We start from the raw sequence: 55,153 nt of genomic DNA, 5'->3' as shown, positions 1-55,153 counted from the left end.
TAAACTCTTCTCCCATAGCACAGCCGGCATAGGGTGCTAAGTAGAGAAGGGGAGCCGGATCGGAAGCGGTTGCCGAAACAACGATCGTGTAGTCCATCGCTCCGTGGTCTTTTAAGGTTTGTACCACTTTAGCCACGGTAGAAGCTTTCTGACCGATCGCTACGTAAATACAAATCACGTCGGTATTTTTCTGGTTAATTATGGTGTCAATGGCTATTGCGGTTTTTCCGGTTTGCCGGTCGCCGATGATTAACTCCCGCTGACCGCGGCCAATGGGAATCATCGAGTCAATAGCTTTAATACCGGTCTGCAGCGGCTCATGCACCGATTTCCGGGTGATAACACCCGGAGCAATCCGCTCCACCGGACGGTACTTATCGGTCACAATCGGGCCTTTGCCATCTAAAGGCTGACCCAGGGGGTTTACTACCCGGCCGATCAAAGCATCTCCTACCGGAACGGATACAACCCGGCCGGTTCTCTTAACAGTATCCCCTTCTTTAATATGGGTATAGGGTCCGAGAATAACGCAACCCACATTGTCTTCTTCCAGGTTTAACGCCATTCCCAGAACCCCGCCGGGAAACTCCAGAAGCTCGGAGGCCATGCAGTCCTCCAAACCGTAAACCCGGGCGATACCGTCACCGACCTGGATAACCGTCCCCACGGAGCTGACTTCGACCTGCACCTGGTAGTTTTCTATTTGCTGTTTTATGATTGAACCAATTTCTTCAGGGCGTAAACTCATGGGGATTTATCACCTCGCAGTTTTAACCTTAACCGTAAATACTCCGCTTTAAACGGTAAAGCTGGTTTTTAATACTGCCATCATAAACTTTATTCCCAACCCGCACCACAATACCCCCAATTAAATCGGGATTGGTGCGGACCTTTAAGGTCACTTTCTTCCCGGATAACTTTGAAAGCTTATCTTTTATTAAATTGGAAAGATCACCTTTTAATTCCCGGGCGGATTCAACTTCTACCAGCATTTCTCCCCGCTCTTCCCGGAGTTTTTCCGCAAAAAGAGCGATAATTTCCGGAAGATATACTTCCCGCCGTTTATCCACCAAGAGCTTTAAAAAGCTTTTGGTGATGGGATGAAAATCGGGAAAGAGCTTTTCCAAAAGCTCTTTTTTGGCAGCAGGAATCAGTACCGGGTTATCCAGAACCTTTTTTACATCCGGTGTTTCCTGAATAGCTTTTTCCAGAACTTCGAAGTCGTGAGCTATCGTGTCAATAGCTCCTTTCTCCCGGGCCAGTTCAAACAGGGCGGACGCGTATCTTTTAGCTACAGCCAGGGATTTCATTACATTTTCACCTCATTTAAGAACTCGTCCACCAGCTTTTGATGGTCTTCAAGGGTAACTGCCCGGTTTAAAATTTTGCCTGCGGCCAGTACTGCCAGATTGCCGATTTCCTGGCGAAGCTCTCTAAGAGCTTTTTCTTTTTCCTGGGCAATAGTAGCCTTGGCATCGGCGAGCAAAGCCTGAGCTTCCCGCTGGGCCGTAGCGATAATCTCTTCTTTTTCCGCCTGCGCCGTTTTCTGGGCTTTGGCAATAATTTCCCGGGCCTCTTCCCGGGCACGGGCAATCATGCCGTCGTATTCGGCTTTAATCCTCTCCGCCTCTTCCTGAGCTCTGGCGGCTTTTTCTAAAGATTCTTCAATGGATTTTTTCCGGTCTTCTATGGTTTTCAGGACCGGTTTATAAAGAAGGGTCTTCAGTATAAATAAAAGTACAAAAAAGTTAATAATTGTCCAAATAAAATCAGACCAATCAAAATGCACTCATAAGTCCTCCCTTCAAACGGGATAAAACCGCACCGCGAAAAACAGTGCGGTCTTAGCTCATCTTATTGAGCAGCATAAAGGCGATAACCAGACCGTAAATGGTGAGGGTTTCCATGAAAGCGAGGGCGATGATTAAGAAAGTCTGTACAGTACCCCTGACTTCCGGCTGCCGGGCCATAGCTTCAAACGCCTTACCGGCGGCAATACCCTGACCGATACCGCTACCTATCGCCCCAAAACCTACAGCAATACCCGCACCAATAGCAATTAAACCAGCAACTAAACTCATTGTAAAATCCACCTCCGTTAAGATTTAGAAATAAATTAGAAACTTAAAAAATTAATGATGATCATCGTGTACGGCTTCGCCAATATACGAACTGGTTAAAAGGGTAAACACCACCGCCTGAATGGCACCGGTTAAAACCCCTAAAAGGTTAAATACCACCGGTATTAACATGGGCACCAGCCCCATAAACGTTCCTACCACCAGCTCGTGGCCGTAGATGTTCCCGTACAACCGCATGGATAGGCTCAAAGGCCGCACCAGCTGCTCCAAAATATTTAAGGGCAGCATAAAGATAAAGGGTGTAATAAAGTGCTTGAAGTAACCCAGCCCTTTTTCGGCAATGCCGAAAAATTGGGTCGCCAAAAACACAATGATTGCTAAAGCAGCAGTAACGCTAATGGTTGAGGTCGGCGGAACGTACGGTCCTTCATGGCCTGCAAAAGGAAGTAAGCCTATATAGTTGGAAATCAAAATAAACAAGAAAAAGGTCGCAATAAAGGGAAAATACTTCGGTGCTTTTTTTTCACCGACAATACCACCGATAAAATTATAAAGTCCTTCCACAGCCATCTCTAAAATATTCTGCAACCCCCGGGGAACACGCTCCATTTTTCTTGTTCCGAGGTAAGAAATCAGAGCTAAAAAAGCCATTACTCCCCAGGCCGTTTTCACATAAAGACTCGGATGCAAAAGGCCTTCTAAAATCCCGGTACTTTCCGCCATGCTTCCGAACACAATTACTCACCTCCTCCGCCCGGTAATCCCAAGCCCAAAAGGCTCAGTTTAATAAAAGAAAAGCCTAAAAGAAAACCAATAATCTCCTCTACACCTTTTCTCACTATAAATAAAATTAATATGGCTAAAAGGATTAGTCTTATATAATAACTTATCAGGACTAAACCTTTACCCCGCCCGATTTTACCGCCTAACCAAACGGTAAGTGAAATCGCAAGCAAGTTTATAAACCCCACAAGGCCACCCAGGGCAAAACCCAAGGCTAAAGAGGGCTGGTTAATACGGTATAGAAAAGACATAATTGCTATAAAAAGTATGCCACTTAGGACAATAACTATCTTTTTTTTCATTTTATTTTTCCCGGCTAAAGTCAAAGATTGCTTTAAAGGCAGTCATAACACCCAGTACCAAAAAAATAAAGGTAAGCCAGGGATAGGTGGAAAATTTTTTATCCAGGATGCCGCCCAGCCAAACTCCACCAACGATAGAAAAAACCATGGTGGTGGCTAACTGTACCGCACGGGCTAAAAAATAATAAGGATTTTTTTTATCACCGCCGTTGTCCGGCATCCCGCCACCCCCGCAAAATAAACCACTTTACATTATTCAACACATTTAAGCAAATTCCTTCTTTGTGATAACATTCTCTAACGTAATTATTAATGATTTTTATAGCGAAAATTCCTCCGGAGGTAATTGGTCAATTTTATAGTAATACTTTAACGCCCGGTAAATCCGCAATGAAGCTTTGCCATCACCGTAGGGATTTACGGCATTGGCCATCTTTTGGTAGGAATTTTCATCAAATAAAAGTTCCTTAAGATTTTTATATACAGCCCCGGTACTGCTGCCGATAAGCCTGACCGTTCCCGCCTCAACCGCCTCCGGCCTTTCGGTCGTATCCCGGAGCACCAGTACCGGCTTCCCCAGGGAAGGTGCTTCTTCCTGGATGCCTCCGGAATCGGTTAATACTAAATACGACCGCGCCATAAGGTTGGCAAAAGGTTCGTAATCCATCGGCTCTACCAAATGAACCCGGGGATGCTCCCCAATTACTTCTTTAACCGCTTCCCGTACCACCGGATTTTTATGAACGGGAAAAATTACCCTTACATCAGCGGCTTCCTCCAGTACTTTTAAAAGCCCCCTGTAAATGTTTTTTAGCGGTTCTCCCCAGTTTTCCCGCCGGTGGGTAGTCATTAAAATAATCCTTCCCGGCCGGTTCAAGATAGCCTCTATCTCCGGGGCAAAACGGTAGTTTTCCCGAACGGTGTAATACAAAGCGTCAATTACGGTATTACCGGTGACAAAAATGTTCTCCGGTAAAACCCCTTCTCTCAATAGATTTTCCCGGGAGGTTTTCGTGGGAGCAAAGTGAATATCCGTTAAAACTCCCGTAAGTCTTCGATTCATTTCTTCGGGCCAGGGAGAATATTTGTTTCTCGTTCTAAGTCCCGCTTCCACGTGACCCACCGGAATTTTCTTATAAAAAGCCGCCAGAGCGCCCACAAAAGTAGTGGTGGTATCGCCATGGACCAGCACTAAATCCGGTTGACACTCGTCCAATACTTTTGACACGCCCAAAAGCGCCCGGGACGTTAAGTCCGGAAGGGTTTGACGCGGAGTCATCAGGTTTAAATCATAGTCCGGGGTAATGTTAAAGAGTTTTAATACCTGGTCTAACATTTCCCGGTGCTGGGCAGTTACCGCTACCAGGGTTTCAAACTCGGGGGAGTCTTTTAAGATTCTGTATACCGGGGCCATTTTTATCGCTTCCGGCCGCGTCCCAAAGATTAAAAGTATTTTCGGCATCGCTGCTCCTTTCTATTGGAAGTTGGAAATTAGAGATTAGAAGTTGGAAAAAATAAACTTGGTTGCCACCGACCACAGACTACCGTTTTAAGTAACCTTTTTCAATTAATTTATCAATATGCTCTCTTAGAGCTTTTTCAATGTCTACGCCGTACATTTCTTCCAGAACAAACATCATTGAAACTGCCGTCTGAGCCACATCAAGGAGTTCTTTGGTGATAAGTTTTGCCACCTCTTCCTCGGATAAGCCCTGCTCCCCGGAAAGCCCCCGAAACTTTCCAATAGCTTGAGCCAGTTCTCCCGCTTCCTCCATAAGTTTTAAAGCAGTGGATTCCAGGGTCGGCGTGAGACCGTTTAGCCGTGGCAGTGCGATTATTTTTTGTTCCACCCTTAACCCTCCCCGTATTTAACCACCTTTATCCCTGCCTCGGTAAACAAAGTAACCGCTAAAGAATCGGGGTAATCGCCTTTGTAAACCACCCGTTCTACTCCGGCATTTATCAGCATTTTGGCACAGAGAGAGCAGGGTTGATGGGTGATATAAATGGTGCTTCCGGAAGTTGAAACCCCGTAAACTGCCGCTTGAATAATAGCATTTTGCTCGGCGTGCAACCCCCGGCACAGCTCGTGGCGCTGACCGGAGGGCACATGTTCCTGCTCCCTTAAGCAGCCAACCTCTTCACAATGGGGTACACCCTTAGGAGCCCCGTTATATCCGGTAGCCAAAACCCGGTTATCCTTCACCAGCACCGCGCCCACCTGCCGGCGCAGGCAGGTAGACCGGGTTTTCACTACCTCGGTTATCTGCATGAAATAATCATCCCAGGATGGACGCAATTTTTAACACCCCATTTTGGAAGTTAGAGGTTAGAGATTGGGTGATGTTGGAAAAAACCTCTGCCGGGAGTATATGGTTAGTGTACCATTTTAAGCATTAAACGGTAAGATGTCGTAAAGCGGGAAGCGGTTTAAAAGATCCCGTACTTTCCGGGCTGCTTCCCGGTGTTTGTCTTCGTTTTCAGGATTCTTTAAAACCAGAGCTATTATTTCGGCAATTTCGGCCATTTCTCCTTCTTTCATCCCCCGGGTTGTTACCGCTGGTGTACCAATTCTGATTCCCGAAGTTACGTTGGGCGACTCGGGATCGTACGGAATGGCGTTTTTATTAACCGTTACGCCAATTTCATCTAAAAGCTGCTCCGCCATCTTGCCGGTTAGTCCTACCGGACGCACATCCACTAACATCAGGTGATTGTCGGTACCGCCGGAAACCAACCTCAAGCCCTGTTTTGTCAGCTCTTCCGCTAAAGCTTTGGCGTTGTTTACCACCTGCTGCTGGTATTCCTTAAACTCCGGGGATAAGGCTTCTTTAAAAGCTACCGCTTTTGCGGCAATTACGTGCATCAATGGTCCACCCTGAACCCCGGGGAAAACGGCTTTATCGATCTTAGCAGCATGCTCCGCTTTACAGAAAATCACTCCCCCCCGGGGACCGCGTAACGTTTTATGGGTGGTGGTGGTCACCACATCGGCATAAGGAATGGGTGACGGATGCAGTCCCGCTGCCACCAGGCCGGCAATATGGGCCATGTCCACCATAAGATAGGCGCCCACTTCATCGGCAATTTCCTTTAAATGCTTAAAATCGATAACCCGGGGATAGGCCGAAGCTCCGGCAACAATCATTTTGGGTTTATACTTGTAGGCAAGCTCAAAAACTTTTTCATAGTTTATTTTTTCGGTATCCGGCTCCACACCGTAACTCACAAAGTTGTAAAGCTTACCGGAGAAATTTACGGGACTTCCGTGGGTTAAGTGACCACCGTGGGCCAAGTTCATGCCCAGAACCGTGTCCCCCGGCTCCAAAAACGCCATGTACGCAGCCATATTGGCCTGAGCCCCGGAATGGGGCTGGACGTTAACGTGTTCTGCCCCAAAAAGCTCCTTTGCCCGCTCCCGGGCGAGATTTTCTACCACATCCACGTATTCGCAGCCGCCGTAATACCGCTTTCCGGGAAGCCCTTCGGCGTACTTGTTGGTAAGGTGGCTGCCCATAGCCTCCATTACCGCTCTACTTACGAAATTTTCCGAAGCAATGAGTTCAATCTTTTCCCGCTGCCGGGAAAGTTCCTTTTCCATTGCTGCAAAGATTTCCACATCCACTTCCCTTAAAGTTTTATTAAGGTGTGTCATAAAAAATTCCCTCCTTCTATTTGAAGTCAAAAAATTAAGCTTTACCTTTATTTCATGTACTTTCTTTCTATCCCTGCTATTTTTTCAACCCGACGCTGATGGCGGCCACCTTCAAAGGATGCTCCAAGAAAAGTGTCCACGATATCCAGAGCAAGACCCACTCCCACTACCCGGGCCCCCAGAGCTAAAACGTTGGCATCATTGTGTTCCCGGGCTGAATGGGCGGAGAAAGTGTCCGAACAAAGGGCTGCCCGGATCCCCGGAACTTTATTGGCAGCAATGGAAATTCCTATCCCGGTACCGCAGATTACAATGCCAAAATCTACTTCCTTTTGCACCACCGCCTCGGCCACGGCTTCACCAAAATCGGGATAGTCCACCGACTCCGTGGAGTAAGTCCCTTTGTCAATTACAGTAATCCCCTTTTTTTCGAGATGTTTTTTTATCTCTTCTTTTAAATTAAATCCCGCATGGTCAGCCCCGATGGCTATCTTCACCCTTTTCAGCCCCTTCCTTTTCCAATCTGGCTATTAATTTTTGGATTAACTCCTTTAATTCCTGAGCGGTTTGCCGGTAAACCTCAATATCTCCACCAAAAGGATCGGCCACATCTCCCTCTTCGCCCACATATTCCTTTAAAGTGTATACTTTATTTTCAAGGTCGGGATAAAGCTGTAAAAGAGCTTCCTTATGTCCTTTCCCCATGGTGAGTATTAAATCTGCCTGCTGGGTAATTTCGGCAAAAATCCGGGTAGCTTTATGGGGCGATAGATCAATCCCTTCTTCCCGCATAGCAATTACCGCATTTTCCGAAGCAGGGTCCCCATCAAAGGCAAACAGGCCGACGGACAGTGCTTCGTGAGGTAAACCCTTCTCCGCTACAATCTTGTTAAATAAATACTGGGCCATGGGACTTCGGCAGGTGTTTCCGGTACAAACAAATAAAACGTTCATTTTCCCTGGCTCACCCCCTGAAAAGAAGCTTCCCGGCAATTAAGAGTAAAATAAGCCCTCCGACAATCTGGGCCCGATCACCAAACACCTTGCTTACCCTCCGGCCCAGCCAAAGGCCGGAAAGGGTCATAACGCCGGCAACAACGCCGGTAATTAGCGCCACAAACCACAGGTTTACCTTTACCGTACCCAGGGTAAAGCCTACCGACAAAGCATCCATGCTCACCGAAAGGCCGATAAGTAAAAGCCCTACCAGGTTATATGTTACGCGCGGTAGTTCCTCATCCCGGGAAATTCCGTGTCTGATCATTTTGTAACCAAGATAGATAAGGATGGCTCCACCAATATAGGTAGCTACTTTTCCCAAAAACCTTCCGGTTAAATCTCCAGCAAACCAGCCAAGAACCGGCATCACAATATGATACACCAGTACCGTAAAAGACAGGGCGATAATTTCTTTTCGTTTTATTTTCCCCATTCCCAGCCCAACACACAGGGAGAACGAGTCGGTGCCAAGGGCAACCGCCAGTAAAAAAATTTCCCAAAGGCTCATTTATTACCTCCTGCGTTAAGATAGATACCTGCCAGCCGCAGCTTTCTTTAACCGGTTCATTAAAGCTAAATATAGTCCTTCTTCGGGATAGACCTCCGCCAGAATTAGTTCTACGTCCCTTTGGTCAAATTCCCTTAGCTTCTTGTATAAATTACGGAGAAGCTCTGAAGGATCAGTCTTACTCCCCAAAACTAAAAGGTTTGGCGTGTAGTTCGGAAAATACTGCTCTTTAGTTTCTTTAGATATTAAAAGCCCCACATTTTTACCGGCTGCCCCCAGCTCCTGCGCCCGCTTCCAAATTTCCTCGGGAGTTTTTACCAGATACACAGGCGCTCTGGGAGCATAATGGGGATATTTCATCCCCGGTGCCCTGGGAACGTCTACGTCTTTGGCATTAAAGTACCGGACCTCTCCGATAACTTCCTCCAGCATTTCCGGAGTTATTCCGCCGGGTCTTAAGATCACCGGTGGAGTTACCGTTAAGTCCAATACCGTGGACTCCACCCCTACGCGGCAGTTCCCTCCGGCTAAAATTACCGGAATAATTCCGGATAAATCGTCAAGGACATGTTCCGGAGAAGTAGGGCTTGGCCGACCGGAACGGTTGGCACTGGGAGCGGCAATGGGAGTCTGGGCCGCTTCGATCAGCATCACCGCCACCGGATGGTCCGGAAGTCTTACGGCAACGGTAGGAAGGCCAGCGGAAACCACCCCCGGAAGTTCTTCCCGGCGGGGCAAAACTAAAGTTAAAGGCCCGGGCCAGAATTTTTCCATAAGTTTTTGCACCCGAAGGTCAACCCCGGCGGCTACCCTGTAAATGTCTTCGTGCCTGGCTATATGAACAATTAATGGGTTATCCTGTGGGCGACCCTTGGCGGCAAAAATTTTTAACACCGCCGCAGGGTTAAAGGCATCGGCTCCCAAACCGTAAACCGTTTCGGTGGGAAAAGCTACTAACTCCCCATTTTTTATGTATTCCGCCGCTTCATTAATAATATTTTGCTCCGGGTTTTCCGGGTTTACCTTAAAAATTTTTGTTTCCATGGAAACTCCTTTTGTTACTTATATTTTTTCGGAGAGTTTTCATATACAATATCTTACTTCAATTAAGTTTTTCCGGCAAGTTTTCTTAAAATTCCGTTAAAATTTATGTAAAATATATTATAAACTTTCATCAGCGAAAAAGTACTTGCAAAAAAACCGCCCGGGCCTTTTTAGCCCCGGCGGTTTTAAACTATTTCTTCCGTAAAATTACCAGCCGGTCATGTCCGGCTAAATCTTTTTTTATTTCCACCCGGTATAATTTTTCCGCCTCGGCGGTAATGGCTTTTGCCTGGTACGGGGCAATCTCCAGTAGCATTACCCCATCTTCCGCCAAGAGCTTATGGGCTTCGGGTAAAAGGCGGCGGTAAAGGATCAGGCCATCCTCTCCCCCGTCCAGGGCAATTTGCGGCTCCTTTTGCACCTCCGGCATGAGGGTGGAAAGTTCGGCCGTTGGAATGTAGGGTAAATTGGCGGTAATTAACGAAAATTTACCGCTAAAATCGAGTTTGGAAAGGGGCTCTAACAAATCCCCGTGTCCCAAAATCACCCGCTCATCTACTCTGTGGTGGTGGGCATTAACCCTGGCAACTTTTAATGCTTCTTCCGAAATATCCAGGAGAAAAAAGAGTCCCAGGGGAATATGGCAGGCAAGTGCTACCCCCACCGCTCCGGAGCCGGTCCCGACATCGGCGACCAGCTTTAATCCCCGGTACTGGCGTAAAAAGTTAATACCCTCTTCCACCATGAGCTCCGTTTCCGGCCGGGGGATTAACACTTCCGGAGTTACGAAAAAGTCAAGGCCGTAAAACTCCTTTTTGCCGATAAGGTACGCCAAGGGAATGCGGGAAGCTCGTCTTTCGACATGGTCCACAAACCGTTCCCATTCGTACTCCGATAAAACCCGCTCGGGCCTGGTGTAAATCGCCACCCGGCTAATACCAAGCACATGGGCCAATAAAAGTTCCGCATCCAAAGCCGGCATTTCAATACCCGCAGAGGTTAACCGGTTTTTAGCCCAGAGGAGAGCCTCCCGGAGGGTTTCAGGCATTACCATCCACCTGCTTTAACCGTTCCGCCTGATCGTTGGTAATTAAGGCATCGATAATTTCGTCCAAATCCCCTTCCAAAACCGCATCCAGGCGGTGGAGGGTTAAGCCAATGCGGTGGTCTGTAACCCGGTTTTGCGGAAAGTTATAGGTCCTGATCCGCTCGCTGCGGTCTCCGGTACCCACCTGGGATTTCCGGGCGGAAGCCAGCTCCGCTTCCTGCTCCTGCCGGGCTTTGTCCAAAAGCCGGGCCCGGAGTATTTTCATCGCCCGCTCTTTGTTTTTATGCTGCGACTTTTCGTCCTGGCAGGTTACCACAATACCGGTAGGGATGTGGGTAATGCGCACCGCCGATTCGGTCTTGTTGACATGCTGACCACCTGCCCCCGAAGAGCAGAAGACATCGATCCGCAGGTCGTTGGGGTTTATCTCCACTTCCACTTCTTCCGCTTCAGGAAGCACCGCCACCGTCGCGGTGGAGGTGTGAATGCGGCCGCCGGATTCGGTGGTGGGAACCCTTTGGACCCGGTGAACACCGCTTTCAAACTTCATCCGGGAATAAACTCCCTTACCTTCAATGGTAAAAATAACTTCTTTAAACCCACCGAGGTCGGTAGGGTGGCTGTCCATAATTTCTACCTTCCAGCCCATCCGGTCGGCATATTTAGAATACATCCTGAAGAGGTCACCGGCAAAAAGCGCCGCTTCTTCCCCACCGGCACCAGCTCGAATTTCCATAATAACGTTTTTCTCATCGTTGGGGTCTTTGGGAAGAAGAAGAATTTTCAGCTTTGCTTCCAGTTCTTCCCGCCGCTCCTTTAAATCATGCAGTTCGCTCTGCACCAGCTCCCGGAAATCCGGGTCAAGCTTCTCGTCCAGCATCCTTTCCGCATCTTCTATTTCCTTTACGGTTTTCTTGTATTCCCGGTAAACCTGGACGATCTCTTCAATTTCCGCATGGGCTTTAACGTATCCCTGCCATCTTTGGGTATCGGCAATCACTTCCGGGTCCGAAATTAACCGGGAAAGTTCTTCATATTTTTCTTCTAACTGGTCCAACTTGTCAAACATTAGCTCTTCACCTCATCTTTTATTACCGCTTTTAACGATGTGATGGCTACTTCCAGCATGCTGTCATCCGGCTCCCGGGTGGTAAGTTTTTGCAGCCAAAGTCCCGGCGCCGTCAGGATTTTCCCCAAAAGGGTATGGCTAATTTTCGCCGACCCTTTTAACACTTCGTAACTTACCCCGGCAACCACCGGAATTAAAAGGATTCGGCTTAAAATGCGCCAAAGGAGGTTTTGGTCCCCTAATAAAGAGAAAATGAGAATGCTGACAATCATTACAATTAAAAGAAAACTCGTCCCGCAGCGGGGATGCAGGGTAGTATACTTCCTGACCCTTTCTACCGTTAGCTCATCCCCGGCTTCGTAAGCGTGGATGGTCTTATGTTCCGCACCGTGATAAGCAAACACCCGCTCAATATCTTCCATGCGACCTATGGCCCAGACGTAAAGGAAAAATAAAATTACCCGGATAATTCCCTCGACCAGGTTTTGCGCCCAGTACGCTTTTATAACTGGGGCTGAAGCGTGGGCTGCCCAGGTAGGTAATACCACAAAAAGGCCAATACCTACGGCAAAGGCTAAAATCATGGATAGGCCAAGCTCACTTTTACTTAGCTTTTCCCCTTCTTCCTCTACTGCCTGGTTGGCGGAATAAACCAGCGCCTCAATTCCCAAAACCAGGGCATCGTACAATGCTACCAATCCCCGGATAAAAGGTAGCTTAAAAAATGGAGTATTTAGCGCCGAAGCTAAGGGGCGCTCTTCAATGACAATTTTACCCGAAGGAGTTCTGACCGCCACAGCCCACTTTTCCGGGCCGCGCATCATCACTCCTTCTATAACCGCCTGTCCGCCGTAGTTAAACTTCATCCTCTCTCCCCATTTCTAAAAAAAACGCAGAGCCAAAGATGCTCTGCTTTGTCTTAGAGACCGTACTTTTTCTTAAACTGCTCAGCACGACCCCGGGCTTCTATCGTCCGCTGCGAACCGGTGTAGAAAGGATGGCACTTGGAACATATTTCAACCCGGATCTCTTTTTTCGTAGAACCGGTTTCAAAAGTCTCGCCGCAGGCACAAACAACCCGTGCTTTGCCGTATTCCGGATGAATGCCAGGTTTCATTTATATCACCCCATTTTCCAATATTAACACAAAGTAAATTATAGCACACCCAACTTTACCTGGCAAGTATAAAAGCAGGGACGGTTCTTTTTACTATACTTTAAGTATAATTTTAGGGACTGTCCCTAAATTACTACTTTAAAGGTGGTGCCTTGGCCTTCGGTGCTTTCGACCCAAATTTTGCCGCCGTGGGCTTCTACCAGGCTTTTGGCAATTGCCAGGCCCAGGCCGGAACCGCCGGTAGCTCTGGAACGTGACTTTTCCCCCCGGTAAAACCGCTCAAAAATGTACGGCAAATCTTCCGGGGGAATCCCCGGACCGGTATCGGTAACCTCTATTAAAAGTTTTCTATGCAAAAGCTTAACCTCAAGTTTAACCTTGCCTCCCTCACCGGTGTATTGAAAGGCATTGGTTAAAAGGTTATATACCACCTGTTTTATCCGATCAGGATCAAAGGTGTATTTTTTTCCTTTACCCGGTAAAGTAGTTTCAAAACTGATGCTTTTTGCTTCCGCCAAAGATGTAAAAGGAGCCGCCACCTCCGAGAAAAATTGATTTACATCAACTTCTACCGGTAAAATTTTAAGTTCCCCCGCTTCCGCCAGGGAGAGTTCTCTTAGCTCCTCCACCAGACGGGACAAACGCTTTACTTCTTCTGCCAGGGAATGAAGGGTTTCCTCATCCGCCTCAATAACTTTCTCCAGCAGTAGTTCAAAATTTCCCTGCAAAATAGAAAGGGGGGTTCTTAATTCATGAGCAATATCGGCAATCATCTGCCGGCGTAACTTTTCGTTCCTCTCCAGGGCTTCGGCCATCCTGTTAAAAGCTCTGGCCAGCTCCCCGAATTCATCGTTGCTCGTTTCCGGTGCCCTTAAGTGCAGATTTTTACTGCTAAACTTGGCCACCACGGCTATTAAAGCTTTAAGGGGAGCAAGCAAACGCTGGGATAGGAAAAAACCAAGGACCAGAGCTACCGCTACCGCTAAAAGTCCGCCGAAGAAATTGGCCTTTTTTACCGAACTGATAAAACTTTCTTCTAAAAGGCCGTAGACGGTAAAGGGCTGATAATAAAGGGTGCCAATTTTTTGGCCGTTTAAATAAATTTCCTGCCCATTTTTTAACGGAAGATCTTTCTCCTTCTGACCGAGGTATTCCCAGTTGTTATCCACAACTACGGTGCCATCGGGGGCAGTAATTATTATCCTTTCCTGCCGGGGACCGCCAGGACCTCTAGGACCTCCAGCTCTCCTCCCATGGGCCATCTGCAGTCCCGCCTGGACAGCCTCCCAGCCTCCAGCAATATAAAGTTCCCCAATGTAGCTTAACATTACATTGGCCCGGGCACTAACATTTTGTTTTACGTAAAAATCAAAAGAATCGCTGATTTCCTTTACCGCAAAAAAGGAAGTAACTAAAACCGATAATACTGCTACTATTAATAGCGCCGCGATAATTTTAACCGTGATTTTCATCTTTTTCTCCCCTGGGTTTTAGTTTGTAACCTACTCCAAAGACCGTTAGGATGTATTCCGGATTTGCCGGGTCTTTTTCGATTTTTTTCCGAAGATTGCTAATATGTGTGTCAATAGATCTTTCGTACCCCTCGTAAGCTTCCCCAATAGCATATTCTAACAGTTCAAGCCGGCTATAAACTTTGCCGGGGTTTTTCATTAATGCTTCTAAAAGCTTGAATTCAGTGGGCGTTAAATCAAGAGGTTTTCCTTTTAAAAAAACTTCGCGCTTATCGGGATAAAGGGTTAAGTCTCCTGCGGTCTTTACTATCTCATCTACTTTTGTTTTTGCTTCCAGGCGCTTTAAAATAGTTTTTATTCTCGCTGAGAGTTCTCTTAAACTAAAGGGTTTTATCACATAATCATCAACGCCTAACTCAAAACCAATTAACTTATCCACCTCTTCGGTCTTTGCCGTGAGCATGATGATGGGGATTTGGCTTTCCTTTCTTATTTCCCTTAAAACTTCTATGCCACTCATTTCCGGCATCATCCAATCCAGCACCATTAAATCAGGCTTTTCAATGTGAAATAAATTAAGCGCTTCCCGGCCGTTAAAAGCGGAAATTACTTCGTAACCTTCTTTAAGTAAGTAACTTTTTATCATGGTAACAATTTTCGGCTCATCATCAACCACTAAAATTTTTCTGGCCATAAAACCCTCTCCATCGTTTTTTTAGTTATTATACCAGTATTTTGTTACAAACGTATAAAGAAATCCAAACATAAAAAAACCTTACCCGTTAAGGTAAGGTTTTTAAAGATTATATTTTATATTTAAATTATTTTATTGAATTTGAGTAACGGGGCCAAAACCCATACCATGGCCACCTCTACCACCCATACCCTTAAAGCCAAAGCCTTTGGGTCCGGGCATGGTGTTGTTGACCATGTTTTTAACCCGGGTTTCAATGTTCTTTAAGAAGTTATCTGCCTGGGCCTGGGTTATTTTGCCGTCTTTTACCAGCTGGTTAATCTTTTCTTTTTCTTTGGTGACGATAAAGTTTATTAGCTCAGTCTCAGTTTTCCCTTTAGCTTTGGCAATCTCAGCTAATGTCTTGCCCTTTTGCCGTTCACTTATTAAGGTGTTGACATCAATTCCCAAGAAGCTTGCTAATTCATCAGGGGTAACCCCCAATCCGCCCCGGTGGCCAAAGCCTTTGGGCCCTGGCATGGTGCTGTTGACCATTAGCTTGGTCCGTTCGGTTATATTTTGTAGCATTAGGTCAGCCTGCGCTTGAGTTATTTTTCCGTCTTTCACAAGCTGGTTAATCTGGGCTTTCTTTTGCTCTACTAAGTAATTTACCAGTTCCTCTTCCGATTTACCTTTTTCTTTGGCAATTTGGGCTAATGTTTTACCGCTGTGCCGTTCGTTAATTAAGGTTGAAACATCAATTCCTAAAAACCTGGCTACATTGTCCATCATGCCGCCAAAGGCCCTGCCAAAATGTTTGCCAAATCCACGGTAGGTTTCAACTATTTTTGTGGTAGTTGAGGTACTGCCATCATTAGTGGTGGCCGCAAAAACTGCCGGGGCGGCAGCCACAAGTAAACCTACGATGGCAGCTCCCGCTATAACTTTTTTACCCCATTCTTTTTTCACTTTGTTCACCCTCCAGGTTAATTTTTAAGCTCCTGTTGGAGCTTTCATTTATATCATAACCGGAGGGTTTTAAAAAGATTTCAGGGAAATGTTAAAAAGTTGTCAAGATTTTAGGAGCGCTTTGGCCAAAGCCCGGGCAAAACGCGATAAGCCGTCAGAAGAATTTACTATTTTTATTTCCTCGGGATTGGTGATAAAGCCAATTTCCGCCAAAACCGCCGGCAGGCGCACGTTTTTAATGAGATAAAAGGTAGCGGTCTTAAGCCCCCGGTCTTTAAAGCCAAATTCATTGATTAGCTGCTTTTGCAGTTTAGCGGCCAGGCTTTCGCTGTCCTCCCGCCCTGCTTTAAAATAGGTCTCAATCCCCCGGGCGGTAGAGTCGGTAGCCGCATTTAAGTGAACCGAAATAAAAGCCCGGGCTTCCGAACTGTTGGCAATTTTCACCCGCTGGGGCAGCGGTACAAAGATGTCTTTATCCCGGGTTAATACCACCTTGCCGCCTAACTTTTCCACCAGGTCTTTTCCAGCAAGGACAAGCTTTAAGGTAACTTCTTTTTCAGCAATACCTCCAGCTCCTATCGCCCCAGGGTCCTTCCCACCATGGCCGGGATCGAGAACAATTTTTTCTCCATCTAAAAGTTTGGCCCACACTTCTAAAATAACCTGTTCGCCGTTTACCCTGACCCCGTACATTAACTCTTCTTCGCCCTCAATCACCAAACGTAAAACCTCTGGCTTGTATTGTGCCAGCCGTACTTCCTTTATCTTATATTTTTTAACCGGTACTTCCTTCTTGCTTACCCCCCGGACTTTGGCAATATCAAGGACAACCCGATAAGGATTTTTCAGGGTAAAAGATTTGAGAGAAGGTTTCTGGTCAAATTCCAGGATTATCCGTAAAACCGGTTCGGTTTCCAGGCGAAAATTTTTTAATACCGCCATGGTAATTCCCCCTAAAATAGTTTCTACTAATTAAAATATGCGGTGGTTTTAAGGATGGGGATAAAAAACGATGAAAAAGGCTCTAAAAGCCAAGAGCTTTTAGAGCCTTTAAACTTAACCGCTGATTTCTTTTTGAATTTCCGTTGCCTCTTTTTTAAATTCTTTAATGGTTTTGCCAAAGGCCCGGCCGATTTCCGGAAGCTTGGCCGGACCAAAGATTACCAGGGCAATTACTAAGATTATTAAAAGTTCCGGAATTCCAATTGAGTTAAACATTTTATCCCTGCTTTCCTAAAAGTAAGTTTTTTTCTTCCTGATAAAACTTTCCTAAAAACTCCACTATTTCCCGATAAATTCCCATAATGTTCTCCTCCCGGCTTTTTTCCACCACCTGCTCGATAAAGGAAAGGTGATCTACTAAAAAATCTCTCTGACCGGGATGATTATTTTCCACTAACATCGCCATAAACTCCAGCTCCAGTACTAAATGATCGGGCATTCCCGAAAACTCTTCGGGAATGCTAAGCCCCGCTTTTTCGTATAAAGCCGCCACATGCAGAGCGTGGTCGCTCATGAGAAAGCCGCGGCTATTGGCCATAACCGGGTCTACCTCGGGGTCCGAAGACCACTTGCGGTACACCGATTCTATCAGGCTTACTTTGGGCGCATACAATCCAAAATACTCCTGATACTGGCGCGAAAGTTCCGGCAAACCGGGAAGTTCCCCGAGGTTAACTCCAAGTTCCCCAAAAGCTTTAGCACCATCACTTTTTAACCAGCGGTAAAGTTCCAGATCCGGTTCGCTTAAGGTATAGGCTAACAGGCGGTAAATTTCGACCCGGTTATGTTCCATAGCCCATCCTCCCTACTAATTCATTAAAGTTACGGGAACTGCTGCTAATAAGATTAACGCCCGTAAGGTAAAGCCTCCTGCCAGTACCAGCAGGGCGTCTAACGCTTTAATTCCTTTTCCCGCTTTCGGAGAAGCGGTAGCTCCAATCACACCGGGAACTATGATCCCCAGAAAGACCAGTACTCCCCAGAAGTACAGGCTGTATTTTCCGGAAATAATCATTTCCGCCGATTGCCGGGCTGCTTCCGGACCATTGGCAGCAATCATTAAGAGGAAGAAGAGGAGCAAAAGTTCTATTACCGCCAGCCACGTGTGCAGGGGCTTAAAGAAATCGGGCAGAGTTTTGCCGCCAAAGACAAAGCTTCCCAGGATGGCGGTAGCCATTCCGGTAACCAATGCCGATACAACAAAGAGCATCGGAATTACCGCATTGTTCCAGAAGGGAACGGCTTTAACCACCCCTAATAACACTCCGGTGTAAACGGATGTTGCAAAGGCCAGGACCGCTCCGGCACAGCGTAATGCATTATTAGTGTAATAGGGGTTTTTTAGCTTCATCCAGCCGTAAACAAACGATACGGGCATAAACAGAGTTAAAATCCAGGTACCCCAGGTAATCATCGAAGTAAAGTGGGTGTAAAGGTAGAAAATCCGCCAGGGCTCAAATTTCCCTGCCTCCACCCAGGTAAGGTCCAAAACCAGGAAAAGGGTACCAATGGCTACCAGCGGAGCTGCTAAGATAGTCCCAGCTTTAACTAATGCTTCATTTTCCTTATTTATCCCGGAGCGCTCGGTCATGACCGCTATTAAAAAGGCTCCCGCTCCCGCTCCGGCCAAGAACAGGTAGATTGCAATTATTATTCCCCACGCCATCACTATCCCTCCTTAGCGTACGTAGTAGATGGAGGGTTTGGTGCCCAAATCCCCCCGCAAGGGTTTTGCCTGTTTTTGATGAATAATCCGGTGAATTTCATCGTTGGGATCTTCCAGGTCCCCAAAATACCGGGCTTCGCCAATACAGGTAGAGACGCAGGCCGGCTTTTTCCCCTGCTCTACCCGGTGATAGCAAAACCGGCACTTTTCCGGAACACCCTTTTCGTGATTTATGACCCGGGCCTGGTAAGGACATGCCACCATACAGTATTTGCAGCCGGCACAGCGCTTATCATCTAACAGCACTATGCCGTCCTCCCTTTTGTATGTCGCTCCGGTAGGGCAAACTTCTATACAGGGGGCTTTGTCGCAATGCTGGCACTGAATTAATAAAAACTCCCTTCGAACATTGGGAAACTTGCCGATTTCCCGTTCTTCCAGCCGGGTAAATTTTTCCCCCGGGGGTAACCCCCATTCCGCTTCACAGGCAACGGTGCACGCCTGACAGGCAGCACATTTGGTCATGTCAATTACCATAGCATACTTAGGCATTTGCCCCACCTCCTACTTTTCTTACCTCCACCAGCACTTCACAGTCGGCTGCGGCTCCGGATACCGGTTCCACGTGGCAGGGTATGATAAAGGAAGTACTGGCACCTTTTTTATACGCTTTTTTCTGGTACGGTGAAAAACCTCCAAAGCCATGCACCATGTAAACCGCATCGGGATGAATAGCTTCGGTAACTTTAGCTTTAATGGTAACTTTACCGTAATCCGATTTTACTTCCACTAAATCGCCATTTTTGATACCGAGCTTTTCGGCCGTCCGGGTATTAATCCAGAGGACGTTTTCCGGCATCAAAGCATGCAGGTACTCGTTATTAAAGGTGGAAGTATGGGTATGAACTGCAGTATGACCGTGCAAGAAGCGAAGCTTGCCGTTTCCTTCGGTAACGCCAGGTGGCTTCCAGGTCGGGACCCTTTTGGCACCGGCTTTTTCAAAAGCCCCTGATGCAAGTTCAATTTTACCGGAGTCAGTCTTGATTTCCGGAACTTTGTACTCGGTTTTCCCGTCATCTAAGGCAATAACACCTTTTTCCATGAGCTGTTTAAAGGTTATGTTAAAGGGTTTTAACATCTGGTCCGAAAACTGCTCTAAGGTAAAGTTAAAGTACTGACCTATCCCCGCTTCATGAGCCAGTTCTTTGATAATATCATCAACACCCATGGTATTATGAAGCGGTTCTACTGCCGGCTGACGTAAAGCTACAGCATTACCGGCAATCTGCGGCGGGTCAAACCGCTCCAGGTAAGTGGATTCTGGTAAAACGTAATGGGCCATCATGGCAGTTTCGCTCATCTGCACATCAATTACCACTACCAGTTCTAACTGCTTTAAGGCTTCTATCCACTTTTCGGAATTACCGGCGGAGCGCACCGGATTGTGATGGTTAGCAATATACGCTTTAATCGGATAGGGCTGGCCGGATAAAATGTGCTCCGGTAGCATTTGAATCATCCCAAGGCCTTTGGCCAAAGGCCATTTTTCCCCGCCGGCACCGTCAAATCGTTTAGCCTTTGGTTTTTCCAGTTTCGGCCAGAGACCTTCCCGCTCTTCTACTTTAGTAAATTTATATTTGGGGAATTTCAGGCCACCTTTCATACCAAGGTTACCCATAAGGGCGTTGATTACCGCTCCGGCTCTTAACATTTCGGTACTGTTCATGTAACGGGATACGTGCCAGCCGGGATCAACCACCGCTGCCGGTTTGGCTTTGGCAAATTCTTCGGTAATCCGTTCGATCGTTGCGGCCGGAATACCGGTAATCTCCTCGGCCCACTTCGGAGTGTATTTCTCCACTTCCGCCGCTACTTCTTCAAAGCCAATAGTGTAATTTTTGACAAACTCCTTATCGTACCATTCATTTTTAATGATGAGGTGAATCATAGCCAGTAAGAAGGCAAGGTCGGTTCCCGGTCTTATCGGCACCCATTCGGAAGCAAGGGCCGCAAAATTGGAATACCGGGGATCTAAGGCAATAAGTTTGGCCCCTTTTTCCTTGGCTTTCATGATTCCCAGGACCTGGCTGACGTTTATTCCCTCTACCAGGTTACGCCCGCAGGAAATGTAGTATTTGACATTACCGTAGTCAACGGTAGGAACTTCTCCGTACATTGCTTTATAAGCTACATTTCGCGGAGAATAGCAGGTCGGGGCATGGGAGGTTAAGTTTGGCGAACCAAAAGCCAAATTAAAAATAACTTCGTAGTCATAAGCAAGCTCCGGATGGGTACTCCAAACCAAAGCTTCCGGGCCGTACTTGGCCTTAATTTCTTTCAGTTTTTCTCCGATTTCCTTAAAAGCCTGCTCCCAGGAAATCGGCACAAACTTGTCCCCTTCTTTCTTTAAGGGCTGCTTTAACCGGTCCGGGTCATACAAAAGCTTCATGCCGGCATTACCCCGGGCACAGATTTTGCCCTTACCGTTGGGGTGTTCTTTGTTACCTTCGATTTTTACCACCCGGCCATTTTTTACTTTGACGATAATGCCGCATTTGGTACCACACATTTCACAGATACTGGGAACTAATTTTACATCCCCGGTTTCCGCCGCTTTAGCCGCCCAGCGTTCAAAAGACATCACTCCGCCGGATAAGGCTGCCAGGGCACCGGTTGCAGCAGAAGCTTTTAAAAAGCTCCTCCGGGTAAGCTTCATACTCCTTCCCCCTTTATTCGTGCTGTTTTTCACTTTCTATGTTAATTGTAAAACAATTTCGGATTGTGAAGGTAATCGCAAAGACTTATGGGGTTATAAGGACAAATTTATACCCATAAAATTATTCTTTTAATTGTTTTTGCCAAAATTTATTTTCAGCAAAGATATGTTATAATAAAATTGATTTTAGTAACGGGGGAAGGAAGCATGAATTTATACCAGTTCGAACTATTTTGCCAGATTGCTAAAGTAAAGAGTTTCACAAAGGCGGCTAAATTAATGCATCTAACTCAGCCGGCCATTTCCGCTCAGGTGCAGGCTATGGAAAATTTTTATGGTACCAAATTATTTGAACGTTCGGCTACAGGGGTAAAGCTTACCCCCGCCGGGGAGCTGGTTTATAAATATGCCCAGCATTTTTTGGCCGAACATGAAAAGTTAGAAAGAGAGTTAGATAACTTAATTGGTACTAACGCCCAAACTATTGTCATCGGGGCCAGCACCACTATCGGCAATTTTGCCCTGCCCTGCAACGTTTGGAGCTTTAAGGAAAAGTTCCCGGAAGCCAATATTCGCATCGAGGTAGATAATTCAAAGAAGGTTATCGATCTGGTACTGGAAGATAAAGTGGATTTTGGGCTGGCGGAAGGGCCGGAATTTACCCATCCCGATCTCGAAGTAAAAAGAGTAGGGGAAAGCCAGGTGGTAATAATCACCTCCCCCGAACATCCTCTGGCCCGGCAAAGTTCCCTTACCGTTGAGGAATTAAAAAAACTTCCTTTTATCATGCGGGAACCGGGGTCTTCGGTGCGGGAAGTGTTTTTTGACGCAATAAAAAAAGCCGGGATCCCGGCCAAGGAGTTAAATATTGTTTTAGAACTGGGAAGCTTTCAAGGAGTTTTAGAAGCGGTGAAAAAAGGACACGGTGTATCTATCTCCTGTTTGGAAGCGATTAAAAAAGAGTTCCACCGCAAAGAACTACACTACCTTACTTTGAAAGATATGGAACTTACCATGCCGTTTTTGCTGGTTTACCGCAAAGACCGCGCTTTTAGCCCGCTGGCTAAAAGGTTTTTAAGATTTATTATCGGTCCGGCTGCTTTAGAATTTTGTTAAAGGATATATTTTTTTAAAAATAAGATTCCGAGATACGTACCGATAATTAAAGAACCGCCAAAAATCCAGCCGTGCAGCGAAAAAGAAGCGATTCCCCCTACCAGGTTGCCAATATTACAGCCAAGAGCCAGCCTTGCCCCAAATCCCATTAATATCCCGCCAAAGATCCCCAGGAGAAATTTTCCCGGGGATTTTATTTTTTTGGGGCGAAATTCGTTGTGCCAGAGAGCAGCAAATAATCCTCCTAAAATAGTTCCTACCACCAGGAGGTTTTCGTGGGAAAACATGGTAGTTTTAAAAAAGGCCTCGGGATAAACTTCCTGGTAGTACGCCCATTTCTCCGGACGCATGCCCAAAACTTTCAGCCACCAGGTACCCCAGTCGGTAAGGATGTGGGTAATAACCCAGGGCTTACCCCAGGTTAAGAGAAGCAAAATATTCAAAATTCCGAGGACTATACCGCCTTTAATCTCCGACCAGCCAAGATCAACTTTTTTCATTTTTCCATCCCCTTAATAACGCTGACTTCCCAAATTCCCGGAGAAATTTCTTCTAAATCGTACTCGTACTTTAACCTTACCGCCAGATCAACGATATTGCGCACCGAACGGCTAAAATCGGTAATAACGGTAATCTTATCCCCCGGTTGCATTTTTTTTAATTCTTCCTGCACCCGCCAGAGAGGAACCGGGCAAACTTCGCCGGTTAAATCGATTTTTATTTCCATTTACCTTTCCTCCCGTAAGGCTTTAAATAAAAGGAAAAATATTATTGCATAAATAATAAGTGTCGGAATCCAGCCGATAATCCCGGGCAGCCAGAATTTTTGAGAGGATATTAATATATCCTTCCAGTAACCGTAACCAAAAGCCCCAAGAACCGAGCCAATTACTATTCCCAGTAATACCCCCCAGTAGTGGAAAAAACCCTCTCCACTCCGAACCAAAGTGCTAATCACACAGCCTCCGGCTAAGACCATGCCGGTGCCAAAAATAATGCCGCCAATTACCAGATGCCAGCCCACCGGATTTATTTTCCCCGGTGGGTCATTACCTCCTAAGACTGCTAACCACTGAACTACGAAAAAACCGGCAGCCGAAACAGCAATTAGCACCGTAACGCCCCTGCTCATGGCTTTATCCCGAAACATAATTAAATCCCGAAAGGCCGAAGCAAAGCAAAAGCGGGAGCGGCTAACGGCATAGCCGAAGCCAATGCCGAGAGCAAAAACCGCCGCCTGGGTGAAATTTTGGTTTGTAAGAAAATACAGTTGAACTATCAAGAAAAAAAATAATAAGCTATAAGCTACCTTTTTTTGCACCTTTTATCACCTAAGTACATTATATCTTATCCGCTAAATTTTTGCTTTAAAAAAGTTTTTCCAACAAATAAAACGCCCAGAAGTGCACCCGTTATTGGTGGTATGTGATAATGCCGGCTAAATTTAAAGCGGGCCAAAGCCCGCTTTAAATCTTTTTTAACCTCCCCGAAAATGGATGCTCACAGAACCGTCCCTAAAACCACCATTTTTATTTCGTTTAAGAGGAGGTCTAATTTTTCTTCGCTTGCGGCTTCGCCGTAGATTCTAAAGACCGGCTCGGTACCGGAAGCCCGAACCAGGGCAAAGCCCCCGCTTTGAAGTTCCCACTTCACCCCATCAATACGGCTTTCCCGGACAACTTTCTCACCGGCAATTTCCGTAAGTTTAAGCGCAGACAGCCGCTTTAAGATTTCTTCTTTTTGTTCGGGAGTTGTTCGGTAGTCATCCCGGCGAGTATAGGACCGGCCGTAGCGGGTATAAATATCCTCTAAAACTTCCGATAACGGCTTTTTAAAGAATTCCCGGATTTTTACCGCCAGTAAATCGGCCAAAATCCCGTCTTTTTCCGGCACATGTCCGGCAATGGATAATCCTCCCGATTCTTCGCCGCCTAACACCGCTCCTTCCCTCAGGGCTTTACCGATGTACTTAAAGCCAACGGGCGTTTCAATTACGTTAAAACCATTGGCCCGGGCCATTTTATCTAAAAGATGGGTGGTAGGAACGGTCCGGGCTACATCTCCTCCCTGCCCGCTTTCAATTAAGTAATGGTAAGTAAGAATTAAAATTTCGTTTGCAGTAAAAAGCCGCTCACCTTCTACAACCCCAAACCGATCGGCATCGCCATCTAAAGCAAGGCCCAGGTCGGCTTTTTTATTTTTCATTGCTTCGACAAGGGGTTGCAGTTCTTTTCTCTTGGGTTCGGGCATACCACCGCCAAAGAGGGGATCCCGGAAGTTTCTTATAGTATAGACGTTATAACCAAAGTCCGTTAAAACTTTTTCCAAATACCCCTGTCCCGCTCCATACATCGGGTCCACGACTACCGTACCCTGTCCGGGATTTAAACCAGTAAGTTTTTTTAAGTGGTCAACGTAGGCACTCTCTAATTCTAATGTTAATTTTTTGCCCTTTTCCTTTAAAGATGGAACTGCCCCGGCATTTATGAGCTGTTCCAGGCGATCGGTTACATCAGGTAGCGCCGGTCCTGCATAGTCTGGAATGAATTTAAAGCCGTTGTACTCGGGCGGGTTATGACTGGCAGTTAGCATTACCCCGCCTATGGCCTTAAGTTTGTTTATCGCAAAAGCCACGTAAGGTGTTGGCACAAACTTCTCCGGAAGGTAAACATCAAAGCCGCTTTTTAAAAGAATTTCCACCACAGCCCCGGCAAAATGCTCCGATAAAAAACGACAGTCATACCCAACTACCACCGCTCCATCCTGATACTTTTCCTGTAAATAAGCAGCTAACCCCAGGGTTACCTTTTCCAAATTGGCAAAGGTAAAATCTTTAGCAATAATGCCCCTCCACCCATCGGTACCAAATTTAATCACTCTTATCCCCCTTTTCTCCTTGGTTTTTTATCGGTAATATCCACCGTCATGGTAAGCTTATCGTGTTTAAGGTCAATATATACCTGGCCTTTAGCATCGATTTGAGCATAAGCGACATCTTTTATATCATTTATCCCCTGTTCTTTTAAGTAATGAAAAAACCATTGTTTTGATATTCCATGCTGTTCAAAATTTTGTTCAATTAATTCTCCATCCACCACCAGTTCTGCCGGTACTCCTGCATAGGGCGGATTTAAGCCCAAATCTTCCGGAGTCACCGGCCGTTTGGTGGATTTAAATAAAACCGAAAGCTCCCCGTTGGGCTCGGCGATGGCAAACTCCACGTCCGCAATGTTAAAAGCACCCTTTTCCCGCAGTTGCATCATTAAATCATCCATCGTATACCGCATTAATTTCATGTTATGTTCCAATATTTTTCCGTTGTGAACTACAATGGTCGGCTCGTCCTGTAAAAGTTTTCTAATATTCCGGTTTTTTAAGCTTGCCCACTGGACAAAAATCGTCAACACCCCAAAGGCTACCATTCCGGTCAGGTAATGAACCACGTTGGTGCGTAAATCCACCGCCACATTGGCGGCAATCGAACCAATGACAATGCCGTTTATATAGTCGGAAATGGTAAGCTGCCCTAACTGGGATTTGCCAATTAGTTTGGTAATAACCAGAACTGCTATAAAAGCGGCAATTGAGCGAAGGATTACTTCGGTAATGTCGTGCACAGGAACACCTCCACCCCTATTTTGAAAAAAACCGACGGATTTTATTCCGTCGGCTGCATAATTTTTGCATTAAAAGGATAACCTTACAGTAGAGGTGATCCTATGGATGAACGGGAAAGGGCAAAATTACTAAAGGGAAGTTTTTTCGGGGTGGTTTTAAGTCTTCCCTTTTGGTGGTTATTATTTTATCTCCTTTTCCACTAATTCTTTTAAGTAAGCTTTAAAACCGCTTGCTAACTCCTCCCGGTCTAAAGCAAACTCGACAGTTGCTTTTAAAAAGCCCAGTTTATCGCCCACATCGTAGCGCAAACCTTCATACACATAGCCGTAAATAGGTTTCACCTGACAGAGCATTCTTAAAGCATCGGTCAACTGTATTTCGCCGCCGGCTCCGGGGGGAGTTTTTTCCAGGAAATCAAAAATTTCCGGCTCAATTATGTAACGCCCCATTACCGCCAGGTTCGAGGGCGCTTCTTCCGGCTTTGGCTTTTCTACCAGGTCATACACCCGGTACAAACGCTCTCCGGCCTCCTCGGCCCTTATAATTCCGTACTTGCTTACTTCCCGGGGCTCTACGGCCTGGACCGCTACGATACTTGCTTCCACTTTTTCATATAAGTCAATCATCTGCTTTAAAACCGGCGTTCTGGCCTTCATTAAGTCATCCCCGAGCAAAACCGCAAACGGTTCATTGCCGATAAATTTCCGGGCGCAGTAAATGGCATGGCCAAGACCTAAAGGCTCTTTTTGCCGCACGTAATGGATGTCCACCATGTTGCCGATGGAACGGACTATTTCTAAAAGGTCTTCCTTTCCCTTTTTTTCTAAATACATTTCCAATTCCGGCGACTTGTCAAAATGGTCTTCAATAGCCCGTTTGTTTTTACCGGTAACTATTAAAATGTCCTCTATTCCCGAGGCCACCGCTTCTTCCACGATGTACTGAATCGTTGGTTTATCTACAATAGGAAGCATTTCCTTGGGCTGAGCTTTAGTTGCCGGCAAAAACCTGACTCCAAGTCCCGCTGCAGGAATGATGGCTTTTTTGATTTTCATGTCCCTTACCCCCCTCGGATAATTTTTGAACCCTCCACTTATCATAATTATAATAGTTTTGCCTTATTATGGCAAATTACCATAGACTTCATCGTAAATTTCTGCCGCTTTTTGCACAACATCTTCGTTTAAAACCGTATATCGCTCCGGTCGCATAGAAGGGGCAAGGTAAACCGCTTCTAAAAATTGCTGTTTGTTAAGGCCGATACTTTGGGGATTTTCCCATAACCCGAATTTTCGATAGAAGCTTAAAAGTTCTTTTAAATTTTTCCCCTGCAGCGCAGCGGTAAACAGCGCTGCCACCCCGACCTGCTCACCGTGAAGGGCCGGACGGTCAAAAAGTTTATCTAAAGCATGGCTAATTAAATGCTCGGCTCCGCTCGCCGGCCGGCTACTTCCGGCAATTGCCATCGCAATCCCGGATAAAACCAAACCTTCCGCTAAAAGCTTTAAAAATTCCGGTGCTAAAAGGTTATCTCCCGAATAATTTAAAACCGATGAAGCAGCTTTTTCCGAAAGCATGTAGGCAAAACCATCCATTTTATCTTTACCCTTCTGACAGGCCAGTTCCCAGTCGTTTAAAGCAGTTATATTCGAAATTAAGTCCCCAATCCCCGCTTTTAATAGCTTCACCGGAGAGTTTTTAATGACCTGCAAATCAATTAATACCCCAACCGGCATGTTAACTCCAATACTGCGAAGCTTACCTCCATCCCGGATTACCGCCACCGGGCTTACCACCCCGTCATTAGCTAAGGTCGTGGGAAAAGTAATAAGGGGTAGCAACTTTTCCGTTGCCACCACTTTTGCCACATCGATAACCCGTCCACCCCCCACAGCTACCAGCAAATCGGGGGTTACCGTAGTTACCTTTTCCTTTAATCTACTTATTTCCTGTAAAGAGTTATCTCCTACCTGATAAAAATTATTTCTTTCCGCCTCAAAACCCCGGGAAACTTCTTCCGCAACCCCCCAGGTATTTGCTCCTCCGGTTATAAACAGAGGGTTTTCAAAATAAAAATTACTTTCCCGGATAACGTTTTTTAAATGATAACGGAGGCTTTCCTCGATACGGATAAAAAGCGGTAAACTTATAAACCGGTTAAATAACGGCATAAAAATCCCTCTTACCAGTTGATTTTTTGAGCAATTTCCCGGGCATATTCTAAATCTTTAAAATCATCAATTTCCGTCCATAAATATCCCCGGGTAGATACCGGTCGTATTTTTAACTCCGGTAAAAGAGTATTTAAGGCGGTTTCGTACCAGCCGTTGACTTCGCCCGCCTCCACCATTTCCCAGCAGCGATTAATTACTTTTTGCGCTGTATCCCGGCTAAACCTTAAAATTCCAATATATTCTCCCTGCGCCTCGCGGGGATTTACTTTTTTGCTGATATGGGTTATAAAGCCATTTTCAATAACTACTTTCATATCTTCTTCATCTAACGGGTTAACGTCATCTACCACCAGTACATCGGGATAATTTTCTAAAAAAAGCTCATCCAATATTTCCGGTGCAAAAACTACATCGGAATTAAAAAGAATAAAACCGTCGGATAGGTGATCTTTTAACAGAGCCACCGAATACACGTTGTTTTTGGTATTGTAATCCGGGTTTTCGATAAGCTTCACCTTTGGCGGCAGCACTTTTTTCAAAACCTCAATTTGGTAGCCACCAACTACATAAATATCCTCCGCTTTAATTCCCTTTTTTAACGCTTCCTCAATTTGTTTTTCAATTAAGGGTTTGCCGTTTATCTCAATCATTGCTTTCGGCCGGTCGGAAGTTAAAGGATAAAGCCTACTTCCCACTCCAGCTGCCAAGATAACAAGTTTCACGAATCTTGCCTCCCCCGTAACTTGTAATCAACCAGTACTTTCAGGGCAAATTTCGGTAAAACCAGCATTCTTTTGTACCGCCAGGGTTCCTGAATTAACCGCCAGAGCCACTCCAGACCCGCTTTCTGCATGAATTTGGGAGCTCTTTTGGTAACCCCCGCCCAGACATCAAAGCTTCCGCCAATTCCCACGGCTACCATAGGCCCGGGGGACTTAGCAAGTAAATTTCTGATAAAAATTTCCTGCCTCGGAAATCCCATTCCAACCAGGACAAGTTCGGGATTGCCTTTAATTATTTGTTCGATTTTTCCCTCATCATCGGTAAAATAGCCGTTTTCAACACCAACAATTTCAACGGTATTGTTAAATTCCTGTAACTTAATTGCTGCTTTTTCCGCAACACCGGGTTTGGCACCAATTAAATACACTTTCAAATTGTCTTTTTTTCTGATAACCCCTTCCATAAGTTCGATCCCCGGTACCCTTTCTTTAAATGGTTGACCTTTTATTTTCCCGGCTAAAACTATCCCCACCCCATCGGGCAGGATTAAGTCGGCGTTTAAAATTAATTGTTTTAAATTCGGATTATTTAAGGCGGCATAAATCATTTCCGGATTAATAGTGATGATATGGGCTTTCCTTTTTTCTTCTATTAATTTTATCACCTTGTTTACCGCTTCGTTTAAACTTAAGTTGGCCACCGGAAAATCATAAATTTTTATCGTCGCCATTTATCTCACCTTGACTGCCTTTTAAAAATAGCTTTACCATCACCATATTTATAGCTATCAAGAAAACCCCCAGGATGCTTCCTAATAATAAACCGTTTCCGGTTCTAATTAAACTAACCCACAGGGGATCGTACTGGTGAGCAAAGGTATTGATAACCGTAACCGGTGCTAAACTTCCAATAACCAGAGCTATATACCGTATCTCCGGTCTTCCTTTTGTCCATAATCCCCAAAGAAGCAAGGGATAGCCAATGGCAAATTCTTTAAATCTCGGCCTTACATACAGGTACTTATTTAGCAGGGCGCGAAGCTTTATCTCGCCGGGTAACACCAGCGATTCCGCGGTATTTCCCGTTCGCAACAGGTAATAAGCACCGGCCCCGAAAATAATTATTAGCGCAAACAGTTGCCACAATTTTAATTCTAAACCTAAATACTCAAAAACCACTTGTTTTAAACTTTTTTCCCGTACTAACAAAGCCTTTGCGGCATAGATTGCAAATATTAATACCGGCAGAAGAAACGATAATTTTACACCCCGAAATAAATCGGCATGAACAAAGTAATTATTTCCGGTTAAAAAGGCAGAAATCGCAAAGCCTCCAAAAACACTGATTAAAACTACAATGACAAGAGAAGCCAGTGCCTTTAAAAAAGAATTTGGATTCTTAATATCGATGCTAAACAGCGCAATTAGCGGATATAATACGGACGCACCAAAGGCACAAAGTTTAATGTAAAAATCGAAATTTAAGGTAAATAAAACAAAACCACCAATAAGTAGAATTACGGTAAAAGTTAGAGCGGTTTTAATATTTGCTAAATCAAATAGCACCAGGGAATATCCAAATAAGACAATGAGCAATACTGATAATAATAGTTTTTCAAGCTTTCTTTCGGGTATTTTCTTTAGAGGATTAACCGGGACAAATTGATAATTTAAACTTTTCATCGTTTCATAAGTTTTTGAAGTTACGGTCTCAAAAGCAAGAACGGTGGTTTTGTTAAACTCTTTTGCCGGAATTTTAAAAACAATGGCTTTATTCCTCCGCTCCCTGATGCCAATTTTTAAACTTTCTATTTTTTCCTCCGTAGTTGCTAAAATATTGCCGCCTTCAATGGTATTTATTGTTACTTGCCGTACCCGAAAAACAGGAAGCTTTGTCCGGTTAATAATAGCGTTAGTTTGAGGCTGGTCAATACCATCTAAAAGCCCCACGGAAAAGTTTTCTTTTAAAAAGGTATCGGAAAAAATTTTGGTAAATTTGTTGTTTTCCGGCAAATTCTTATCGGCAAAAACAACCCTGGGTTCCGGGCAAAAAGTTTTTATATAGGAAAGATAATTTTTTACTTCTTGTTCGTTTGCGATACTCCACTGGGGAATAAATAACAGAACATCTAAATTGTTTTTCCGGGCTATTTCCAGACCTTGAGGATTAAATCCCAGTAACAACTTTTCCGTGCTTTTATACGGATAGTTTATTTTTAGAATATATTTTTTATTTACTTGCTGTAATTGATTTTTAATTTTCCGGGCATTTAACGCGTGAATTGCCGAATCAACAATTTCCTTGTTATCGGTAATTAAGTAAGTATAAGGTTTTTTTAGTTCAATGAAATCTTTGAATTCCGGAAAAGTTGCAACCGCGATAGCTCCCGAAAAAAGTCCAGCCTCCTGATTAAATATTTCCTGGCTGCTTCCATTCTCTTCATACAATGCTAAGCCAACAAAGCCCGTTTTCTTTAGCCTGGCTATGGTTTGCTCCGGTGTTAAACCCCAGTAACTACTTAAATTTATTAAAGTTTCGTAATCCAAGTAAAAACCCGTCTCTTTTTTTTCATCTTCAGCAATCCGCGGAGGCAAAAGAATTATTGAAAAAGCAAAAATTACCAGCAGTAAGATTGCTAAAAGTATCTTTCCTTTTTTCACCCTAAATCCCCACCCCGCTTAGCTAAAAATTTTATTTAAATAACCGTAAATTTTTTTGTTACGTATGAGTTGCGGCAGTGCCAATCGTTCCAATTGTCTTAAAAGCTGTTCCTTTCCATGGGGAAGTTTCTTTTCGCGATTTTGGGCCTCATAAAGCGTCTTTGCTATAATTTCCCCGGAATTCCCCGTAGTATTGCTAAAAATTTTTGCTTTCATAGCCTCCCTTTGACTTAAGAAAGCATCGTAATGCAATAATTCTTCAATCACCCCTCTAACTTCTGCCGGTTCACTCACCTGCCGGCAGTAGCCGCGAATTATGTTTTCCAAGCTTTCTTTTGAACTTAAGTGTTCCGGAATTTGCGGTAAATTAAATAATAATATTTTTTTGCCCGCTAACATAGCATCAAAAATTGCCCCCGAATAATCGGAAATAACCACATCAGCAATTTTAAGTAAACTTAATAAATCCGCAGATTCATCAAGAATTACTATCTTATTTCCTGCCGTAACTTTGAGGCCGTGGTGTAATTTGGCAATCACCAGATAACGTTCACTTAAATCTTCCAGTGCCTTTTGGTAATATTCCCAGGAAGATAACTCCCCGTAGGTGGGCAAATAAAGAATTACCGGTCTTCCTTTAGCTAAATCCAAGACTTTATCTTCTACTACTTCTCCTTTAAACCAGCGGTCAAATCTGGGATTGCCAGCTTTCACTACCGGTGCATAAAAGGAAAGTTTTTCGGCATCGTAATCTCCGTAAACAAAGATTAAATCAAAAAAAATATTCCACCAGGCATAATTCCACCCATCTTTTGCCAAACCATAAACCATCCGAAAATGATGGGCTTCGGGCTTTAACCGGTAGACCGTTGGAAAGAAAAACGGACCTAAAAATACTTTAATATTTTCTTTAATTAAATTTTGTTCGGTCTTATCAATCATCTGCCAAAAGTCTATTCCTTTTTCCGTTAAAAATTTTCTTGCTTCCCGGACATTGCGAACATACCCTTCCGTTAAAATAACCCTGTAATCACTTTTGTTTAAATGTTTAATTATAGGTTCGTATAAGGTATAGTGAAATTTGGTATTCATTAAAAACCCTATCATAACCTCGCCTCCAAATTAAATATCCACCCTCTATCGGGTGGACTAAAAACGCTTTCCTGGAAAATTTTAATTATTAATTATAGTTTTTCCCTTACTGAGACTTTCCCCTAACACTCCTATCTTCTGTGCTCCAAAAGTTATCGCCCCTAAAATAATTAATATAAGCAATGCTGCCTGAGTAAAGGTTAAAAGATTTACATACAACGCAACAATGCCAAGTAAAATGTTTAATAAATAAATTATCAAAACGGTTTTTCTCTGGGAATAGCCCAGGTCTAAAATACAATGGTGTAAATGGCCCTTGTCCGGTTTAAAAATAGGCCGGCCTGCAAAAAACCTCCTTAAAATCGCAAATAAAGTGTCAAAAATAGGTATAGCCATAACTAAAACAGGAATGAAAATTGAAATTAAAGTTGGACTTTTCGCGGTACCCAAAACCGACAAAATCCCCAAACAGTATCCTAAAAACATTGAACCGGTGTCACCTAAAAATATTTTTGCCGGGTTAAAGTTAAATTTTAAAAAGGCCAGGGCCCCGCCCGTTAAGGCAATCGCTGCATAATAAGCAAATTCATTTCCCCGGGTCAAAGCTGCAATCCCGATAAACACAGCAGAAATAGCAGCGGTCCCCGAAGCTAACCCATCAAGACCGTCAATTAAATTAATGGCATTAACAATTGCCACAATCCAGAAAATGGTTAAAAAATAAGAAGCATCTCCCAGCCAGATTAAACCGCCAAAGGGATTGGTAACGTAATTTACTTTGATTCCAAAAGCAACCGGAATAATAGCTGCCATAATTTGCCCTAAAAGCTTTACTTTGGGATTTAAGCTATAAACATCATCTAATATTCCAAAAATTACTAAAACAACACTTCCTGCCAAAATAGCCAGAACCTTCTGGTCAATTGGTAACAGAAACAAAACTGTAACAGTAAAGCTCAAAAAAATGGCAAGACCTCCCATCCGGGGAATGGGAGATTTATGAACTTTTCGAGCATCGGGAATATCGATTGCTCCCGCTCTTAAGGCAATTTTTTTAATTATGGGAGTTAAAATTAACGTTAAAATTAAAGCAAGGATAAATATTTGGAATGTTTTAATCACTAACACTTAAATCATCTCCTGTAAAAAATAACCCTAAAGATTATTGTAACATTTTCGGCATTTTTCTCAATAGTAATTTTTTCTTTTCTTAAGCCAGGGCAAATAAAATTTCCGCTTCAACCACTAATTCACCACTAACTTTCCCAAATCCCTTCGCTTTCCCAAGACTTCCTTTTATTTTTAAAAGTTCAACTTCAAAAACCACCTGATCTCCCGGTAATACCGGCTTTCTAAAACGGGCTCCATCAATACCGGCAAACATCGGAAGCTTTCCGGCATAACGTTCATCGGTTAAAATAGCCACAGCTCCTACCTGGGCCATGGCCTCCAGTAAAAGAACTCCGGGCATTATTGGCTTTCCGGGAAAATGGCCCTGGAAAAACGGTTCATTTATCGTAACGTTTTTAAGGCCCACTGCTTTTTGTCCTGGCAAAACTTCAACAATCTTGTCCACCAGTAAAAAGGGATACCGGTGGGGTAATATATTCATAATTTCTGTAATGTCTTTAATAGCCTCACTCATTATTTTCTTGTTAACACCCCTTTAAAAATTATTTTCCTTTCCACAATATTATTTAACCGTTTTTCAATTTCTTTAATATCGGTAGTTTTTAACACCGGATAAGCATAAATGATATCTCCCTGGCCAATTTCATTTACTAAGTCGTAATTTACCAGGACTTGATATTTAATACCGCTTTGCCGTACCGCTTCCATATTGGTAGCATTATTATGTTTAGCCTTCCACAAAAATCCCTCCACACCGGTGTTAAGATTTTTACCCACCAGGTCTCTGGCGGCATTTACATCACTGATAATCCGGCTTTTATACTGTTCTAACGACTCCCCCGGTTTTTGGCTCCAAAAGCCGTTGTCCGGAATTTTATGACCCTCAATCCCAAACTCAGCCAATCCTAATTGACTTACGGCCCGCACTTCCTCCCAGGTCATCATTTCCGGCCGTACACCAATATAGCCTGTTATTAAAAACAAACTAAATTTCATATCATAAGCCTTAAGTAAGCCCGCCCCATCGTTAAAAAATCCTTTATAACCGTCAATAAAAATTAGTCCTACCGGTTTTGGAGGAGGTAAATTCCTTTCCCCAACGTAATCGGCAATTTCACCGGCGGTAGCGGTCTGAAAGCCCCCTTCTTTAATTAACTCCAGAATCCGGTCCAGGGTCTGGGGATAGATGGCATAAATATTTTTATCATCCGCGCCGGGTGGTTTAATGTCATGAAAAAGAAAAACCGGAATATGGTATAACTCTGCTTCAACTTCAAAGCGGTATCTTTTGTCGGTTAATAAGTTACCATCATTATCCCGACCATCCCAGGTTACTTCGTTAGTGCCTTTTTTTATCTTTTCTAAATTTATTTCCCGGACCAGGTCATTTACCTCATTATAAATTTTTATTTTTCCCCGGGCTAAAATTGGAGAATCAAAATAAATTTTATACGAATTATTTTTTAACCCAAGACCAAAAACTTTAAAAGTCTTTAAGTCATCGGGGGTAAAAAAGTCAAAAACATCGCCTTCAATAAAAAAAACGCCAATGGTAAAGATAAGCATAAATATAATTAACTGGATTAAAATAATCTTTAACCAGAATTTCATTAAAACTGCCTCCAAGTTTCTACTTAAAGCTCCCCATTAAAATATTCAACATTACGCTCTTTTTCCCTGCTTTTTAAGTTTCCGGCTCCACTATAATATTATCTTTAAAATATAACCCCTTTACCGGATTTTTAAAAATCAACCCCGCACCTTTGCGGGTGTAAATTTGGTTTTTGGTAATTTCGATATCTTCTATTGTTTTGCCAATAATAATTCCCACATTACTTATAACGGTATTACCAGTAATTACCGTATTTTTAACGCTTGCCTCATTGTGAATGGCCGCATAAGCACTATTTCCTTCAATATAATTTTTTTCAATAATAATGTTTGAATAAGGTTCTTTTACCTCCCGGTGGGCAAAATTAATCCCGCTGTAAAGACAACCCTTAATTGAGTTGCCAACAATTTTAATATTTTTACTGGGAGTTTTTTCATCTAAAAGACCGTGAAAGGCATAGCCCTGTAAACCTTCATATTCTGCTGTGGAAGCATCAATTTGGATTGCTGCATTCTTTGCGTTAAATATTTCACATCCCTGAATCAAACCGTTATTTACAGCATTAAATTCTATTCCATGCCAGTAAGGATTAAGGATTCGGCAGTTTCTTACTGCGACATTTTCAGCATGAGCAAAGCCTACCCCACCGCCCCAATGTCGCACAATCTCGCGCCGGTCATCGAGGGTTAAATTTTCAACAATAATGTTTTTATTACCGTTAAAACCGGGAACATCAATGTTATCATTTATCACTAAATATTCGTTAAAGTCTTCGGCCCTTGCAATAACGGTTTTATCGACATCTTCACCAATTAAATAGCAATTAGACGGTAAAAATAAAGGTTTACTCAATAAGTAAACCCCTTTGGGTAGATAAATTATCCCCTTGCCGTGCTTCTTAACCGCCTGGATAGCTTCAAAAAAGGCTTCATCGTCGAAAAATTTATCATCGGGTGTTGCTCCGAAGTCGGTAACTTTAACCTTCTTAGCATTTAACCAGTATATTTTAGTGAGATAAAAATCTTCATACTTAAAGCCCAGTAGGAAAATAAAACATAAAACCCCTACTATCAGTAAGGTTAAGATAGCTTTTGACCTCTTCACCTAACTCCCTCGGAAGATTAATTGTTATAAATTTCCCCTGTAGTAGTATCGGAAATGCTGTTTAGGGGTGGTGTTTGTTGCTCAGCGGAAGGGGAGTAACCGACGGGGCTACTTTGATAAGTTGCCCCATCGGTAGTATTACTTGAATCACCGGATGGAGTGGTTTGTTGATTATTTTGCCCTGGAGGTGTTGTTTGTCCTTCGTTGTTTGAATTGGTAGGAATATTATTCCCATCACTTCCGTTATCGGAACTGACAGGATTTTGCTGATAGGTTTCGCTATTAGTTGTTGGCTTTTCCTCATAGGTTTCTTTAGTAGTTGAAGGCTTTGGAGTCACAACGGTTTTTTTCTTTTTGACAATTTTAATCCCCGCGTTTTCTTCCCTGGTACCAAGAACGATATTTTGTTCTATTTGGCCTGCAAACAGCATATCTACCAGGTTTTTAGCCGCTTCCAGATCCGCCTGCCAGTAGCTAATACCATTGTAGTTATAGAAATATCCCGGAAGGGTCTGGGTAATGATACTATCTTTGTTAAGCTCCCGACTAAAAGCCAAAAGCGACATCAGGTCTTTGGTGGACATATCCGTTTCAACCATTTGAATAACTTCCGGTATGAGTTTGGGAAGCTTTAAAAGCGTCCCCGGCTGCAAAGCTTGTTCGGCTAAAGCTTTTAAAAATTTCTGTTGTCTCTGGGTACGACTGATATCACCCAAAGCATCACTTCTATAGCGCACGTACATTAAGGCTTTTTCCCCGTTTAAGTGCTGCCGCCCCTTTTTAAGATTAATGGTATAGGGATATTCATCTGCGTGATACATGTTTTTCTCAACATCTATGGTAACCCCGCCCAAGGTATCGATAATTTTTTTAAAATCTTCAAAATTTACCAGGACATAATAATCAACGGGCTTTCCTAAAAGGTCAGAAACCATCTGTTTGGTTAAATCTATCCCACCTATAACGTGGGCAGCATTTATCTTGTCCCAGCCGTGCCCCGGGATATTTACCCGCGTATCCCGCGGTATGGAAACCAGAACAACTTTTTTTAAGTTGCTGTCAATGCTGGCAAAGATAATGGTATCGGTCCGCTCTTTGCGGTTTTTACTATGGCGGTCGTCAACCCCTAAAAGAAGAATATTTACCCTCCCGGGTTTTTCGCTGGCAATGGCTATGTTATTCCCCTGGGTTCGCGGGGGAGTAAACACATCTTTCATCGTAAAGTAAAAATAGGCAAAGGCAGTACCGACAACAAATAGCAAAGTTAAAAGGGATAAGAGTAAGACTTTTCTGCGTCGCTTTTTCTTATTTTGAATTTTCTTCTGTACCCTTTCCAGAGTTGAGTCCAATACTATCACCTCATTTCCTCATCTATTTTACTTTATTTTAAAAACTTCCACAATATTAAAATCTTAGAAAAAAGAAAAAGCGGAAGAGGTCTTCCCCTTCCGCCCAGGTTATTAAATTTTATTCGCCAAAATAATATACCGGTTTTCCGGTAGCCGTAGGACCGCTTGTTCTGGTCTGTCCGGCAAAGAAGGTATGGGTCCGGACATAGAGGTTATCGGCGGTCTTAGCGGTACCCGGCATGATTTTCTCCACATCAAAGGCACTGCCGTGGCAGGTAGAACAGGTTGCTTTTGGATCTATGAGGGTTGCGGTTTTCTTAGTTTTATGCGGTGAATGGCAATCGTTGCAACTTAAGATATTTTTCTTGTAGTGATTGGACTGGATGAAGCCCTGATACTGCTGATGGTGCTTGGCTTCTTCATAGACCCCGTAAGTGGTGGAAAGCACGTCGGTCTTAAATAATCCTGCCAAATCTCCGGTATAACTCTTATCAAAGGGATCTTCCGGCTGAATTCCTGGTGCTACAAGTTCTTCCGGATACCATTTGGTCCAGTCATCCCAGGGCATAAAGGTTTTACCAACTTCAGGAGCCGGCAGGTCTTCCCGGTAATTGCCTTGCGGAGACTTATACTTTTCATTTTCTACCCGGATATGGCAGTAGCCACAAGCACGGGTTTGCTCGGCTTTGGTTTTCTTGGCCGGATTCCAGATATCAAGCTTGGACTTGGTATAAACGTGAACCGAGCCGGGACCATGGCACGCTTCGCAGCCAACGTTCAGTTCCGACCAGGTTGCCTTTGAAGTTGCCGGATTGGCCGGGTCATAGTAAGTAAGCTTATATCCGGTGGTATGGCAGGTAGCGCACATCATGTTCCAGTCATTGGCATTCCCGTAATTTTCCCACTTGCCGGTCATGCGGTTAAACTGCTTGTTTAACAATTGCCAGCCACCGGTAACCTTATTTTTAACAAGGTAGCGTTGCTTCCAGTAGGATCCAACTACATACTGAACATCAAGGATGGAGAAGGTCTCTTTGGTAACGTTGCCAATGGTTGGTCCATCGTTGGTACCATTACCGTCCTGGTCATAAACCCATTTTAATACTGCATCTTTAAGAATTCCTTCATCCCGCTTCATAATCATCTTGCTGTGATAGGTATCTTCTTTCCAGCTACTATATTCGGTTGGGTGACAGGTTTTGCACTTTTCCGAAGTGACAAAAGTACGCTCTTTGGGTGCTCCCTTATACATTAAAGTCTTCGCTTTAGCTAAAAGAGCTTCCGCCTCGGTTTTGGTTAAAACCTTACCGGCGTTAAGGTAATAATCCTTACCGGATTTGTCCCCGGACACAAGATTATTTTTAACCATAATAGCAACGTAGCTTTTGTAAGCGGCATTTACCCCTTTTGAATCCTTAAACTTGGCCAGCACCTTATTTACTTCCGACGGATTAATCTTGAGATTTAAAAGAGTTGCAATGTACTTGTAGGCTTCCTGACGGGTTACCGTTGAGGTAGGTGCAGATACTTGAAGAGTCTTGCCTAAGATCTTGTCCACCGAAGCAGCAAAATCATTTTCGGTGTAATAGCCCGGAGCAGGTGCAGGCAGTTTGTAGCCATTATTTTTAAACGCCTGCCCTTCAGAAGTAAGTTTGCTGAAATCTGCCATGTCCGCATGGCAATAAGTACAGGCCTTGCCGGTTTGTGAAGCATAAGTACTATTGGCAAAAGCCGCGCCGGTAAAGAGCATCAGGCTTACGAGTATACCGGCAACGATCAAAACAGTACGCTTCACGAAAAAACCCCCTTTCAAAATTTTTTATATTTTGTAGTACTTTTGTAACAATTTTAACATATTTCGACTTAACTGTCATATGAAATATTGGAATAATTTGTTTTGGAAAAAATTATAAATACTATTTCAGTTATTTATGGTTTTTTATGGTTGTAGCTTTTCTTTTATAAATTTACACCTTGCTTATTTTGTGTTTTTTATATTTTATTGGTATAAGTTTTATTTATAGCATCCGAAAATATGTTTTTATTCCATCTTCTAATAACTGCATTGTTTTAAAAAAATAACCCTCCTTAAGCGGAGGGTTATTTACTGAAGTTTTACGTATTTTTTGCTTACATATCCATATTTCCCGCCCGAGGTTTTTACATAATACCAATCTCCGGTAGACTTATTAAGGTAAACGGTGAGACGTGTATTTAAAGGTAATTTCGCAATGATATTATTGCTGGAAATCTCGGGGGTTTTTCTTAAGTATAGGTTATTAGTTGCTACAATCCCAACTTTTGTTGTAACAGGAACTGCCGGGTTAGCAGCTGACATTTCTGCAATTTTTTTCTCTAAAGCAGCAATACGTTCCTGCAATTTATATACCTGGTCGGCAACCGCTTTTACCTGTTTATCCACATAACTTTTAGCTACCAGTGGATCCTGGGGAGAGCCGGGAATCGCATTTTCATTCTGGGCCAAGATTCTTCCTCCCAGGAATAGACCGGCAGCAAAAGCGATAATTATCCCTAAAATCACATATCCATTCTTTTTCATAAAAACCACCGCCTTAAGTCGATTTATTAATATTTTATCATTTTTTCGGTAAACTTGTCCAAAAAAACTGGTAAATTCACCGTTATCCTTCTATAATTAAATATGTAAGCTGCGGCCAAAGGGGGTGAAAAAAATGATTAAAACTTATTACTACAACCACAAAACTAACACCATGGAACATGATGTGGATTTATCAAGACTTTCCGAACTTTTAGCGGATCCGGAAAGCTTGCTGTGGGTTGATTTGTATAACTTTGAGGAAAAAGAGCTTTACTACCTTGCCCGCATTTTTAACTTTCACGAGTTGACGGTAGAAGACTGTTTAACCTTTAGCCCCCGGGCCAAAGTGGATAAGTATGAAAATTATTATTTCTTCCTGCTCCACGCCTTACGCTACGATGAAGAACAGGAGGAAGAAATCCTTCTGGTACAGTTAGGTGTTTATCTTGGTTCGAACTTTATCGTTACGGTTCATAAAAGCGCCCTTCCCAGTCTTGGTAAGCTTGCTTTGGTTTGCCGGCGGAGTTCCGAAATCTGTGTGAAGGGCACCGAATACTTTCTTTATTCGATTATCGACGGCATCGTCGATGAGTATTTTCCCATTCTCGAACAGGTAGCCAACCGTATCGAGGATCTGGAAGATGAAATTTACGAACAACCCAACCGGGAAATTACCGATGAGTTTATTGACTTAAAGCGTACCATTTTAGCAATCCGTCGGGCAATATCCCACCAGAAAAGAATTTTCGGCAATTTAATTCGTCCACCTTTCCCGTTAAGCGAAGAAATAAAACCTTATTTTTCTGACCTTGCCGACCATTTAGAGCGGGCCACCGATACGGTCGATAGCCAGCGGGACATGCTTGACCAAATCCTGATGACTTATAACTCCATCATCACCACCCGTACCAACGAAACTATGCGGGTTTTAACAATTATTTCCACAATTTTCATGCCCCTCACCTTTGTCACCGGTTTTTTCGGTATGAACGTACCTTTTCCAGCTCAAGACCATTATATCTCTACCGGCTTTATCACCGCAGGTTTAATCGCTATTTCTTACGGCATGATTCGCTGGTTTAAGTATAAAAATTGGATGTGAGAATGGTGATAGGTGGTGCGTCGTAAGTGGTGGGTATAACGGTGATAAGTAGTAAGTGGTCGGTCGTCGGTAAAAGGCTATTACCTGCCACAACAGGAGAGAAGTAAGAGGTTAAAAGTCAACCTCAACATCAAAAATTGCCCGTCCTACTCCAACTTCAATATATAAAAAGAGCGCACTTTTGTGCGCTCTTTTTAGTTTTCAATTTTTATTTACATTTTTTCAAAAGCATCTTTGTCGGCACCGCAATCGGGACAGACCCAATCGGCAGGAAGATTCTCAAAAGGAGTTCCCGGAGCTATACCTTGAGAATCATCCCCCACTTCCGGGTCATAAACATACCCGCAAATACTGCAAACATATTTGTCCATTACCATACCTCCTGTAATTTATTTTAGGATAAAAGCTTTCTCAATTCATTTACAAGCTTCACATCACCTATTAAAAGGGCTCCTACAAGTTTTTCATCCTTGTAGTAATACTTAAGGAAATTATCTCCCCGGTCTTCACGCCGGGAAGTAATTCCTTCACCGGACACCGTCCCAATGCTAAATACTGTCTTTCCAAAAACTTTTAACACGTTTTGCGGCGGAATAGGAGTATAAATTTTAGATGCTCCGGCAGCATTTGCTCCGGCAATTTTTCCCTGCTCCATTGCCACCGGCCAAATGCCCGGCATCTGACCCTCAAACTCGGCTACATCACCGGCTGCATAAATGTTTTCCCGGGAAGTAGCCATGTACTTGTCCACTATAATTCCCCGATTGACCCCTAAAGTTAGCATATTGGCCACTTCCAGGTAAGGCCGAACCCCGGTTGAAAATACCACCATATCGGTAGCTACCGAACTTCCATCTTTAAATACTACCTTTTCTACCTGTTCGTTACCTTCAATCCGGTCTACATCTTTGGTAAGATAAAGCTCCACCCCTGCTTCCCGGGCAGCTCCGGCAAGAATTTGGGAACCTTCTTCATCCACCTGGCGGGGTAATAAACGGTTGTTATGTTCTACCACCCCTACTTGAATTCCCCTTTTGCCAAGATAGTAAGCCACTTCCAGCCCCAGTACTCCCCCACCAATTATTACTGCTCTCCGGGCTTTTTCCGCCCGCTCCCGTATGGCCTTTAAATCATCCAAGTTCCTTAAGGTGTAAACTCCAGGAAGGTCCCCACCGGGCACCGGGGGTTTAAAAGCATAGCTTCCCGTTGTTAGCACCAAGCTGCTAAAGGGTACTACAGTCCCATCATGCAAAGTTAACTCCCGGGACTCCAACCGGGCTCCGGTAACCTTTTTCCCCAGAATTACCTGGATTTTCCGTTCCTCATACCAGGAAGGGGGATGAAGGAGTAAGCTTTCTTCATCCAGCTCCCCGCTTAAGTATTCCGAAAGCTTCAGCCGGTAATAGGGATAGTATTTCTCCGCGGAAATAAGAATTACTTCCGCAGTATCGCTAACCTCCCGGGCAGCGGCAGCTGCCGAAACCCCGGCAATCCCCCCGCCAACAATCACAATTTTCATCTTATCAACCTCACTGTGCAAGCAGCTTCTACCGCTGCTTGTTTTAGCCTTACGGTTTGAAAAAGGCAGCTTTAACTGCCTTCGCAGGGCCAATGCCTGAAGCCAGACCTGCAATTATTTCCAATCTCCAACCTCAAACTTCCAACTTCCAATTTACCCCCATTTTTGCTTGGTCATGTGGGTGGCAAGCTCGGCTTTTATCATTTGCCGAAGCTCATAAGCAGCTTTTGTGGCTTTTTCAAAAATATCGACGCAACCAGGATCTAACTTAATTTCCAGACCCCTTTGAGCAAGCTCAGCAACAATTGCTAAGTGTTTTGCCAGATTCATATGTATATCATTGGTTTCCCGGGACTTTAATACCAGTTGGGCTACATCCTCTTCCAGTTGATTGAATTTTTCCTTGGGAGCACCGCATTTGGGGCATTTATCCGGGGCATCATCCCCATCCCAGATAAATCCGCACACCGAACATTTAAAAAGCATTTGATATACCTCCTTTTAATTAAATTCATAAGACGGAACTTTTTAGAGTAAGAAATTAGATTTTGGAGGTTTGAATAAAATAGATTTAATGTTATATAAATTAGCTTTATAAGTTTTTCATTTTCTATCTTCCAATTTCCAACTTCTAATTTCCAAAAGGTCACTTACCACCATTATTAATAGTTTTCACTTAAAGGCATATAATAGCCTTTAGCGTGTTTGCAAACCGGGCAGACTTCCGGCGGCTCCGTACCTTCTACGATAAAGCCACATTCACTGCACTGCCAGCGAATTGCCGCATCCCGTTTTAAAAGTTTTCCCTGCGTTACCATTTCTAAAAGCTTTTGATACCGTTCGGCATGAAACTTCTCAATAGTCGCAAGCCTTTCAAAAAGCTCTGCCGCCTCAATCTCCCCTTCTTCCCGGGCAATTTTAGCAAATTCCGGATACATATCGGCGTATTCGTAAGTTTCACCTTCCATGGCCGCTTTTAAGTTTGCTGCAGTATCCCCTAAAGCCCCTAAAAGCTTAAAAAGCTGTTCGGCGTGCTCTTTTTCGTTTTGGGCGGTCTCTTCAAAAAACTTGGCTATCTCAATTAATCCTTCCTTTTTGGCTACCGCTGCAAAAAAAGTATACTTATTGCGCGCCTGACTCTCACCGGCAAAAGCCGCCAGTAAATTATCCCTGGTTTTACCCATTTTCAATACCTCCCTTAGGGAAAATTTTGTTAATTTCATTATATTAATCTCACGCCTAAAAATCAATGAAAATCAATGCATTTAATAATAATTATTACTAAATGCTGCAATTTTAGTAAATTTTTCAACATTTTTTCGTCAGCATAAATTTTTTATCTGCAAATAAAACTATAAATAAAGCGGGAAGAAATCCCAACCGTTTCGTTGAGGAAGCCCCTTAGGCGAAACCGGGATTTCCGCCCGCTTTAAAATTTATCCCAGCGGCGGGCCCGGGCTTACCGGCAGTAAGATAACATCACCGGGCATTAGCTTTTGCGGATCTTTCCCAGGATTTAATTTTATAATTTCTTCCACCGGTACGCCGATTTTCTTGGCTATTTTATAAAAAGTATCACCGGGCTTTATTACGTACTCCATCGTTTCCGGAGGCATTCCGGCCACCTCTCCTACTTCCGTTACAACAACCTGGGATACGGTTTCCGTAACTTTTGTTCTTACCCGGACCACTACTTCCGCTTGAAGGGTGCAATGCTCGCTCACTTTTACACTGGCGTATTCCACCTTCGGCCAGGTATAAAGATTTTGGCCGGGTTTGGCTCCGGGAATGCTCACCGTAAGTTTAAAGGGTACGTTTAAATCAAGATGGCGGATTTCCTCCGAACCTTCTGGCAAATACATGACCCCAAGCATTGCTTCCCCTTGAATTTCAACCTCTCCATCGGTTAAGCGCGAAGTTTTCACCACGGCTTTTTCCTGGTGGATTTGCAGGATTTTTACCTCCCCATCAAGTTTCCGTTCTTTTTGAGCGGTAGTCTGGGCGGTATTTTCACCCACCACTCTTTCGGCTAAGAGCTTTGTAGTGGTGTATTCGGCACCGGTGAGTTTGGTTACTACTCTTATTTGTTTTTCCATTAAGGCCTGGGCTAAAAGTTTTAACCTTACTTCAATTCTAAGCTCCCGATTGCTAATTTTTACCGCTTTAATCTCTAAAACTTCACCGTTTACCTCACCCATCATCCCTTCTTCGGCCAATGGCACTTCGACAAATTCAAATACGGGAATGGTAAAACGAACCGTACATTCGGAATCCTCATGGTAATAAGTTACCTTGGCTTCAATCTCTCCTTCTACCACCACTTTTCCGGCTAAAGTTCTCGCCGATTTAGCCCGAAACTCCCCGGTAATACTTGAAATGCCATCTATATCCGGTTTATCTTTGGGGATTTTAACCCGGCTTTGATACGATTTTTCCTTTTCCCCCATCCCTATTACTGCATCTACTTTAATTAAAGTCTTTTCCGGAAGTAAATTATCCGGTGCATCGGTTACCACCTCCAAGACGGTAGTTTTAACCGCCCGCACCTTATTTTTAAGAGTAACTTCTACCGAAAACTTTTCCCCCTGGTCGATTATAGTCGCTTTAAAATTTACGACCTCCGAAGTTGCTTTCACCAGATCTCCCGGGCTTACCCCGGGTAAATCCAGTAAATCCTCAAAAGGTAGATTTTTTTCATAATGGAAAACTTTATCGTGCCGGTTTTGAGCGGAGTAGTAGATATGAACGGTTACAACCCCATTAATCCTTACCTTGTCCTTTTCCACCATAACCTTTTGAATTTTACATTCAGCATAGGCTCTTATTATTTTTTCTATTGGCGGTAAGTAGAAAGGCAGCTCCATCACGCTCATTAATTTTAGCTCTTTTTCCGCTTCCCCCACCAAAATGTTGACCTTTAACTGCTCTTTTAAAATATCCATTTTTTCACCTCCTTCTTTTCTTAATTTATAGTATGATTTTGCGGCTAAAGACGTTTTTCCAGAATTTTATGGATTAATATAATCTTTTTTATCTTTTATAATTAAGACAAGGAGGGGTAACATGAAAAAATTTATCACTATTACCTTGCTTGCGCTTTTTCTTTTAGGAGCCACCCTTATTCCCGTTTCTGCTTATACCTTGAATATTGTACTCGTACCAAAAACAACTCCTGCGGTTACTTCTGGACCTTCTGCCTCAGTTGCTACCAATCCTCAGGGAATAGTGCTGACCGCTGATGAAAAAAGATTCTTAGAACTAACCAATCAGGCCCGGATAAAAAATGGCCTTAAACCTTTAACGTTGGACCCAAGATTGGTACAAACCGCCCGGCTCAAAGCCGAAGATATGGCCAAACTCGGTTACTTTGGCCACATCTCTCCCACCTACGGTAAACCTTCCACCATGATGATAGCTTATGGCATTAAAGATTACCGTTGGATTGGGGGGGAAAACTTAGCGCAAAACTCAACGGTGGATCGGGCTTTTACTGCCTTAATGAACAGCCCCACCCACCGGGCCAATATCTTAGACCCCCGCTACACCCATATCGGGGTAGCTTCGGTCAGCGGAGGCCGATACGGCAAGCTCTGGGTTCAGCACTTCTGCGGCAAGTAGCAATTTGGGGACAGTCCCTAAAATTATACTTTAAGTATAAAAAAGGGGACTGTCCCTATCTTTATACTTTAAAACCCGCCGGAGCGGCGGGCTTTAAAGTTAGTCTTCATTCAATACGAAGAGGACTAAAATGAACAGGAAGAAAAACATCCATTCGTTATTTTTCCAGCTCATCTTTCTCCCTCCTTTTGGTTTCTACCTTATAATATTCAATTAACTCCTTCGGGGTTACTGTCCGGCTTATACTCCAGGATTTCCCGTAGATTGGATATGGTAAAGCTTATCGTTGATAAAGTTTTCTTTACCGTATCTAACGTAAAGCTTACCGACCTTATGTGCCGGTCCATATCTTCCGATAGGGCAATTAAAACTACAATGATTAAAAGAATTTTTAAGTTTTTATTTGAGACAAAATTAAACGCTGCCTGTTCCGGCAGAGCCTTTACCGTCTCCTCCATAACTTCACCCCCACTATTAAAATATGAATAAGTAAAAGTTAGGGTTCTTTTCCTGCTCTTTTGCATAATATGGTATTAAAGGGTAAACAGGAGGTGGAAAAATTGGACCTGGATAAACTTTTAGCCCAGGGTAAAAAGGAACTTTTAGCCAAAAAAATTGAAACGGTAAGCCCCGGCGGCGGAGTTAAAATAGTTTTAAACGGCCTTATGGAAGTTATGGAAATAAAAATAAATCCTGCCCTTTTTAAAGAGGAAAAAGTGGATTATCTTGAACGGCTATTAAAAGAAACCTTTAATTTAGCCGCCAAAAGAGCTCAAAAGATAATTGCCGAAGAGATAGAGAAAAATCTTTCAAACTCTCCATTAAGCAATCTTTTTAACCTCTTTGGCTAAATAAAAACCCTCTCAATTCCCTGCCCGGAATTTGAGAGGGTCATATTTTTTTAAAGGGTATTGTAGAGGGCTTGAAATTTTTCCAGGTGTACTATTTCGTCATTTCTAATTTCATAAATTACCCGGTCCACCTTTTCTAAAGTGGAATAATTTATAATCTCTAAATAATCCCTTATTGCCGCTTCTTCCCCTTTGATTGCCTTTTGCACCGCTTCTTTAATATTGGTCACTTTCCCCGGCAAAACTCCGGTAATCACCGGGCTTTTACCCGTCAGGTCACGGTATAAATCGGAAATTTTTACAATATGTTCCCGCTCATCGTGTCTTGCCTCGACAAAAGCTTCCCGCACCAGATAATCGTTAGTCGCTTTTAATACTTCCGTGTAAAAAAGCTCCGCCTCTTTTTCATCTTTTAAAGCCTGATCTAACATTTCCACAAGTTTATCCAAGTTCATATCTACCCCTTCTTCCCTCTTTTTTATAAATAAAGCCCTCCAGGGAGGGCTTTAGAATAGGATTAATCTTCCATTCCAAATAGTAAGAGGATTAAAAGAAAGAATAATAAGAAGTTCATTGGTTTTTTATGATGGTCATGATTACAATTATATCCCATAAAATGACCTCCTTTCACTCTCCTTAAAATAATTCACTAACTACTCTTCCATGCCAAAAAGCAAGAGGATGAGAATCAGGAAAAAGAAGAAATCCATTCCCTTTTTCATATTGCCCATTACACTACCTCCTTTTCCACAGTAGAATAAGTTTCCTGCTCGCTATAACGGTCATTAAGACCAAAAATTAAAAGGATGAGAATTAAAAACAAGAACCATTTGCTGCCCCCAATTACCGACATCCGCGTCCCTCCTTTTACTCTGTCTAATTTAACTTATGAATTTGAGGGCAATTAGGTTACTATGAGTTCTAAAATAATCTTTAAAAACATAAGCTTTTAAAAGACACCGATAAGTTGAGGTGGTAAAATGGCAGAGGAAAAAGAAAGTAGAGGCTCTTTAATCGATACTTTGCTCTACCTTCTTGAGCTTGAAAGTAAACGCGGAATTGATACTGATAAAGTTTTACTCACCATGCTCTTGCTGAATATTACCGCGGTAACAAATCTCGTTCTCCACCGAATCTCCCCGATAAGCTTTCAAGGAGCAGTTCCAGGTTCTATACCCTCCGGCGAGCTATCCAGCCTGCTTCCTCTTTTAACCTCAATGATGCAGAGCAAAGGTGGGAGCAGCGGGAACTTAAATCCTGCTCTAATGAGCCTTTTGACAAATTTTTTATCTCAAACTTCCGAACCCCCAAAAAAAGAACTCCCCCCGGAAAAGGAGGGGAAAAAGGAAGACCACCGAAAGTAGCTAAAAAACCGCTGGTCTGGCGGATCTAACAGCATTCTTCATTTAGTAATACTAAGAGAAGCAAAAGGAACAGGAAAGCAGCAACACAACGATGGTGGTGGCATTGAGTCATGTTTTGCACCTCCCTTTCCTCTTTGCTATAGAATATGAAAAAAAATTTTTAAAGGTTTCACTTTCGCACCCTTTTCTTGAAAACTTCATATTATACAATAGCACCGAACAAATAAAAGCTCTGGAAGGGAGGAAATCACATGCGCCAGATTGAAGTAAACTGCTGTCCGGTGGTCATGGACGCGGTTACCGAGTCAGGAATAAAGTGCTTTCACAACACCCATATCCTGTGTAAAGACACCAACGGCAATTGCATTCCAATTGACGCATGTATTTTAAAAGCTATTGTTTATGATTTAAACATTACTTCCGTGCAACAGGTTAATGGCTGCATGAACATTAAAGGTACCTACAGGGTAAGGGTACTTTACGAATTTGATAACCAGACCCAGGTAGGTACTGCCGACGAGCAATTTGATTTTGATGTAAACATACCATTAGCTAAAACCGACTGCATCGTTGCCAAATGTGACTGCTGTGAGGAAGAATGTGCAACCGCTACTAAACTCCATGTAATTTTTGCCACCGTGGAAATGGATACCACCGGTTCCTGTCAGGGGCTGTGCACGGGCTCTCCCGTTGTTCGCATCAGAGTAATTGTGGAAAAAGAATTTATGGCGTTTAAGCACTGCAAAGCCGTGGTATGCTTACCGCTTTGTCCCCCCGAGTTCTGCGCCCCCGGCGAAGGGCCTCCGGCAGGAGAATGCCCCGATTATGTGGAACCTACCGAATGCCCATCCTGGTGTCAGGATAACCCCGATACTCCGTATAATGAATGCACTTCCTGCCCGCCACCGCAGGTTACCGGAAACCCATAAAAAATTCCCCCCTCAACGCTGGGGGGATTTTTCTTTTAAAAAACAATTTTAAATTTCTGAAAAAACCAGTCGTCAGCATATTTTCTGGTATTAAAAAGTTCCTGCCTTCTTGTCCAGGGATAAGTAAATAGTATTTCCCCAAGAGCTTCTGGAAAATCCGACCAGCGGCTATAAAGCTTTAAAATTTTTTTTACCCGTTCTTCGCTTAGATGGTTCAGGGCTAAAATAAAAAGATTTTTTAAGGTAGCTTTTCTGCTGGTAGGGTAAGGTTGACGCTCACGAAATAAATGATAAACAACAACCTTAGGCACTACTAAGAGGCGGTACCCCATAAGCCAGAGTCGAAGGGATAACTCGGCATCTTCCCATCCCCACCTCTCCATGAGAGCTTCAAAGCCGCCAACTTCATAAAACACTTTACTTTTTACTACCATAAGCCCTCCGGGTATGATAGGAACTTCGGCTGCTTTAGTGGGCTTAGGAAGCCAGGTCAGGCGAAACTCCGGTGATATTGTCTGCCCGTAGCCAATCCGCTCGGGCTCGGATAGGGAGGCTATGGCCGGACATACGCCCCCGACATCTTTTTCCGCTAAAAATGCTTCTAAATGGTCCAGCCAGAAAGTCTGATAGCTCATGTGGGCATCGGAAAAGACCAGGTATTTGCCCGAAGCATATTTAGCCCCGAGGTTTTTCGCCCGGGCAAGGCCTATTCCTTCGGTTTTAATGAGTTTTATCTGGCTAAATCTTGAATCTTTTTCAAGAAAAGCGGTGGAATGATCGGTGGATCCATCGTCTACTACGATTATTTCAAAGGGTTTTCCAACCCGGTTATGGGTTAATGAAAAAATAGTATTTTTAAGATTTATACCTTCATTTTTCGAGGTTATTATGATCGAAAACATAAAAATACCCCCTTTTTTTAATTTATGAATCTAAGGGGGTAAAAGAACCTTTTTGGATTTTAAAAATCTATTCCAAAAGTGCTAAAGTACCAATCATCGTCGTAAACCCTTATTTTTAAATATATTTCTCGAAGTTGCCAAAGTTTTTGCTCCTTTGCCAGCTTTTCGGTTATTGCAAAAGCCCGGGGAAAACGGTTAATTTTAGCTAATACCTTTAAAATTCTTTGAGGCTTAAAATGCAAACAGGCAAGTCGTCCTAAATTAAATAAGACATTTTCATTATATCCTTTATAAGTTTGACCGCTTCTGAATAAATGATAAACTTTGGTCTTGGGGGTAACCAATAAATTAAACCCCATAAGCCAGGCCCGCAACGAAAACTCACAATCATCGTATCCCCAGATTTTTAGACCTTCATCATATCCTCCAAGAGTAATAAAATCACTTTTTTTAATTAACATAAATCCCCCCGGTAATATTGGAACGTTTTCTACCGAGTTTGTCTTATAACCTCGCCAGCAGGGTAAAAGTTCTTTATTAAATGTGAGCCCCACCCCAACCCGCTGGGGTTCTAATAAGGAAACCACTAAAGGCGATAAAATTGTTTTTTCCTTTAGGTCTTCTAACATCCTGTCTAACCAGAAATCTTCGACTAAAATATGGGCATCGGAAAAAATTAGAACGTCTCCTCTTGCCTTATTTGCCCCTACATTTTTGGCCCTGGTTACACCCGAACGTGGTAATTTTATTAAGTCAATATTTTTGAAGTTTCCGGAGTTTAAAAAAACAGTACTCTGGTCGGTAGAACCATCATCTATAACTATTATTTCAAAAGGTATACCGGTTTTGGCCGAAAGAAAACTTTCAACAGTTTTTTGTAACCACTGCCCTTCATTATAGGAAATAATAATTATTGAGGCTAATGCCAATGGTTTGCCCTCCCATCACTCTCTTAAAGTTATCCCCAATTTTTTTAAAAGCATTTTAACCTCCAAACTTTTTGGACCATTAATGGTTATTTCATTTCCATACTTTTTCATCAGGGTTAAAAATTCATGCCAGAGCTTATGCTCCTCCATGGTTAAAATCGAGAGTGAACCATCGTTAAAACCCAGAGCTTTCCCTTCTGCCAATCCTCTTTCGTAACCGGCTTCAAAACCTTCAGCAAAACCTTCGCTATACCCAAGTTTTTTCCCTTCGAAAAATCCTTTTTCAAACTTATCGCTATTCATGCAAAATTACCTCCTAAATCATCGGAAAACCAAGTCTTAATTTTCCACGAGTATCTACCCCACCAATGCCTTTGGCACCGGTAATAGTATTTGTAACTACCTCTCTTACGGTTAAGGGATCATAAATTGATGAATAAGCTATTTTTTCCGCAACAAATACCGGGTCATAAGCGTGAATTAAAACTCTCTCCGGGGAACTTGCAAAATTTGCCCCAGCTTCTAAAAGGGCTTCAAAATACGATTGACAGGCACCGGCAAAAATAACGAGGTTATCTTTATCACGATCTATTTTTTGTCTTAAAATTTTAACTGCTTCAACAAAGTAGCGAGAATTCCTATAACTATTTAAATCATGGAAGTCGATCTTATTTTTTATAAGGGCATCATGTCCGGTTAAAACTATAATGTCCGGTAAGTGTTTGAAATAGAGTTCTTCAACAAGACGGGGCTGGTCTTTTTCCGCTACTACATAACCATACGCTGGAATATTTAATTCTTTATAAGTGTTTAAACACATTTCCAGATAGTCCGGGTCACCATCTAAATGGAGGACAGCACCTGGCCTTTTAAAGTACTGTTCTCCCTGGTTTCCCCGCATGTAATATCTAAGATTTCTTTCTTTATGAATGTACTCTTTTTTTTCCCGCACCAGCGCTATAACTCGATTAAGATATCTTTGATAATCGGCGGTGTTAATTTTCACTAAATCCGATAAAGGAGCATCCGCATATAAACGGACATCTATACCTTTTAAATGGGCTATATTTACATTATCTTTTTTATAAATTTCTATGACGCGAAAGTAAATATCCATTCCATATGACTTCCTTGCAACTATATCGCCTACTGAAATCATCAATTTAACCCCCTTTACTCTTTTTTATTTTAAAATATTCAATCTTAAAAACATTGGTGAAATTAAAGAAATTTTAAAAACTTCGTCCTTGAAAATAAATTTTAAACTTAGAACCTCGATAAGCCACCCGGGCATAGCGGGTAATCACGCTGGGTATTAAAATTAAGATTTGCCTTGGTAATACCAGTTTTACTTCGCTATCCCTTACCCAGGAAATACCATCAGCACCAACTTCTAAAACAACCTCTCCGGGTGTATTTCCGACATTTTCAATAATAAAGCTATAATTTAAGGTTAAAACATCTATCGCAGAAAGAAAATTCCAATTTATTCCTGACTCAACAATAAATTTTTGGTCAATTTTATTATTTAAATTTCGAATATAATGTATTGTGAGCTTTGGCCAGTAATCGGAATAGCCTTCCTCCCGGCTTTTAAAGCCAATTAAATTATTTTGAGCCTCATTAGCCATCCGTAAAAGCACTCCAAAATTAGCACTATCCCCAATTAGCCAATTTCTTACCAGGTTTGTAACGTTAAAATCAATAAAAGTGTTTACTTCGCCGGTAATAATAACCTCTCCTTCCTCAGGTAGAGCAACGAAAGGTTGGTTGTTCCAGTTAAGAAATTTTTCATCCCAGGAAGAAATCACCCGAAAAAGCTTTAAAGATTTGCAAGTTACCGGGGACGAATTAAAAAAAAGATATAAAGACAAAGTTGCTGACCTTATCTCATAACCTTCAAGATCTGGCAGGTCAAAGAGGATATATGAACGGTAGACTTTATTATAAGCCTTTCCCACAAGTAGCTCTTTTTGCCAAAAGGGAGAGCCATATATATACGGATAAACTACGTACGTATCACTTCTTGGTGGTTTAATAGTTTTGACCATTTTTTATTCCCCCTCTACTTTAATTTATTCAGGTTGCCTTTTATTGGTTTAGTAACCAATTGTTATTTTTTTCATAAGATAAATCAGAATACCCGAATCTTAGTAAAAGGAGGTCCATTTATATGCCCAACTTTAAAGTTTTACAGGATCAGCCGGAAAAACTAAAAAACCAGGCATACGGCTTTGATGGCACAGTTGTTCGCCCACTTAAAACTGATAATACGGGACGGCCGGATATCAGACCTATAACCAATTCCACCGATAGTATCTTGGTTTACGGCAACGATGGTACCGCCAACCAGGTCTTAAAAACCAATAGTTCCGGTCACATAGCCGTTTACACCGACGGTGCCACTGCTTTAAACATTACCGCGACTGACCTGGATATTAGAAATCTTTCCAACACTCAAGACAACATCCTTATTTACGGTTACGACGGCACCCAGAACCGGGCCATTAAAACCGATGCTAACGGAAATCTTATGTCCACCACAATCCGTACCTTTACCGAATATAGCGAAACTGGAACCACCACCGATACCTACACCGGCTCCACAGCCCAGGATGTATCAACCATGGCCACCTACACCATGTTTGTTAAAAATACCGGAACCACCAACTCCGCTACCGTAAAACTCCAGATAAGCCCCAACAACACCGACTGGCTGGACGACTCGGCTGAAGTAACCCTTACTCCTGGAAGTAGCACTGCTTTGTCCGCTTCTACTTTTCTTAGATACATCCGTGTAGCATATAAGTCCACCCTTCTCGGTCAATCCACCGATTTGAACATCATCTTTCAGGGCCAATCCTAAAAAAAGCCCTCTTGCAGCATTTGCAAGAGGGCTTTTTTACGAAAGTAACTTAATTATTTTGTATACTTATCGGCAACTGACGTTGCTCCAAAGGCTTCGGGCTTTATTTTCGGAGTAAAGCCGGAACCCAGGACCATCCCCACTACCTCTTTAATGAGCTCCCGGGTTTCGCCACTATTTCCTACATCGATATGGATTTCCACGGGCAGCTCCGCCCGGCCGTGTTCGGAAAAGTAATGGGCCACCTGACTTCCCACTTCCAGGCTTAAGGCCGTTTCAAAAAAAATTTTCTGCCTTAGGCTTACCACATGCCGCTCGCTTTTTTTCTTGTAGTAGTAGCGAGCCCCTTTACCGATCCGGTGAACGACTATGGCCGTTACAAATACCGTTTCGTTGTTTTTAGCCTGGGAATCGGAGCCAATGATTATTTTATACGATGAAGTGGGAAGACCGGCAATATATTCTTCAATATCTTCCATCACCCGGGAAAAACTCATAATTCCTTTAGTCGGGCTTATAAAATAATCTTCTTTTTTCCGTGCCATGTATATCCCTTCTTAATGGTGGTCGGTGGTATGTAATAGGTCGTAAGTAAAAAAAGTGACCACTACTTTTATAGGGCAGCTTTAGCTGCCAATTATTTTATGTCGCCAGGAGTCGACCCCACTACAATGGTCGTCGGTGGTATGTGGTCGGTGGTCGGTATAAATAATTTTTTCCTACCACCTACCACTTACCACCTACCACCTCTTGGCTCAGGCGATAGAAACTTTCAGGAGGTATTTGTTCTGCCCGTAAGTTTGGATTAATCCCTACTTTTAAAAGTACTT

At 43.2% G+C, this 55,153-nt stretch carries 68 protein-coding genes (2 of these 68 only partly in view); 7 read left to right on the top strand and 61 right to left on the bottom strand.

Annotated elements, in window-relative coordinates:
• From atpA to ciss_RS00555, 28 genes are all read right to left on the bottom strand, one after another.
• Nucleotides 1-748, bottom strand: the 5' portion of a protein-coding gene (gene atpA, locus ciss_RS00690) for a F0F1 ATP synthase subunit alpha (protein ID WP_075864406.1). 758 nt of this gene lie to the left of the window's left edge; only the first 748 of its 1,506 coding nucleotides appear in the window; it begins with the start codon at nt 746-748; its stop codon lies beyond the left edge, outside the window.
• A 28-nt stretch (nt 749-776) separates the two neighbouring features.
• On the bottom strand, nt 777-1,310 hold the full coding sequence (gene atpH, locus ciss_RS00685) for an ATP synthase F1 subunit delta (RefSeq protein WP_075864405.1): 534 nt from the start codon (nt 1,308-1,310) through the stop codon (nt 777-779).
• Nucleotides 1,310-1,789 carry a F0F1 ATP synthase subunit B gene (atpF, locus tag ciss_RS00680; protein WP_075864404.1) on the bottom strand — a complete coding sequence of 160 codons (480 nt, stop codon included), beginning with the start codon at nt 1,787-1,789 and terminating at the stop codon, nt 1,310-1,312. The genes atpH and atpF overlap by 1 nt, the downstream gene beginning before the upstream one ends.
• A 55-nt stretch (nt 1,790-1,844) precedes the next feature.
• Nucleotides 1,845-2,081, bottom strand: coding sequence for an ATP synthase F0 subunit C (atpE, locus tag ciss_RS00675; protein ID WP_034541847.1), 237 nt, complete (start codon nt 2,079-2,081; stop codon nt 1,845-1,847).
• Between the two features lie 51 nt (nt 2,082-2,132).
• On the bottom strand, nt 2,133-2,816 hold the full coding sequence (gene atpB, locus ciss_RS00670; RefSeq protein WP_235837211.1) for a F0F1 ATP synthase subunit A: 684 nt from the start codon (nt 2,814-2,816) through the stop codon (nt 2,133-2,135).
• Nucleotides 2,817-2,818: 2 nt separating this feature from the next.
• Nucleotides 2,819-3,166 (bottom strand): ATP synthase subunit I, encoded by a 348-nt coding sequence (locus ciss_RS00665; RefSeq protein ID WP_075864403.1) that lies wholly within the window; start codon nt 3,164-3,166, stop codon nt 2,819-2,821.
• 1 nt (nt 3,167) lies between these two features.
• Nucleotides 3,168-3,386: an AtpZ/AtpI family protein gene (locus ciss_RS00660; protein WP_075864402.1), complete on the bottom strand. Its 219-nt coding sequence runs from the start codon at nt 3,384-3,386 to the stop codon at nt 3,168-3,170.
• Between the two features lie 99 nt (nt 3,387-3,485).
• On the bottom strand, nt 3,486-4,628 hold the full coding sequence (gene wecB / locus ciss_RS00655; protein ID WP_075864401.1) for a non-hydrolyzing UDP-N-acetylglucosamine 2-epimerase: 1,143 nt from the start codon (nt 4,626-4,628) through the stop codon (nt 3,486-3,488).
• A 79-nt stretch (nt 4,629-4,707) separates the two neighbouring features.
• Nucleotides 4,708-5,016, bottom strand: coding sequence for a MazG-like family protein (locus ciss_RS00650; protein WP_011345421.1), 309 nt, complete (start codon nt 5,014-5,016; stop codon nt 4,708-4,710).
• 2 nt (nt 5,017-5,018) lie between these two features.
• Nucleotides 5,019-5,465 carry a deoxycytidylate deaminase gene (locus tag ciss_RS00645; RefSeq protein ID WP_075864400.1) on the bottom strand — a complete coding sequence of 149 codons (447 nt, stop codon included), beginning with the start codon at nt 5,463-5,465 and terminating at the stop codon, nt 5,019-5,021.
• Nucleotides 5,466-5,555: 90 nt separating this feature from the next.
• Nucleotides 5,556-6,821 (bottom strand): serine hydroxymethyltransferase, encoded by a 1,266-nt coding sequence (gene glyA, locus ciss_RS00640; protein ID WP_075864399.1) that lies wholly within the window; start codon nt 6,819-6,821, stop codon nt 5,556-5,558.
• 47 nt (nt 6,822-6,868) lie between these two features.
• Nucleotides 6,869-7,318, bottom strand: coding sequence for a ribose 5-phosphate isomerase B (rpiB, locus tag ciss_RS00635; protein WP_075864398.1), 450 nt, complete (start codon nt 7,316-7,318; stop codon nt 6,869-6,871).
• Entirely contained in the window at nt 7,296-7,775 is a 480-nt protein-coding gene (locus ciss_RS00630) for a low molecular weight protein arginine phosphatase (protein WP_075864397.1), read from the bottom strand. Before ciss_RS00630 ends, rpiB begins: the two co-directional genes overlap by 23 nt.
• A 10-nt stretch (nt 7,776-7,785) precedes the next feature.
• Complete coding sequence (locus tag ciss_RS00625; RefSeq protein WP_075864396.1) at nt 7,786-8,328, bottom strand: manganese efflux pump MntP; 543 nt, start codon at nt 8,326-8,328, stop codon at nt 7,786-7,788.
• Between the two features lie 15 nt (nt 8,329-8,343).
• Complete coding sequence (locus ciss_RS00620; protein WP_075864395.1) at nt 8,344-9,372, bottom strand: L-threonylcarbamoyladenylate synthase; 1,029 nt, start codon at nt 9,370-9,372, stop codon at nt 8,344-8,346.
• A gap of 190 nt (nt 9,373-9,562) precedes the next feature.
• The gene (prmC, locus tag ciss_RS00615) at nt 9,563-10,420 is read right to left on the bottom strand and encodes a peptide chain release factor N(5)-glutamine methyltransferase (RefSeq protein WP_166503955.1); all 858 of its coding nucleotides are present in this window, start codon (nt 10,418-10,420) and stop codon (nt 9,563-9,565) included.
• Entirely contained in the window at nt 10,413-11,489 is a 1,077-nt protein-coding gene (gene prfA, locus ciss_RS00610; RefSeq protein ID WP_075864393.1) for a peptide chain release factor 1, read from the bottom strand. The genes prmC and prfA overlap by 8 nt, the downstream gene beginning before the upstream one ends.
• Complete coding sequence (locus ciss_RS00605; protein WP_075864392.1) at nt 11,489-12,355, bottom strand: DUF1385 domain-containing protein; 867 nt, start codon at nt 12,353-12,355, stop codon at nt 11,489-11,491. Before ciss_RS00605 ends, prfA begins: the two co-directional genes overlap by 1 nt.
• 53 nt (nt 12,356-12,408) lie before the next feature.
• The gene (gene rpmE / locus ciss_RS00600) at nt 12,409-12,606 is read right to left on the bottom strand and encodes a 50S ribosomal protein L31 (RefSeq protein ID WP_075864391.1); all 198 of its coding nucleotides are present in this window, start codon (nt 12,604-12,606) and stop codon (nt 12,409-12,411) included.
• Nucleotides 12,607-12,731: 125 nt separating this feature from the next.
• Nucleotides 12,732-14,078 carry a HAMP domain-containing sensor histidine kinase gene (locus tag ciss_RS00595; protein WP_075864390.1) on the bottom strand — a complete coding sequence of 449 codons (1,347 nt, stop codon included), beginning with the start codon at nt 14,076-14,078 and terminating at the stop codon, nt 12,732-12,734.
• A complete protein-coding gene (locus tag ciss_RS00590; protein ID WP_075864389.1) occupies nt 14,062-14,772 on the bottom strand; it encodes a response regulator transcription factor in 711 nt (236 codons plus the stop codon). The genes ciss_RS00595 and ciss_RS00590 overlap by 17 nt, the downstream gene beginning before the upstream one ends.
• Before the next feature lie 132 nt (nt 14,773-14,904).
• Nucleotides 14,905-15,720: a DUF2680 domain-containing protein gene (locus ciss_RS00585; protein ID WP_075864388.1), complete on the bottom strand. Its 816-nt coding sequence runs from the start codon at nt 15,718-15,720 to the stop codon at nt 14,905-14,907.
• Between the two features lie 102 nt (nt 15,721-15,822).
• Nucleotides 15,823-16,662 (bottom strand): N-acetylmuramoyl-L-alanine amidase, encoded by an 840-nt coding sequence (locus ciss_RS00580; RefSeq protein ID WP_075864387.1) that lies wholly within the window; start codon nt 16,660-16,662, stop codon nt 15,823-15,825.
• 114 nt (nt 16,663-16,776) lie between these two features.
• On the bottom strand, nt 16,777-16,938 hold the full coding sequence (tatA, locus tag ciss_RS00575) for a twin-arginine translocase TatA/TatE family subunit (protein WP_075864386.1): 162 nt from the start codon (nt 16,936-16,938) through the stop codon (nt 16,777-16,779).
• A gap of 1 nt (nt 16,939) precedes the next feature.
• Nucleotides 16,940-17,515, bottom strand: a complete 576-nt coding sequence (locus tag ciss_RS00570) for a TorD/DmsD family molecular chaperone (protein WP_075864385.1) — start codon at nt 17,513-17,515, stop codon at nt 16,940-16,942.
• A 15-nt stretch (nt 17,516-17,530) separates the two neighbouring features.
• Nucleotides 17,531-18,388, bottom strand: a complete 858-nt coding sequence (nrfD, locus tag ciss_RS00565; protein ID WP_075864384.1) for an NrfD/PsrC family molybdoenzyme membrane anchor subunit — start codon at nt 18,386-18,388, stop codon at nt 17,531-17,533.
• 12 nt (nt 18,389-18,400) lie between these two features.
• Complete coding sequence (locus ciss_RS00560; protein WP_075864383.1) at nt 18,401-18,940, bottom strand: 4Fe-4S dicluster domain-containing protein; 540 nt, start codon at nt 18,938-18,940, stop codon at nt 18,401-18,403.
• A complete protein-coding gene (locus ciss_RS00555) occupies nt 18,933-21,104 on the bottom strand; it encodes a molybdopterin-containing oxidoreductase family protein (protein ID WP_075864382.1) in 2,172 nt (723 codons plus the stop codon). The genes ciss_RS00560 and ciss_RS00555 overlap by 8 nt, the downstream gene beginning before the upstream one ends.
• A gap of 207 nt (nt 21,105-21,311) precedes the next feature.
• Here ciss_RS00555 and ciss_RS00550 point away from each other — a divergent pair, with 207 nt between their 5' ends.
• Nucleotides 21,312-22,220, top strand: a complete 909-nt coding sequence (locus ciss_RS00550; RefSeq protein WP_075864381.1) for a LysR family transcriptional regulator — start codon at nt 21,312-21,314, stop codon at nt 22,218-22,220.
• On the opposite strand, the gene ciss_RS00545 is transcribed toward ciss_RS00550, so the two are convergent.
• The 18 genes from ciss_RS00545 to ciss_RS00460 form a co-directional block, all read right to left on the bottom strand.
• The gene (locus ciss_RS00545; protein WP_075864380.1) at nt 22,217-22,720 is read right to left on the bottom strand and encodes a YeeE/YedE thiosulfate transporter family protein; all 504 of its coding nucleotides are present in this window, start codon (nt 22,718-22,720) and stop codon (nt 22,217-22,219) included. The genes ciss_RS00550 and ciss_RS00545 overlap by 4 nt on opposite strands.
• Nucleotides 22,717-22,947, bottom strand: a complete 231-nt coding sequence (locus tag ciss_RS00540) for a sulfurtransferase TusA family protein (RefSeq protein WP_075864379.1) — start codon at nt 22,945-22,947, stop codon at nt 22,717-22,719. The genes ciss_RS00545 and ciss_RS00540 overlap by 4 nt, the downstream gene beginning before the upstream one ends.
• Nucleotides 22,948-23,541: a YeeE/YedE thiosulfate transporter family protein gene (locus ciss_RS00535; protein WP_077177374.1), complete on the bottom strand. Its 594-nt coding sequence runs from the start codon at nt 23,539-23,541 to the stop codon at nt 22,948-22,950.
• Between the two features lie 179 nt (nt 23,542-23,720).
• Entirely contained in the window at nt 23,721-25,097 is a 1,377-nt protein-coding gene (locus ciss_RS00530) for a phosphoglucomutase/phosphomannomutase family protein (protein WP_075864378.1), read from the bottom strand.
• A gap of 2 nt (nt 25,098-25,099) precedes the next feature.
• Nucleotides 25,100-25,837: a DUF421 domain-containing protein gene (locus tag ciss_RS00525; RefSeq protein WP_075864377.1), complete on the bottom strand. Its 738-nt coding sequence runs from the start codon at nt 25,835-25,837 to the stop codon at nt 25,100-25,102.
• Between the two features lie 180 nt (nt 25,838-26,017).
• Nucleotides 26,018-26,893 (bottom strand): UTP--glucose-1-phosphate uridylyltransferase GalU, encoded by an 876-nt coding sequence (gene galU / locus ciss_RS00520; RefSeq protein ID WP_075864376.1) that lies wholly within the window; start codon nt 26,891-26,893, stop codon nt 26,018-26,020.
• Between the two features lie 66 nt (nt 26,894-26,959).
• Nucleotides 26,960-28,009 carry an iron-containing alcohol dehydrogenase family protein gene (locus ciss_RS00515; protein ID WP_075864375.1) on the bottom strand — a complete coding sequence of 350 codons (1,050 nt, stop codon included), beginning with the start codon at nt 28,007-28,009 and terminating at the stop codon, nt 26,960-26,962.
• 11 nt (nt 28,010-28,020) lie between these two features.
• Nucleotides 28,021-28,734: a phosphocholine cytidylyltransferase family protein gene (locus ciss_RS00510; RefSeq protein WP_075864374.1), complete on the bottom strand. Its 714-nt coding sequence runs from the start codon at nt 28,732-28,734 to the stop codon at nt 28,021-28,023.
• On the bottom strand, nt 28,731-29,465 hold the full coding sequence (locus ciss_RS00505; protein ID WP_075864373.1) for a WecB/TagA/CpsF family glycosyltransferase: 735 nt from the start codon (nt 29,463-29,465) through the stop codon (nt 28,731-28,733). The genes ciss_RS00510 and ciss_RS00505 overlap by 4 nt, the downstream gene beginning before the upstream one ends.
• Nucleotides 29,443-31,395 carry a DUF5693 family protein gene (locus tag ciss_RS00500; RefSeq protein ID WP_075864372.1) on the bottom strand — a complete coding sequence of 651 codons (1,953 nt, stop codon included), beginning with the start codon at nt 31,393-31,395 and terminating at the stop codon, nt 29,443-29,445. The genes ciss_RS00505 and ciss_RS00500 overlap by 23 nt, the downstream gene beginning before the upstream one ends.
• 18 nt (nt 31,396-31,413) lie before the next feature.
• Nucleotides 31,414-32,502 (bottom strand): CDP-glycerol glycerophosphotransferase family protein, encoded by a 1,089-nt coding sequence (locus ciss_RS00495; protein WP_075864371.1) that lies wholly within the window; start codon nt 32,500-32,502, stop codon nt 31,414-31,416.
• Between the two features lie 66 nt (nt 32,503-32,568).
• Entirely contained in the window at nt 32,569-33,615 is a 1,047-nt protein-coding gene (locus tag ciss_RS00490) for an MraY family glycosyltransferase (protein ID WP_077177372.1), read from the bottom strand.
• An 82-nt stretch (nt 33,616-33,697) separates the two neighbouring features.
• Complete coding sequence (gene fabZ / locus ciss_RS00485; protein WP_305764285.1) at nt 33,698-34,132, bottom strand: 3-hydroxyacyl-ACP dehydratase FabZ; 435 nt, start codon at nt 34,130-34,132, stop codon at nt 33,698-33,700.
• Nucleotides 34,132-35,229, bottom strand: coding sequence for a FlgD immunoglobulin-like domain containing protein (locus tag ciss_RS00480; RefSeq protein ID WP_075864370.1), 1,098 nt, complete (start codon nt 35,227-35,229; stop codon nt 34,132-34,134). The genes fabZ and ciss_RS00480 overlap by 1 nt, the downstream gene beginning before the upstream one ends.
• A gap of 73 nt (nt 35,230-35,302) precedes the next feature.
• Nucleotides 35,303-36,334: a glycosyl hydrolase family 28-related protein gene (locus ciss_RS00475; protein WP_075864369.1), complete on the bottom strand. Its 1,032-nt coding sequence runs from the start codon at nt 36,332-36,334 to the stop codon at nt 35,303-35,305.
• 17 nt (nt 36,335-36,351) lie between these two features.
• Complete coding sequence (locus ciss_RS00470) at nt 36,352-37,692, bottom strand: LCP family protein (RefSeq protein WP_143298444.1); 1,341 nt, start codon at nt 37,690-37,692, stop codon at nt 36,352-36,354.
• Nucleotides 37,693-37,801: 109 nt separating this feature from the next.
• Nucleotides 37,802-39,478: a multiheme c-type cytochrome gene (locus tag ciss_RS00465; RefSeq protein WP_088775843.1), complete on the bottom strand. Its 1,677-nt coding sequence runs from the start codon at nt 39,476-39,478 to the stop codon at nt 37,802-37,804.
• Between the two features lie 309 nt (nt 39,479-39,787).
• On the bottom strand, nt 39,788-40,243 hold the full coding sequence (locus ciss_RS00460) for an SH3 domain-containing protein (RefSeq protein ID WP_075864367.1): 456 nt from the start codon (nt 40,241-40,243) through the stop codon (nt 39,788-39,790).
• Between the two features lie 133 nt (nt 40,244-40,376).
• On the opposite strand from ciss_RS00460, the gene corA reads away from it, so the two are divergent.
• Entirely contained in the window at nt 40,377-41,345 is a 969-nt protein-coding gene (gene corA, locus ciss_RS00455) for a magnesium/cobalt transporter CorA (RefSeq protein WP_075864366.1), read from the top strand.
• Between the two features lie 212 nt (nt 41,346-41,557).
• Here the strand turns inward: corA and rd are convergent, their stop codons facing one another.
• From rd to ciss_RS00430, 5 genes are all read right to left on the bottom strand, one after another.
• The gene (rd, locus tag ciss_RS00450) at nt 41,558-41,716 is read right to left on the bottom strand and encodes a rubredoxin (protein ID WP_075864365.1); all 159 of its coding nucleotides are present in this window, start codon (nt 41,714-41,716) and stop codon (nt 41,558-41,560) included.
• Between the two features lie 23 nt (nt 41,717-41,739).
• Nucleotides 41,740-42,864: an NAD(P)/FAD-dependent oxidoreductase gene (locus ciss_RS00445; protein ID WP_143298443.1), complete on the bottom strand. Its 1,125-nt coding sequence runs from the start codon at nt 42,862-42,864 to the stop codon at nt 41,740-41,742.
• A 153-nt stretch (nt 42,865-43,017) separates the two neighbouring features.
• A complete protein-coding gene (locus ciss_RS00440; RefSeq protein ID WP_075864363.1) occupies nt 43,018-43,350 on the bottom strand; it encodes a rubredoxin-like domain-containing protein in 333 nt (110 codons plus the stop codon).
• Between the two features lie 176 nt (nt 43,351-43,526).
• Nucleotides 43,527-44,048, bottom strand: a complete 522-nt coding sequence (rbr, locus tag ciss_RS00435) for a rubrerythrin (RefSeq protein ID WP_075864362.1) — start codon at nt 44,046-44,048, stop codon at nt 43,527-43,529.
• 252 nt (nt 44,049-44,300) lie between these two features.
• Nucleotides 44,301-45,806: a DUF3794 and LysM peptidoglycan-binding domain-containing protein gene (locus ciss_RS00430; RefSeq protein WP_075864361.1), complete on the bottom strand. Its 1,506-nt coding sequence runs from the start codon at nt 45,804-45,806 to the stop codon at nt 44,301-44,303.
• A gap of 121 nt (nt 45,807-45,927) precedes the next feature.
• Here ciss_RS00430 and ciss_RS00425 point away from each other — a divergent pair, with 121 nt between their 5' ends.
• Entirely contained in the window at nt 45,928-46,482 is a 555-nt protein-coding gene (locus ciss_RS00425) for a CAP domain-containing protein (RefSeq protein ID WP_075864360.1), read from the top strand.
• Between the two features lie 209 nt (nt 46,483-46,691).
• Here the strand turns inward: ciss_RS00425 and ciss_RS00420 are convergent, their stop codons facing one another.
• Entirely contained in the window at nt 46,692-46,940 is a 249-nt protein-coding gene (locus ciss_RS00420; protein WP_075864359.1) for a hypothetical protein, read from the bottom strand.
• 102 nt (nt 46,941-47,042) lie between these two features.
• On the opposite strand from ciss_RS00420, the gene ciss_RS00415 reads away from it, so the two are divergent.
• On the top strand, nt 47,043-47,333 hold the full coding sequence (locus ciss_RS00415) for a YbaB/EbfC family nucleoid-associated protein (RefSeq protein ID WP_075864358.1): 291 nt from the start codon (nt 47,043-47,045) through the stop codon (nt 47,331-47,333).
• Nucleotides 47,334-47,383: 50 nt separating this feature from the next.
• Here the strand turns inward: ciss_RS00415 and ciss_RS00410 are convergent, their stop codons facing one another.
• Nucleotides 47,384-47,788 carry a ferritin family protein gene (locus ciss_RS00410; protein ID WP_075864357.1) on the bottom strand — a complete coding sequence of 135 codons (405 nt, stop codon included), beginning with the start codon at nt 47,786-47,788 and terminating at the stop codon, nt 47,384-47,386.
• A 275-nt stretch (nt 47,789-48,063) separates the two neighbouring features.
• The gene (locus tag ciss_RS13645) at nt 48,064-48,186 is read right to left on the bottom strand and encodes a hypothetical protein (RefSeq protein ID WP_268874183.1); all 123 of its coding nucleotides are present in this window, start codon (nt 48,184-48,186) and stop codon (nt 48,064-48,066) included.
• A gap of 127 nt (nt 48,187-48,313) precedes the next feature.
• On the opposite strand from ciss_RS13645, the gene ciss_RS00405 reads away from it, so the two are divergent.
• Nucleotides 48,314-48,697, top strand: coding sequence for a hypothetical protein (locus tag ciss_RS00405; protein ID WP_075864356.1), 384 nt, complete (start codon nt 48,314-48,316; stop codon nt 48,695-48,697).
• Nucleotides 48,698-48,948: 251 nt separating this feature from the next.
• Nucleotides 48,949-49,626, top strand: a complete 678-nt coding sequence (locus ciss_RS00400) for a hypothetical protein (protein ID WP_075864355.1) — start codon at nt 48,949-48,951, stop codon at nt 49,624-49,626.
• Between the two features lie 35 nt (nt 49,627-49,661).
• On the opposite strand, the gene ciss_RS00395 is transcribed toward ciss_RS00400, so the two are convergent.
• The 5 genes from ciss_RS00395 to ciss_RS00375 form a co-directional block, all read right to left on the bottom strand.
• On the bottom strand, nt 49,662-50,528 hold the full coding sequence (locus ciss_RS00395; RefSeq protein ID WP_075864354.1) for a glycosyltransferase family 2 protein: 867 nt from the start codon (nt 50,526-50,528) through the stop codon (nt 49,662-49,664).
• A 59-nt stretch (nt 50,529-50,587) separates the two neighbouring features.
• Nucleotides 50,588-51,457 (bottom strand): glycosyltransferase, encoded by an 870-nt coding sequence (locus tag ciss_RS00390; protein ID WP_075864353.1) that lies wholly within the window; start codon nt 51,455-51,457, stop codon nt 50,588-50,590.
• Nucleotides 51,458-51,472: 15 nt separating this feature from the next.
• A complete protein-coding gene (locus tag ciss_RS00385; protein WP_075864352.1) occupies nt 51,473-51,760 on the bottom strand; it encodes a hypothetical protein in 288 nt (95 codons plus the stop codon).
• 13 nt (nt 51,761-51,773) lie between these two features.
• Nucleotides 51,774-52,616 carry a sporulation peptidase YabG gene (gene yabG, locus ciss_RS00380; RefSeq protein WP_075864351.1) on the bottom strand — a complete coding sequence of 281 codons (843 nt, stop codon included), beginning with the start codon at nt 52,614-52,616 and terminating at the stop codon, nt 51,774-51,776.
• A gap of 73 nt (nt 52,617-52,689) precedes the next feature.
• Nucleotides 52,690-53,508: a DNRLRE domain-containing protein gene (locus ciss_RS00375; RefSeq protein ID WP_075864350.1), complete on the bottom strand. Its 819-nt coding sequence runs from the start codon at nt 53,506-53,508 to the stop codon at nt 52,690-52,692.
• 122 nt (nt 53,509-53,630) lie between these two features.
• On the opposite strand from ciss_RS00375, the gene ciss_RS00370 reads away from it, so the two are divergent.
• Nucleotides 53,631-54,323, top strand: coding sequence for a DUF6385 domain-containing protein (locus ciss_RS00370; RefSeq protein ID WP_075864349.1), 693 nt, complete (start codon nt 53,631-53,633; stop codon nt 54,321-54,323).
• Nucleotides 54,324-54,376: 53 nt separating this feature from the next.
• On the opposite strand, the gene ciss_RS00365 is transcribed toward ciss_RS00370, so the two are convergent.
• Together ciss_RS00365 and rsmA are read right to left on the bottom strand one after the other, a co-directional pair.
• Nucleotides 54,377-54,868: a ribonuclease H-like YkuK family protein gene (locus tag ciss_RS00365; protein WP_075864348.1), complete on the bottom strand. Its 492-nt coding sequence runs from the start codon at nt 54,866-54,868 to the stop codon at nt 54,377-54,379.
• A 181-nt stretch (nt 54,869-55,049) separates the two neighbouring features.
• A protein-coding gene (gene rsmA / locus ciss_RS00360; RefSeq protein WP_075864347.1) for a 16S rRNA (adenine(1518)-N(6)/adenine(1519)-N(6))-dimethyltransferase RsmA crosses the window boundary here: on the bottom strand, nt 55,050-55,153 show its end. Its footprint extends 772 nt past the window's final position; only the last 104 of its 876 coding nucleotides appear in the window; its start codon lies off the right edge, out of view — the gene reads right to left on this strand; it ends in the stop codon at nt 55,050-55,052.

Source organism: Carboxydothermus islandicus (assembly GCF_001950325.1).
Lineage (GTDB): Bacteria > Bacillota > Z-2901 > Carboxydothermales > Carboxydothermaceae > Carboxydothermus > Carboxydothermus islandicus.
Note: the sequence above shows the minus strand (reverse complement) of the source record. Positions and strands in the feature narration are given on the sequence as shown.

What these genes read in the sequence shown, in the direction of transcription:
- atpH (WP_075864405.1), bottom strand. Translation starts at nt 1,310, where the DNA reads ATGAAATCCCTGGCTGTAGCTAAAAGATACGCGTCCGCCCTGTTTGAA.
- atpE (WP_034541847.1), bottom strand. Translation starts at nt 2,081, where the DNA reads ATGAGTTTAGTTGCTGGTTTAATTGCTATTGGTGCGGGTATTGCTGTA.
- ciss_RS00665 (WP_075864403.1), bottom strand. Translation starts at nt 3,166, where the DNA reads ATGAAAAAAAAGATAGTTATTGTCCTAAGTGGCATACTTTTTATAGCA.
- ciss_RS00660 (WP_075864402.1), bottom strand. Translation starts at nt 3,386, where the DNA reads ATGCCGGACAACGGCGGTGATAAAAAAAATCCTTATTATTTTTTAGCC.
- wecB (WP_075864401.1), bottom strand. Translation starts at nt 4,628, where the DNA reads ATGCCGAAAATACTTTTAATCTTTGGGACGCGGCCGGAAGCGATAAAA.
- glyA (WP_075864399.1), bottom strand. Translation starts at nt 6,821, where the DNA reads ATGACACACCTTAATAAAACTTTAAGGGAAGTGGATGTGGAAATCTTT.
- ciss_RS00630 (WP_075864397.1), bottom strand. Translation starts at nt 7,775, where the DNA reads ATGAACGTTTTATTTGTTTGTACCGGAAACACCTGCCGAAGTCCCATG.
- ciss_RS00625 (WP_075864396.1), bottom strand. Translation starts at nt 8,328, where the DNA reads ATGAGCCTTTGGGAAATTTTTTTACTGGCGGTTGCCCTTGGCACCGAC.
- ciss_RS00620 (WP_075864395.1), bottom strand. Translation starts at nt 9,372, where the DNA reads ATGGAAACAAAAATTTTTAAGGTAAACCCGGAAAACCCGGAGCAAAAT.
- prmC (WP_166503955.1), bottom strand. Translation starts at nt 10,420, where the DNA reads ATGCCTGAAACCCTCCGGGAGGCTCTCCTCTGGGCTAAAAACCGGTTA.
- prfA (WP_075864393.1), bottom strand. Translation starts at nt 11,489, where the DNA reads ATGTTTGACAAGTTGGACCAGTTAGAAGAAAAATATGAAGAACTTTCC.
- ciss_RS00605 (WP_075864392.1), bottom strand. Translation starts at nt 12,355, where the DNA reads ATGAAGTTTAACTACGGCGGACAGGCGGTTATAGAAGGAGTGATGATG.
- rpmE (WP_075864391.1), bottom strand. Translation starts at nt 12,606, where the DNA reads ATGAAACCTGGCATTCATCCGGAATACGGCAAAGCACGGGTTGTTTGT.
- ciss_RS00595 (WP_075864390.1), bottom strand. Translation starts at nt 14,078, where the DNA reads ATGAAAATCACGGTTAAAATTATCGCGGCGCTATTAATAGTAGCAGTA.
- ciss_RS00590 (WP_075864389.1), bottom strand. Translation starts at nt 14,772, where the DNA reads ATGGCCAGAAAAATTTTAGTGGTTGATGATGAGCCGAAAATTGTTACC.
- ciss_RS00580 (WP_075864387.1), bottom strand. Translation starts at nt 16,662, where the DNA reads ATGGCGGTATTAAAAAATTTTCGCCTGGAAACCGAACCGGTTTTACGG.
- tatA (WP_075864386.1), bottom strand. Translation starts at nt 16,938, where the DNA reads ATGTTTAACTCAATTGGAATTCCGGAACTTTTAATAATCTTAGTAATT.
- ciss_RS00570 (WP_075864385.1), bottom strand. Translation starts at nt 17,515, where the DNA reads ATGGAACATAACCGGGTCGAAATTTACCGCCTGTTAGCCTATACCTTA.
- nrfD (WP_075864384.1), bottom strand. Translation starts at nt 18,388, where the DNA reads ATGGCGTGGGGAATAATAATTGCAATCTACCTGTTCTTGGCCGGAGCG.
- ciss_RS00560 (WP_075864383.1), bottom strand. Translation starts at nt 18,940, where the DNA reads ATGCCTAAGTATGCTATGGTAATTGACATGACCAAATGTGCTGCCTGT.
- ciss_RS00555 (WP_075864382.1), bottom strand. Translation starts at nt 21,104, where the DNA reads ATGAAGCTTACCCGGAGGAGCTTTTTAAAAGCTTCTGCTGCAACCGGT.
- ciss_RS00550 (WP_075864381.1), top strand. Translation starts at nt 21,312, where the DNA reads ATGAATTTATACCAGTTCGAACTATTTTGCCAGATTGCTAAAGTAAAG.
- ciss_RS00545 (WP_075864380.1), bottom strand. Translation starts at nt 22,720, where the DNA reads ATGAAAAAAGTTGATCTTGGCTGGTCGGAGATTAAAGGCGGTATAGTC.
- ciss_RS00540 (WP_075864379.1), bottom strand. Translation starts at nt 22,947, where the DNA reads ATGGAAATAAAAATCGATTTAACCGGCGAAGTTTGCCCGGTTCCTCTC.
- galU (WP_075864376.1), bottom strand. Translation starts at nt 26,893, where the DNA reads ATGAAAATCAAAAAAGCCATCATTCCTGCAGCGGGACTTGGAGTCAGG.
- ciss_RS00515 (WP_075864375.1), bottom strand. Translation starts at nt 28,009, where the DNA reads ATGCCGTTATTTAACCGGTTTATAAGTTTACCGCTTTTTATCCGTATC.
- ciss_RS00505 (WP_075864373.1), bottom strand. Translation starts at nt 29,465, where the DNA reads ATGGCGACGATAAAAATTTATGATTTTCCGGTGGCCAACTTAAGTTTA.
- ciss_RS00495 (WP_075864371.1), bottom strand. Translation starts at nt 32,502, where the DNA reads ATGATAGGGTTTTTAATGAATACCAAATTTCACTATACCTTATACGAA.
- fabZ (WP_305764285.1), bottom strand. Translation starts at nt 34,132, where the DNA reads ATGAGTGAGGCTATTAAAGACATTACAGAAATTATGAATATATTACCC.
- ciss_RS00480 (WP_075864370.1), bottom strand. Translation starts at nt 35,229, where the DNA reads ATGAAATTCTGGTTAAAGATTATTTTAATCCAGTTAATTATATTTATG.
- ciss_RS00460 (WP_075864367.1), bottom strand. Translation starts at nt 40,243, where the DNA reads ATGAAAAAGAATGGATATGTGATTTTAGGGATAATTATCGCTTTTGCT.
- corA (WP_075864366.1), top strand. Translation starts at nt 40,377, where the DNA reads ATGATTAAAACTTATTACTACAACCACAAAACTAACACCATGGAACAT.
- rd (WP_075864365.1), bottom strand. Translation starts at nt 41,716, where the DNA reads ATGGACAAATATGTTTGCAGTATTTGCGGGTATGTTTATGACCCGGAA.
- ciss_RS00445 (WP_143298443.1), bottom strand. Translation starts at nt 42,864, where the DNA reads ATGAAAATTGTGATTGTTGGCGGGGGGATTGCCGGGGTTTCGGCAGCT.
- ciss_RS00440 (WP_075864363.1), bottom strand. Translation starts at nt 43,350, where the DNA reads ATGCTTTTTAAATGTTCGGTGTGCGGATTTATCTGGGATGGGGATGAT.
- rbr (WP_075864362.1), bottom strand. Translation starts at nt 44,048, where the DNA reads ATGGGTAAAACCAGGGATAATTTACTGGCGGCTTTTGCCGGTGAGAGT.
- ciss_RS00430 (WP_075864361.1), bottom strand. Translation starts at nt 45,806, where the DNA reads ATGGATATTTTAAAAGAGCAGTTAAAGGTCAACATTTTGGTGGGGGAA.
- ciss_RS00425 (WP_075864360.1), top strand. Translation starts at nt 45,928, where the DNA reads ATGAAAAAATTTATCACTATTACCTTGCTTGCGCTTTTTCTTTTAGGA.
- ciss_RS00420 (WP_075864359.1), bottom strand. Translation starts at nt 46,940, where the DNA reads ATGGAGGAGACGGTAAAGGCTCTGCCGGAACAGGCAGCGTTTAATTTT.
- ciss_RS00410 (WP_075864357.1), bottom strand. Translation starts at nt 47,788, where the DNA reads ATGAACTTGGATAAACTTGTGGAAATGTTAGATCAGGCTTTAAAAGAT.
- ciss_RS13645 (WP_268874183.1), bottom strand. Translation starts at nt 48,186, where the DNA reads ATGTCGGTAATTGGGGGCAGCAAATGGTTCTTGTTTTTAATTCTCATC.
- ciss_RS00405 (WP_075864356.1), top strand. Translation starts at nt 48,314, where the DNA reads ATGGCAGAGGAAAAAGAAAGTAGAGGCTCTTTAATCGATACTTTGCTC.
- ciss_RS00400 (WP_075864355.1), top strand. Translation starts at nt 48,949, where the DNA reads ATGCGCCAGATTGAAGTAAACTGCTGTCCGGTGGTCATGGACGCGGTT.
- ciss_RS00395 (WP_075864354.1), bottom strand. Translation starts at nt 50,528, where the DNA reads ATGTTTTCGATCATAATAACCTCGAAAAATGAAGGTATAAATCTTAAA.
- ciss_RS00385 (WP_075864352.1), bottom strand. Translation starts at nt 51,760, where the DNA reads ATGAATAGCGATAAGTTTGAAAAAGGATTTTTCGAAGGGAAAAAACTT.
- yabG (WP_075864351.1), bottom strand. Translation starts at nt 52,616, where the DNA reads ATGATTTCAGTAGGCGATATAGTTGCAAGGAAGTCATATGGAATGGAT.
- ciss_RS00375 (WP_075864350.1), bottom strand. Translation starts at nt 53,508, where the DNA reads ATGGTCAAAACTATTAAACCACCAAGAAGTGATACGTACGTAGTTTAT.
- ciss_RS00370 (WP_075864349.1), top strand. Translation starts at nt 53,631, where the DNA reads ATGCCCAACTTTAAAGTTTTACAGGATCAGCCGGAAAAACTAAAAAAC.
- ciss_RS00365 (WP_075864348.1), bottom strand. Translation starts at nt 54,868, where the DNA reads ATGGCACGGAAAAAAGAAGATTATTTTATAAGCCCGACTAAAGGAATT.